This is a genomic window from Moraxella lacunata (genome assembly GCF_002027545.1).
Classification (GTDB): domain Bacteria; phylum Pseudomonadota; class Gammaproteobacteria; order Pseudomonadales; family Moraxellaceae; genus Moraxella; species Moraxella lacunata.
Map to the genome: position 1 here is coordinate 1 of NZ_MXAN01000044.1, position 44,379 is coordinate 44,379.

Annotated in this window: 38 protein-coding genes and 1 tRNA gene; 12 read left to right on the forward strand and 27 right to left on the reverse strand. The window is 44.4% G+C overall.

The genetic code is table 11. The features are described from left to right. Positions 1-15: 15 nt before the first annotated feature. The gene (locus B5J94_RS06390) at positions 16-651 is read right to left on the reverse strand and encodes a hypothetical protein (RefSeq protein WP_079364008.1); all 636 of its coding nucleotides are present in this window, start codon (positions 649-651) and stop codon (positions 16-18) included. A 174-nt stretch (positions 652-825) separates the two neighbouring features. Here B5J94_RS06390 and B5J94_RS06395 point away from each other — a divergent pair, with 174 nt between their 5' ends. Both B5J94_RS06395 and lolD read left to right on the forward strand, forming a co-directional pair. Beyond that, complete coding sequence (locus tag B5J94_RS06395; protein WP_062498454.1) at positions 826-2,064, forward strand: lipoprotein-releasing ABC transporter permease subunit; 1,239 nt, start codon at positions 826-828, stop codon at positions 2,062-2,064. A 9-nt stretch (positions 2,065-2,073) separates the two neighbouring features. After that, complete coding sequence (gene lolD, locus B5J94_RS06400; protein ID WP_062498455.1) at positions 2,074-2,754, forward strand: lipoprotein-releasing ABC transporter ATP-binding protein LolD; 681 nt, start codon at positions 2,074-2,076, stop codon at positions 2,752-2,754. Positions 2,755-2,834: 80 nt separating this feature from the next. Here the strand turns inward: lolD and B5J94_RS06405 are convergent, their stop codons facing one another. The 3 genes from B5J94_RS06405 to B5J94_RS06415 form a co-directional block, all read right to left on the reverse strand. Further along, entirely contained in the window at positions 2,835-4,043 is a 1,209-nt protein-coding gene (locus B5J94_RS06405) for an alpha-hydroxy acid oxidase (RefSeq protein WP_062498456.1), read from the reverse strand. Between the two features lie 128 nt (positions 4,044-4,171). After that, positions 4,172-5,932 (reverse strand): L-lactate permease, encoded by a 1,761-nt coding sequence (locus B5J94_RS06410; protein WP_062498457.1) that lies wholly within the window; start codon positions 5,930-5,932, stop codon positions 4,172-4,174. A gap of 324 nt (positions 5,933-6,256) precedes the next feature. Continuing rightward, positions 6,257-6,676: a hypothetical protein gene (locus B5J94_RS06415; RefSeq protein WP_062498458.1), complete on the reverse strand. Its 420-nt coding sequence runs from the start codon at positions 6,674-6,676 to the stop codon at positions 6,257-6,259. 167 nt (positions 6,677-6,843) lie between these two features. On the opposite strand from B5J94_RS06415, the gene mtgA reads away from it, so the two are divergent. Then, on the forward strand, positions 6,844-7,515 hold the full coding sequence (gene mtgA / locus B5J94_RS06420; protein ID WP_062498469.1) for a monofunctional biosynthetic peptidoglycan transglycosylase: 672 nt from the start codon (positions 6,844-6,846) through the stop codon (positions 7,513-7,515). Between the two features lies 1 nt (position 7,516). On the opposite strand, the gene trmB is transcribed toward mtgA, so the two are convergent. Continuing rightward, entirely contained in the window at positions 7,517-8,359 is an 843-nt protein-coding gene (gene trmB, locus B5J94_RS06425; RefSeq protein WP_062498459.1) for a tRNA (guanosine(46)-N7)-methyltransferase TrmB, read from the reverse strand. Positions 8,360-8,428: 69 nt separating this feature from the next. Between trmB and B5J94_RS06430 the strand changes: the two genes are divergently transcribed. Next, the gene (locus B5J94_RS06430) at positions 8,429-9,361 is read left to right on the forward strand and encodes a DUF2628 domain-containing protein (RefSeq protein ID WP_062498460.1); all 933 of its coding nucleotides are present in this window, start codon (positions 8,429-8,431) and stop codon (positions 9,359-9,361) included. 2 nt (positions 9,362-9,363) lie between these two features. Here B5J94_RS06430 and B5J94_RS06435 read toward each other — a convergent pair whose 3' ends face one another. The 5 genes from B5J94_RS06435 to glmM form a co-directional block, all read right to left on the reverse strand. Further along, positions 9,364-10,203, reverse strand: coding sequence for a metallophosphoesterase (locus tag B5J94_RS06435; RefSeq protein WP_062498461.1), 840 nt, complete (start codon positions 10,201-10,203; stop codon positions 9,364-9,366). 2 nt (positions 10,204-10,205) lie between these two features. Then, positions 10,206-10,859: a pyridoxamine 5'-phosphate oxidase gene (pdxH, locus tag B5J94_RS06440; RefSeq protein ID WP_062498462.1), complete on the reverse strand. Its 654-nt coding sequence runs from the start codon at positions 10,857-10,859 to the stop codon at positions 10,206-10,208. A 174-nt stretch (positions 10,860-11,033) separates the two neighbouring features. After that, the gene (locus B5J94_RS06445) at positions 11,034-11,393 is read right to left on the reverse strand and encodes a hypothetical protein (RefSeq protein WP_062498463.1); all 360 of its coding nucleotides are present in this window, start codon (positions 11,391-11,393) and stop codon (positions 11,034-11,036) included. After that, positions 11,390-11,638 (reverse strand): hypothetical protein, encoded by a 249-nt coding sequence (locus tag B5J94_RS06450; RefSeq protein WP_062498464.1) that lies wholly within the window; start codon positions 11,636-11,638, stop codon positions 11,390-11,392. Before B5J94_RS06450 ends, B5J94_RS06445 begins: the two co-directional genes overlap by 4 nt. Before the next feature lie 377 nt (positions 11,639-12,015). Next, positions 12,016-13,371 (reverse strand): phosphoglucosamine mutase, encoded by a 1,356-nt coding sequence (glmM, locus tag B5J94_RS06455; protein ID WP_062498465.1) that lies wholly within the window; start codon positions 13,369-13,371, stop codon positions 12,016-12,018. Between the two features lie 318 nt (positions 13,372-13,689). Here glmM and B5J94_RS06460 point away from each other — a divergent pair, with 318 nt between their 5' ends. Then, entirely contained in the window at positions 13,690-16,653 is a 2,964-nt protein-coding gene (locus tag B5J94_RS06460; protein WP_062498466.1) for an insulinase family protein, read from the forward strand. A gap of 52 nt (positions 16,654-16,705) precedes the next feature. Here B5J94_RS06460 and trpC read toward each other — a convergent pair whose 3' ends face one another. The 4 genes from trpC to rpiA form a co-directional block, all read right to left on the reverse strand. Continuing rightward, the gene (trpC, locus tag B5J94_RS06465; protein WP_062498467.1) at positions 16,706-17,524 is read right to left on the reverse strand and encodes an indole-3-glycerol phosphate synthase TrpC; all 819 of its coding nucleotides are present in this window, start codon (positions 17,522-17,524) and stop codon (positions 16,706-16,708) included. A 104-nt stretch (positions 17,525-17,628) separates the two neighbouring features. Next, positions 17,629-18,690, reverse strand: a complete 1,062-nt coding sequence (gene trpD / locus B5J94_RS06470; RefSeq protein ID WP_062498468.1) for an anthranilate phosphoribosyltransferase — start codon at positions 18,688-18,690, stop codon at positions 17,629-17,631. Between the two features lie 234 nt (positions 18,691-18,924). Then, entirely contained in the window at positions 18,925-19,548 is a 624-nt protein-coding gene (locus B5J94_RS06475; RefSeq protein ID WP_062498470.1) for an anthranilate synthase component II, read from the reverse strand. Between the two features lie 26 nt (positions 19,549-19,574). Next, positions 19,575-20,267, reverse strand: a complete 693-nt coding sequence (rpiA, locus tag B5J94_RS06480) for a ribose-5-phosphate isomerase RpiA (protein WP_062498471.1) — start codon at positions 20,265-20,267, stop codon at positions 19,575-19,577. Positions 20,268-20,682: 415 nt separating this feature from the next. On the opposite strand from rpiA, the gene B5J94_RS06485 reads away from it, so the two are divergent. From B5J94_RS06485 to B5J94_RS06495, 3 genes are all read left to right on the forward strand, one after another. Next, positions 20,683-22,137 carry a M16 family metallopeptidase gene (locus tag B5J94_RS06485; protein WP_062498472.1) on the forward strand — a complete coding sequence of 485 codons (1,455 nt, stop codon included), beginning with the start codon at positions 20,683-20,685 and terminating at the stop codon, positions 22,135-22,137. 558 nt (positions 22,138-22,695) lie between these two features. Continuing rightward, positions 22,696-24,174: a M16 family metallopeptidase gene (locus tag B5J94_RS06490; RefSeq protein WP_062498473.1), complete on the forward strand. Its 1,479-nt coding sequence runs from the start codon at positions 22,696-22,698 to the stop codon at positions 24,172-24,174. 431 nt (positions 24,175-24,605) lie between these two features. Next, complete coding sequence (locus B5J94_RS06495) at positions 24,606-25,322, forward strand: 16S rRNA (uracil(1498)-N(3))-methyltransferase (protein WP_062498474.1); 717 nt, start codon at positions 24,606-24,608, stop codon at positions 25,320-25,322. On the opposite strand, the gene B5J94_RS06500 is transcribed toward B5J94_RS06495, so the two are convergent. The 8 genes from B5J94_RS06500 to B5J94_RS14350 all read right to left on the reverse strand — a co-directional run bounded on the left by B5J94_RS06500 (position 25,319) and on the right by B5J94_RS14350 (position 34,830). Then, positions 25,319-25,666: a RidA family protein gene (locus B5J94_RS06500; protein WP_062498475.1), complete on the reverse strand. Its 348-nt coding sequence runs from the start codon at positions 25,664-25,666 to the stop codon at positions 25,319-25,321. The genes B5J94_RS06495 and B5J94_RS06500 overlap by 4 nt on opposite strands. Positions 25,667-25,838: 172 nt before the next feature. Next, positions 25,839-27,092: a D-amino acid dehydrogenase gene (locus B5J94_RS06505; protein WP_062498476.1), complete on the reverse strand. Its 1,254-nt coding sequence runs from the start codon at positions 27,090-27,092 to the stop codon at positions 25,839-25,841. Positions 27,093-27,431: 339 nt separating this feature from the next. Next, positions 27,432-28,292, reverse strand: coding sequence for a CPBP family intramembrane glutamic endopeptidase (locus B5J94_RS06510; RefSeq protein WP_062498477.1), 861 nt, complete (start codon positions 28,290-28,292; stop codon positions 27,432-27,434). Position 28,293: 1 nt separating this feature from the next. After that, positions 28,294-29,181, reverse strand: a complete 888-nt coding sequence (locus B5J94_RS06515) for an alpha/beta fold hydrolase (RefSeq protein ID WP_062498478.1) — start codon at positions 29,179-29,181, stop codon at positions 28,294-28,296. 123 nt (positions 29,182-29,304) lie between these two features. Next, a tRNA-Leu gene (locus B5J94_RS06520) sits at positions 29,305-29,389 on the reverse strand. A gap of 203 nt (positions 29,390-29,592) precedes the next feature. Continuing rightward, a complete protein-coding gene (locus B5J94_RS06525) occupies positions 29,593-31,998 on the reverse strand; it encodes a TonB-dependent receptor (RefSeq protein WP_079364011.1) in 2,406 nt (801 codons plus the stop codon). Positions 31,999-32,123: 125 nt separating this feature from the next. Further along, the gene (locus tag B5J94_RS06530; RefSeq protein WP_062498479.1) at positions 32,124-34,592 is read right to left on the reverse strand and encodes a TonB-dependent hemoglobin/transferrin/lactoferrin family receptor; all 2,469 of its coding nucleotides are present in this window, start codon (positions 34,590-34,592) and stop codon (positions 32,124-32,126) included. Positions 34,593-34,686: 94 nt separating this feature from the next. Beyond that, entirely contained in the window at positions 34,687-34,830 is a 144-nt protein-coding gene (locus tag B5J94_RS14350) for a hypothetical protein (protein WP_169838808.1), read from the reverse strand. Positions 34,831-35,126: 296 nt separating this feature from the next. Here B5J94_RS14350 and B5J94_RS14755 point away from each other — a divergent pair, with 296 nt between their 5' ends. The 3 genes from B5J94_RS14755 (at position 35,127) to B5J94_RS06545 (ending at position 37,521) form a co-directional block, all read left to right on the forward strand. After that, on the forward strand, positions 35,127-35,768 hold the full coding sequence (locus tag B5J94_RS14755) for a hypothetical protein (protein WP_228144544.1): 642 nt from the start codon (positions 35,127-35,129) through the stop codon (positions 35,766-35,768). A gap of 206 nt (positions 35,769-35,974) precedes the next feature. Then, the gene (gene orn, locus B5J94_RS06540) at positions 35,975-36,559 is read left to right on the forward strand and encodes an oligoribonuclease (protein WP_062499725.1); all 585 of its coding nucleotides are present in this window, start codon (positions 35,975-35,977) and stop codon (positions 36,557-36,559) included. Positions 36,560-36,594: 35 nt separating this feature from the next. Beyond that, positions 36,595-37,521, forward strand: a complete 927-nt coding sequence (locus tag B5J94_RS06545; RefSeq protein ID WP_062499723.1) for a matrixin family metalloprotease — start codon at positions 36,595-36,597, stop codon at positions 37,519-37,521. Between the two features lie 10 nt (positions 37,522-37,531). On the opposite strand, the gene B5J94_RS06550 is transcribed toward B5J94_RS06545, so the two are convergent. The 5 genes from B5J94_RS06550 to hslO all read right to left on the reverse strand — a co-directional run bounded on the left by B5J94_RS06550 (position 37,532) and on the right by hslO (position 43,263). Further along, complete coding sequence (locus B5J94_RS06550; protein WP_143821924.1) at positions 37,532-39,124, reverse strand: hypothetical protein; 1,593 nt, start codon at positions 39,122-39,124, stop codon at positions 37,532-37,534. Then, on the reverse strand, positions 39,084-39,740 hold the full coding sequence (locus B5J94_RS06555) for an OmpA/MotB family protein (RefSeq protein WP_062499719.1): 657 nt from the start codon (positions 39,738-39,740) through the stop codon (positions 39,084-39,086). Before B5J94_RS06555 ends, B5J94_RS06550 begins: the two co-directional genes overlap by 41 nt. 12 nt (positions 39,741-39,752) lie before the next feature. Continuing rightward, the gene (locus B5J94_RS06560; RefSeq protein WP_062499717.1) at positions 39,753-41,648 is read right to left on the reverse strand and encodes a MotA/TolQ/ExbB proton channel family protein; all 1,896 of its coding nucleotides are present in this window, start codon (positions 41,646-41,648) and stop codon (positions 39,753-39,755) included. Positions 41,649-41,669: 21 nt separating this feature from the next. Next, positions 41,670-42,062, reverse strand: a complete 393-nt coding sequence (locus B5J94_RS06565) for a hypothetical protein (protein WP_062499715.1) — start codon at positions 42,060-42,062, stop codon at positions 41,670-41,672. A 298-nt stretch (positions 42,063-42,360) separates the two neighbouring features. After that, the gene (hslO, locus tag B5J94_RS06570; protein ID WP_062499713.1) at positions 42,361-43,263 is read right to left on the reverse strand and encodes an Hsp33 family molecular chaperone HslO; all 903 of its coding nucleotides are present in this window, start codon (positions 43,261-43,263) and stop codon (positions 42,361-42,363) included. 283 nt (positions 43,264-43,546) lie between these two features. Here hslO and aat point away from each other — a divergent pair, with 283 nt between their 5' ends. Further along, entirely contained in the window at positions 43,547-44,284 is a 738-nt protein-coding gene (gene aat / locus B5J94_RS06575; RefSeq protein ID WP_062499711.1) for a leucyl/phenylalanyl-tRNA--protein transferase, read from the forward strand. The last annotated feature ends 95 nt before the right edge of the window (positions 44,285-44,379 follow it).

Sequence of the window (44,379 nt, forward strand, 5' to 3'; positions counted from 1 at the left end):
CTTTTGGGGTGCGGTTCAGGGCGTCCATGTTTTTATTTGTTCATCAATGTCATCAGGCACCACACCGCCATTATCTGCCACGATGTCATTAAAGGCACGATGATAACGAATGGCTTTGGGATTTTTGACCAATAGCGTCTCATCTTTGTTGCTTGGCTCAATGTTATACGCCCATGCACTAAAATTGGCAAAGTAGTTTTTGGGGGTTTTGTACTCATGGCGGTTGATGGCGTAGAGTTGGTCAAAGGCATAGACGGTTGTGCCATCAGCGGTTCTAAGGCGTAAAATGGCGTCAGCGGTACGCTCACAGCGAATCACTCGCTCAATCTGACAGTTCACGCCATAAGGGCTATGCACCGCAGGGTAGGCGTTGATAAAGGCGGTGGGCTTGCCGTTATCCATGGCAAGGATTTGCTTGATGTGACAAGGGGTGTCTTGTCCGAGCAAAAGGGTCTTATGGTCGGTACGCCCCACGGTCAAACCAGCGGGCAGAGTGGCGGTCTCCAACATGGCTTGGAGCCAATCTGGCACGTCATCGGCAATGTTATTGGTTAAAATTGCCCAATGGTCGCCATGCCCTGCATTTTTGTCACAAGGCAAGTCTATCTTTTGGGGTGGTACTTCATGTTTATAGTCGTAGTGAATGCTCATGGGTGTTCCCTATGGATAAATATGTCATCTTTAATAAGGGAGAATTTTAAAAAATCAAGTCATCTTATCTGGCTGATTTTCATAAAATTTTATCATCATAAATGACAAAATCCCCAAAAGCACGCCAAAATGGTGTAAACTATGGCGTCAAATTTTAAAAGGCAATTCCTATTTATGTTTCGTCCCCTTGCTTTATTTATCGGACTAAGATACACCCGAGCCGAGCGTAAAAACGGCTTTATCTCCTTTATCTCGCTCATCTCAATGATTGGGCTGACCCTTGGCGTGGCGGTACTCATCACGGTTTTATCGGTGATGAATGGCTTTGATAGAGAGTTAAAAACCCGCATTTTGGGCATGGTGTCACAGGCAAATGTCAGCTCTTATGAGATCATGCCTGATTGGCAAACACTTGCCAAAAAGATTGAAGAGAATGACAAAAATGTCGTGGCAACTGCTCCGTTTATTGGATTGCAAGGCATGCTGACCGCTCATGGACAGGTGGCGGGCATTATGGTAACAGGCATTGAACCTGAGCATGAGACGAAGGTCTCCATCATTGGCGAGCATATGGTGCAAGGCGACATCCATGCCCTAAAAGCGGGCGAATTTGGCATTGTGCTGGGTGAGAGCATGGTGCGTTCTATGGGGCTTACCATAGGGGATAAGATCACGTTGGTGCTGCCCGAAGCATCGGTATCGGCGGCGGGTGTCGTCCCTAGATTTAAGCGGTTTACCTTGGTGGGTGTGTTTAATATCAGCCAAGAGATAGACAATAACATGGCATATGTTGCCATGCGTGATGCAGGCGTGCTACTGCGTTTGCCCGAAGGGGCTCAGGGCATTCGCCTAAAAATGAATGATATTTTTAAAGCCCCCCAAGCAGCAGTCAAAGCCCAAAATGTCGCCCCTGAGCGTCTGATGGCAGATGATTGGACAAGTACGCATGGCAATCTGTTCTCTGCCATTCAAATGGAAAAAGCGATGATTGGGCTGTTGCTATTTTTGATTGTGGTGATTGCATCTTTTAATATCGTATCCAGCCTTGTCATGCTTGTGACGGACAAAAAATCAGACATTGCCATCTTAAAGACCTTTGGGGCAAGTCCTAAGCTCATCATGCAGGTCTTTATGGTGCAGGGCATGATTATCGGGGTCATCGGTACGGTGGCAGGGACGATTTTGGGCGTGACTTTTACGCTGACCGTCAGTCAGTTGCTGGGCTTTATTAATAATGTGTTTGGTCTGCACTTGTTTGATGCGTATTTTGTCAATTATCTGCCAACACACATTAAGGTAACGGATATTTTATTAATCACGTCGTCGTCATTTTTATTGTCATTTATCATGACCATTTATCCTGCCTTAAAAGCAGCAAAAATCCAGCCTGCCCAAACTTTGCGTTATGAATAAGGGGGTGACATGAGTATTATTTTACAGGCAAAAAACATTAGTAAAATCTATGATGAAGGTAAAATTCAAACGTCCGTGCTGACAGGGCTTGATTTAACTGTTCATCAAGGTGAGCGTATCGCCATCGTTGGTAGTAGCGGTTCGGGCAAAAGTACGCTGTTGCACTTATTGGGGGGCTTGGACATACCGACCACAGGTGAAGTGTGGCTCAAAGGCGTGTGCCTAAATCATCTGGCAGAGGCGAGACGTGGACGTATGCGTAATGAGCATTTGGGTTTTATTTATCAATTTCATCACCTTTTGGCGGAGTTTAATGCGACCGAAAATGTTGCCATGCCCTTGCTTATGCGTGCTGATGTGAGCATTAATGAAGCAAGAAGTAGGGCGAATGAACTGCTTGACCGTGTTGGTCTATCGCACCGTACTCACCACCGCCCAAGCGAGCTGTCAGGGGGTGAGCGTCAGCGTGTGGCGATTGCTCGGGCATTGGTTACACGTCCTAGTCTGGTGCTGGCTGATGAGCCAACGGGCAACCTAGACGATGATAATGCCTTAGCGGTATTTGAACTGCTCTCAGAGCTACAAGACACGCTTGGCATGGCACTGCTTATGGTAACACATGATAGGGTGTTGGCGGCACGAGCTGATAGAGTGCTACACATGAAAAGTGGAACATGGGCAGAGTTTTGATGGGATTGTTACATAAAATATAGAAATATAGAATATATGTCAAAAAACCACGCCCTAAGACGTGGTTTTGTGTTCTTTTCTTACCAACGAATTGGAATGATGTGTGGATTGCTGGCTTTAAGATTTTCGTAAGTGCCTTTGATAAAGATGTCTTCATTGACCGTACTGATGTTAGTATGACCGCAAAAAGCCATGGTAATGTCGCATTCTTTGTAGATAATCTCTAAGGCACGGCGAACACCATCTTCGCCATACGCCCCCAAACCATATAGGAATGAGCGACCTATCATCGTGCCTTTTGCTCCCAGTGCGATGGCTTTTAGTACGTCTTGACCTGAACGGATGCCACTGTCTAGCCAAATTTCACATTTTGAATTTTCCGCTTGTACCGCTTGCACGCAATCAGCAAGACTGGCGATGGAGCTTGGTGCCCCATCTAACTGACGACCACCGTGATTGGAGATGACCATGGCATCTGCCCCTGACCTGGCAGCCAAAATGGCATCTTCTGGCTCCATGATGCCTTTGATGATAAGTGGCCCGCCCCATAACTCTTTGATGCGAGCGACATCATCCCAGTTAAGACGAGGGTCAAACTGCTCTGCTGTCCATGATGATAGGCTAGATAAGTCGCCCACACCCTCGGCATGACCGACGATGTTGCGAAAGGTATGGCGTTTGGTGCCAAGCATATTAAAGCACCATTCAGGCTTAGTCATCAGATTGATGATGTTGGTTAGGGTGGGCTTAGGCGGTGCAGACAGTCCATTTTTGATGTCTTTGTGGCGTTGTCCCAGTACTTGCAAATCAGCAGTTAGGATAAGGGCAGAGCATTTGGCTTCTTTGGCACGGCGAATCAGGTTTTCCATGAATTTTTTATCACGCATGACATACAGCTGAAACCAAAATGGCTTGGTGGTGTTCTCTGCCACATCTTCAATGGAGCAAATACTCATCGTTGAGAGCGAAAACGGAATGCCAAATTTTTCAGCGGCACGAGCAGCGTGAATCTCACCGTCCGCCCACATCATGCCCGTAAAGCCTGTCGGGGCGATTGCCACTGGCATATGCACGTCTTGTCCTATCATCTGTGTGGCAAGTGAGCGACCTTCCATGTCCACCAGTACACGTTGGCGTAGCTTGATGCGGTCAAAGTCAGTTTCGTTATTGCGATAGGTAGTCTGTGTCCACGAACCGCTGTCTACATAGTCGTAGAACATACGGGGTACTTTACGCTCAGCAACACGGCGTAGGTCTTCAATTTCGGTGATTTTGCTTAAATCTGCCATAAAACAGCCTTAGTTTTAAAGTTTTAAAGTTTTAAAGTTTTAAAGTTTTAAAGGTGGGTATATTTTACAATACTTTATAAAAAATAACAAAAGGGATTATAAAACCCCTTTTGTTAGATGGTAGGTTATCAGGCTCGCTCGCTCTTTTTGCCGACAACAGTCATGATGGTAAAGAAAGCAATCGCCCACAATGTTGCTGCAATCCACCACACAGGGTTAAAGATGAACGCCATGCCCACCAGACCTGCTTGTATCACATAATAACTCATGGCGATGAGCGTCTTACGGATGACCAAGCCTTCACGGTTTACTAGACCGACCACCGCACAGGCGGCGACGACGTTATGCACGCTAATCATGTTACCAGCGGCACCGCCCACGGCTTGCAAAGCGACGACTTTGGCGGCGTCATTGGCACCTAGGTCAATCTGAGCGGCAGTACTCCACTGAAAATGGCTAAACATCATGTTAGAGACGGTATTTGACCCTGCAATGAACGCCCCCAACGCCCCAATCCACGGAGCGAACAGTGGCCATGCGTCTGCAAACATGTCCGCTGCTCCTGCCGCCAGTACTTTTGGCATGGCAAGAATAGGCTCGGCAACATCAGCAGGCGTGCCAGAGTTAATAAATACCTGCACCATGGGGATGGAGAATAGTAGGGCGGGGGCGGCAGCTATCATGGTTTTGCCAGAAGCTGACCAGCTTTTTTTGATGGTATCGCCTTTCATGCCAAACAAAAAGATACAGATGATAGAGACAAGCAGTAGCACCGTTGCAGGTGAGTACAAAAGCTGTGTTTTATTGGTGATGTTAGTCTCTAAGATATTACTAAACGTAATGACGGCATTGCTGCTTAACCAGTCTTTTAATGGCTTGATGGTACGAGTGGCAATCAAGATGCAGATGACCAATAAATAAGGAGAGAATGCTTTGACAATGGAAAATTTGGCTTTTTCATTCACATCAACATTGGTGGTTGCCAGTGTGCCTTTCCAATCTTCTTCCCATGTATCACGGCTTTCAAAATCAAAGGTGTTTTTTGGGGTCAAAAAACCCATTTTGGCAGCTGGTACGACGATAGCAAGACCGACCACCGCCCCAACCAAAGAGGGCAGTTCTGGACCGACAAATTTGGCAGTCAAGTAATAAGGAATGACAAAACAAAGACCTGCAAATATAGCAAAAGGAGCGGCTTCAAAGCCTTGACGGAACGAGCGTTTTGCCCCAAAGAATTTGGTTAAAAAACAGCACAGAATTAATGGAATTAAAAAACCCACAACCGAGTGTACAAACGCAACATTTGCCCCAATCTGTACGATATAATCACCAAAGGCGATGCCTTGCTGACCAATGGCAGTACTTACATCATCTTTGTTTTCAAGACCTGAGTTCACACCAATGAGAATGGGTGTACCGACCGCACCATAGGAGACAGGAGCGGATTGAATGATGAGAATCGCCATGACGCATGCCATTGCAGGAAAGCCGAGTGCCAGCAGTAAGGGAGCACCGACCGCCGATGGCGTACCCCAACCTGTTGAACCTTCAATGAGCGAACCAAACAGCCATGCCACGATAATCATTTGTACACGGCGGTCAGGCGAGATGCCCATAAAACCTTGACGAATGGCAACGATTGCTCCGCTCTCTTTTAGGGTGTTAAGCAGTAACACCGCTGTAAAGACAATAAATAGCACATTGACAGCGGTCAGTACGCCATGAATGGTTGCAGCGGCAACCTGACTGCCAGAGGTCTGCCATACAAACAATGACAGCAAGGCGGTTGCAAAATATGCCACAGGCATGGCAATTTTGGCAGGCAATCGCATGACGACCAATAAGATAAAAACAATTAAAATTGGTAATAGTGCCAAAAAGATTAGCATATACACTCCTTTGTCTAATATAAAGACCGTACGCCCATCTGTATTGTAATTTCAGTGTTTGAAATGGTATTTATTGTTGGGTCATACAAAAAATAACAATTGCTTGCAATGTCAGTTTGGCACATCACAAAGCCCTGTTTTGATAAAATTTAGCAAAAACCACAATAAAAAATGGTTGTTTACAATAAATCTCATTAACAACTAATGAGTGAGATGCTATTTTACTCAAAAACTTATTAAAAATAAATAACTGATTTTTAAAAATAATAAAATTTTATTGTTTTTTGTGATTTAAAAAACTAATAAAAATGAAAATGTGTCTATTTATTTGATGTGTTTGTGGTGATGATTTGGCAAAAGATGAATGACATCCATGACACCAAACGGATAGCACAGCAGGCAGGTGGGGGTGATAAGTATGGGGATGAGCATGCCCAAATGGTCAATCAACTCATCACTGCCAGTCAGCTCTAACACGTGAACGGTGGGCATGTGTGGATATATGACCCGAACTTGGGTCAGTAGGGCATGACTGGCATGACACAGATGACAGCCATCCGTGCCTAAAAAATACCAATCAGCGGTAGGGTTGGATGAGTGGATGATTTGTTGGCTGTCCGAATCTGTAAATGTCGCCAATAGTAGAGCATGGAACGTGCGGTATTCGTTATGGTCTAGGCAAGTCAGGGCAAAGCGGTCATCTGTTAAGTTTTGTAAGTATTTGATAAAATTAATATTATTCATAAAAAATAATGCCCTGTGGCAAAAAATCGTGTAAAATAGGGTGTTTATTATAGCAAATACGCCCCAAGTTTATCTTATTAGTTTATTTTATGTTTAAAAAAACCACAAATACGCCATCGCAGCCCAGTCCCGACCCACAAACTCCGCCCAAACCCAAAAGACGGGGACTGGTGGCATGGCTGTGGCGATGGGTGATAGCTCCGCTATTGGTGTTGGTCATCAGTTTTCATTTGCTCATTGTAGCCATGCTCGGTGTGTGGAGCGTCTACCCTGTTGGTAATTCTATGTTTATGGTCGCTCATCGCCTATCGGGGGGCGAGGTTACACAGGTATGGGTGGATTATGATAATATCGCCAAAGCGGTCAAACAGGCAGCAGTGGTAAGTGAAGATGCTAAATTTACCACGCATAACGGTTTTGATATGGATGGCATTGAGCGTGCCATTAGGGCAAACGAAGCAGGCGGGGCGGTGTCAATGGGTGGCTCGACCATCAGCCAACAGCTTGCCAAAAATTTGTTTTTGACATCGCACCGCTCCTATATCCGTAAAGGCGAGGAGGCGATTATCACGGTGATGATGGAGCAAATGTGGGACAAACAGCGGATTTTGGAAGTGTATCTGAACGTGGCGGAATTTGGCGAGGGCATTTATGGTATTGAGACGGCGGCTCGGCATTATTATGGCAAATCTGCCAAAAACCTAAGCCGTGAGCAGTCGGCACTACTCATCAGCATGCTCCCCAATCCCAAATATTACCAAAAAAATCTCAATAACCGTCGCCTACAAAACAAAAAGCGGATTATCATGAAGCGTATGCCCAGTGCGGTATTGCCTTAGCTTACACCTTTTTATACAGCAAATCCCAAGACGCACGCCCATAGTCTGCTCCACGTTTTTCAAATTTGGTGGCAGGGCGAAAGTCGGGACGTGGCGAAAAGTTGCCATGTCCTGCCATGTTTTCAAATTGGCTCATATTATCCAAAACTTCAAGCATCCATAGGGCATAATGCTCCCAATCGGTCGCACTGTGAAAAATTCCGCCTGTTTTTAATTTGTCCGCCACTAAGGTCATGCGGTCGGTCGTTACAAAACGGCGTTTGTAGTGTCGCTTTTTTTGCCACGGATCGGGAAAATAAAGCTGTACGGTGTCTAAATGTTCATCTGGTAGGTTATTGAGCAAGGCAATCGCATCGCCATTTAGCACCTTTAAATTGGTCAGCCCCAGTTCATGAGCAAGGTAAGCGGCTCGTCCAATGCCTGGTTCGTGAACTTCTATACCGACAAAGTTACGAGCTGGCTCGGCTTGTGCCATTTCTACCAAGCTGTCGCCCATGCCAAAGCCGATTTCTAGGGTCAAGGGGGCGTTCTCGCCATTTGGTGTTTCTTTAAAAAATGCCCGCAAATCGGTGATGTTGGACACATCGCCCAATTTGCCCAAATCCTTACCGTGATTGATGATGTACGGAGCAAAGGCGGGGTCGGTCAAGGCTTGTTCGGCATACTGGCTTAGGTGCGTTCGCCGTCTCATAAAGGTGGCGATGGCGTGGCTATACTCGGTCGGTGTGCGAGATAAGTTTTGGATTTCTTGGCTGATGGTATCCCGAGAGATGTCAGGGGTTTGGCGGTCGCCCCCAACAGGGGCAAGGGGGGCTTTTGGGGTGGATTGGTCTGTGTTAGTCATGGTATATTATCTAAAAAAGGCGTAAAATAGTGCCTATTATAAAGCATTCATCGGTTAAGTACAAAATTTATGTTCCGTTTGCCATTTTTAGAAGACACAACCCCGCCCCCATTTTATTTGCCCCACTTATCCGACAAAGAGCGGATACAGCTTGATAAGTGGTTTATTGGCACACGCTCGCAAGCGTATTATTTAAAGCGATTTGGACAATTTGACAAGGCAGGCAAACTGCACGCCCGTTGGAATTGGTCGGCATTTTTCACCACGTTTGGCTGGCTGTTATACCGCAAGCGTTATCTGGATTGTGTGGTGTATTGTGTGGCAGGGTGGTCGTTCATTAAGCTTAACATCGTCATCATTTTGGCGGTGTGTGAATTTTTATTTGTGGGTAAATTGCCCGATGCCTATCAGATGTACACACGGTTCATGATAGCTGGGGCGGTGTGGCTGTTTTGGTCGGGCATGGTGGCACGCTGGGCGGACGCATATTATTATCGCATGGCACGGCGTGAGATAGCCGATGTGGTGGAGCTGTATCCTGCTGACAAAGATGCCCAAAAGGCACATTTGGCGGAGCATGGCGGGGTCAGTGTGGTGGGGCTTGGTGTGGCGTTTGCCATGTTTGGGACGTTGCTTGCGATTATTGTGTTGCAATTTGTGCCGATTATCGCCATTCAAAAAGAGCAGACGGTGATTTTTGAGAGTTATCGCAGTACCAATGCCATTGCCAAGCGAGTGGAGCTCATCTATGAGCAAACAGGTAACTGCCCTGTGGGTCTGCCCGTTACTACCGACAACCAAAGGGTGAGCGTGGAAGTGGTGGCAAGCCTGCCCTATGCCAAGACCGATTGTGCGGTGGTGGCAACGGTGTCAGGGGCAAGTTATCCGGTGCGGTATTTAAACGGTCGGCATTTGGCAATTTATCATCAAATAGATGATAATTCGTGGCGGTGTCAGACATCACTAAATAAAAAACAAACGCCAAAACGTTGTGTGGGGTAGCTTCACTCCAAACTCACAAACACCAATTCAGGACGGTTAAACAGACGTGGCACTCTCGTGCTTTCTCGTGCCAGCCCACGGCTCACGATAAACTTGGTGTTATCATCATTGGCAAATTCATACAATCCGCCTGCATATTTGGGGAATAGCCCTTGATTGGGAGCGTACACGCCATTGATGACAAACGGCACTCGCCATTGTCCGCCATGAGCATGACCTGCCATGATGATATCAAAAGGGTAATTTAGATACGTGTCAATATGCTCGGGGCGGTGGGTTAATAGAATATGGACGTGATTTTTAGTATCATTATTTAAATTATCCGTTACTGTTTTTAAATCCTTATCAAACGCTCCGCCGTCTGGGTCAGATATACCATGAATGACGACATTGGTATTTGGCACGGATATACTTTTGCCATGAATGATTGATACACCATGAGTGTGAATTTTAGCCATGACTTTATTATAATCTGCACGGCTTAGCCAATTTTCATGATTGCCGTCCACATAATAGGTGGGGGCAATATCGGGTAATTGGCTTAATAATTCATCGGCATTATCAAAAGGCATTTGGTCATCATAAATATCTCCGCCCAATAATATCACATCGGGCTGTTTTTGTTTTAAAATATCTATTAACCATTTTTGATTATCGCCATAATAACAAGCGTGCAAATCGGTAATTAGGGCGATGTTTAATATTTTATCACTTTGATAGCCAATTTTGTCAAATTTATAATCCACAACCTTTAATAAATTGCTATAAATAATAATGGCAACCAAAATGGATAAAGCGATGACTATTCTTATCATCGCTTTTTTATATTTGTTAAAAAACATTATCACGGCAATATCCGCTCACGCTCCCAACTCTTATCGCCCTTATGATAGACAATGCGGTCATGCATACGGTTGGCTCGCCCTTGCCAAAATTCTATTTTATCCACCAATAGGCAATATCCGCCCCAAAATTCGGGTTTGGGGATATGCTCGCCAAACTGCTCGGATAATTTAGCAAAATCACTCTCCATAATTTCACGGCTAGCTACCACGCCACTTTGGGGGCGACTGACCCACGCCGATAATTGGCTGTCTTTTGGGCGGGAATGGTAGTAAGTCTCCGATTTATCATCAGATAATTTGACCACACGCCCAGACGCTCGCACTTGGCGTTCTAGCGTATGCCAAAAAAACAAGGCTTCGGCAAAGGGGTTGTCCGCCAAATCCTGCCCTTTGTCGCTGTCATAATTGGTATAAAAAATCATCTGAATGTCGTCATCATTAGGGACAATCTCACGCATGAGCAAGGTACGCACGGACGGACGCATATCCGCCCCACAGGTGGCAAGGCTAAATGCATAGGCTTCGCCAATTTGCTCGGATATGGCTTCGTTTATCCATTTTTGGAGTAATGGATAAGGGGTGTTGCCAATGTTTTTTTCAATCAGTTCGTCTTTTTCATAGGACAGACGACTGGCACTAAAATCAATTCCCATAGTGATTACCTTTGGTTGATTATTAAAATTTCGGCATTGTTAATCAACAACACCTTTGGATAGATTTGTAGGGGCAAATTGCAATTTACCTTATATAAATATTATTTTTTGGGCGAATGTCATTCGCCCCTACACACTCATATTGCAAAATCACCTTGGTTGAATAATACCAATTTATAATTTATCTATACTTGGCAATTCAAAAGGCGGATGCGAACTGATACTCACCAGTACAATTTTATCATCAAAGCGTTGATAATGTAAAATGTATTCGCTTGTCATATCGCCAAACTCGCCCACATAATTAGGTATGCCGATATGATAATGCCAAAGACAGTATTTTTGGGCATAATCAAAATTAGCTCGTTCTTTTTTGGTATGGGGATTGGTTGGAATAGATGATTTATTACGACCTTGCAGACCATGCAAGCCGTGTTGTTGAACTTGTTGGACAAATAGAGCGATTTTTATACGGTCTGCGTGTGAAAGTAGAGCAAGTTGTTCGTCAAAGGCAAGACTTGTTTCCACTTTCATCTTGCACCACCCAGCCAATCTGCCAACTGTTCTACGCTGTCAAAATGAGGCACAGGGGTAGAACCGCTTTTGATTGATTTATCCAATTTCTTAATATCAAAATGATGTTGATAAAACCAATCATAATAAGCGTCTTCATCATCTTTGGCAAAAGTGGATATAAGCAATTCATCAACCGTCATACCTGCTTGTTCGGCTCTGGCGGTAATTAGCTCTATGGTGGTTGGGGGTAGGTCTAATATCATGGATTTTCTCTTTTTAACTATTAAAATGATATTTTTATTTGCAGTATTGTAGAGTGCGTGATATGCACCTTACCAATTAGTATATTTTGAAGTTAAATCATTATAAAATACCATTGTTAAATCACAAATGTTTTAAAATTAGATATAGCCAACAAACTTGATATTTACCACAGTATTTGTAGGGACGTGCTGAGACACCACTTTTTATAGGCGTGCACAGCACGCCCCTACACTCAAACGTCATTACACTTGTGTTAATTTTAAAGTTTCTTGGGTGTATACAGGAGCGAATTGCAATTCGCCCTTGTGTTAAATTTACCATAGGGCAAATTCAATTTACCCTACACACCCATTTCAAATTGTCTATGATTTAAAAATCACCCCAGCACCGCCTTTACCTTGTCCGCCAATGATGTTGCCAATGTTTGTGCCGTATCGCCATTTTGGGCTTCAACCATGACCCGAATCACAGGCTCGGTGCCTGATTTACGAATTAATAGTCGCCCTGTGTCGCCAAGCTCGCTCTCGGCTTGGGCGAAGGCGGATTTTAGCTCGTCATTGTCATAAGGGTCGCTCATTTTGGCTAGGCGGACATTGATGAGCGTTTGGGGATATGGGGTATAACCCTTTGTTAAATCGGATAATTTTCCGCCTTTTTTGACCAAAATCGCCAGCACCTGCAAGCCTGCTACAATGGCGTCCCCTGTGCGTGATTTATCAAGGCAAAGAATATGCCCCGATGACTCTCCGCCAATGGTGTAGCCGTGTTTTTCTAGCTCCTGCATGACATAGCGGTCGCCCACTTTGGCACGGATAAAGTGGGTGCCTTGATTTTTAAGCAAGTTTTCAAGTGCCATGTTGCTCATGAGCGTGCCGACCACGCCTTTTGGGGTTTCGTCTGCCCCATTGGCAAGAATGTACAAAATGCTGTCGCCGTCCAAAATTTGTCCGTTTTCATCCACCATAACAATGCGGTCGCCGTCGCCGTCTAGGGCAATGCCTAAGTCTGCTTTGTGTTCCAATACCAATTTTTGCAAGGTTTCGGGGTGGGTTGAACCACAGTTGTCGTTGATGTTGGTGCCGTTTGGCGTGTTGGCGTGGGCGATGACGGTTGCCCCAAGCTCACGCAAGACCCGTGGGGCAACGCTGTACCCTGATCCGTTGGCACAGTCAAGGGCGATGGTTAGCCCACGCAGGTCGTATTGGTAGGGGAACGAGCCTTTGCAGTACTCAATATAACGCCCCTTAGCGTCATCAATGCGGTAGCTTTTGCCAAGCTCGGTGGGGTAGTGTTCAAGGCGTGAGAGCGTGTCGTCATGTATCATCTCGTCCAATTTGGCGTTAATGGCGGATTGGGTGTCGTCTGAGATTTTTTTGCCTTCGCCTGAGAAGAATTTTACGCCATTGTCGCCATAAGGGTTGTGGCTTGCTGAGATGACCACGCCCATGTCGGCATGAAAACTTCTTGCCAAATGAGCAATGGCAGGTGTTGGCAAGGGTCCAAGCAAATGCACGTCCACGCCTGCCGAGTTAAATCCTGCTTGCAAGGCGGATTCAATCACATAGCCCGACAGACGAGTGTCTTTGCCAATAACCACGCTGGGTCGTCTGTCTGTCGTGTTTTGGGCGGTCAAAACCTGCCCTGTGGCATAACCCAATCTTAGTAGAAAATCAGGGGTAATGGGAAATTGTCCAAATGCCCCACGAATGCCGTCTGTACCGAAGTAGCTCATGATGATTGCCTTTTTAAAATTAAAAAATGATAACTTCATTCTCAACTTAAAATGGTAGCTTGTTGATTGTTCAATAACCATTTTTGGGTTGTAGGGGCGAATCGCTATTCGCCCTTGATAAATCAACCACTTATATAAAGTTGAGAATGGGGTAAAATTATAAGAAAAGATAACCCTAAGTATACCGCCAAATTAGTCCTTGTTCAACGTCTTTTCGGTTAATCATAAAAACAAGAATTTTTATCAAAATTTACAAAAGCCTTGTTTAAATTGCAAATTTTTGCCACAATATAGCATTTTTTCATCACGGAACCATTCATGACAACATTTAACCTACACCCTGCCTTTACCCTAAAATCCCAGCACCACATAGAAGCTCTTGACATTACGGTGCTACTTTGTGAGCATACCGCCACAGGGGCGACCCATTATCATCTGGCGTGTGATAATGACGAAAACGCCTTGATGATTGGCTTTGCCACTCAGCCCATGACTTCTCGTGGCGAAGCTCATATTCTAGAACACGTTGTGTTGTGCGGTTCACAAAAATACCCCGTACGAGACCCGTTTTTTAGCATGATTAAGCGGTCATTGCAGACTTTTATGAACGCCATGACGGCAAGTGATTGGACGGTGTATCCCTTTGCCAGTCAAAACAAAAACGATTATTTTAACTTATTATCCGTCTATCTTGATGCGGTGTTTTTCCCCAACATTCACGAGCTAGACTTTGCCCAAGAAGGCATTCGTTTGGAGCTTGATGAACAGGGCAAACCTGAATATCACGGCATTGTCTTTAATGAGATGAAAGGGGCGATGAGTGGCGAGATTGACCAGCTTTACTACGCTTTGGCACCGCACCTGTATCCGGCCACGACTTATCATTATAATTCAGGGGGCGACCCAAAAGAGATTGTCAAGCTCACCCATGCTGATTTGGTCAATTTTCACAAGGCTCATTATCACCCGTCCAATGCCATTATCATGAGTTTTGGCGACATTGACGTGGCGGACATTCAAGCGCGCCTGCACGATGATGCCCTAGTGCGTTTTGATGACAACGAAAAGCCGTCTCGTGGCAAAAAGTTCGTCTCCATGACCGAGACTCGCCTAAGCACACCAACCCAAGTTTATGACACTTATACCGCCGACGTGAGTGGCGAGAAAATGACCCATAACGTGCTAGCGTGGCTACTGCCAAGCATTACCGACCCCAAAGAGCGTTTGGCACTTCGCCTTATGGAAGGGGTGCTGATAGAACACGCAGGTTCACCCCTAAGAGCGTATCTTGACAGCTCGCCACTTGGCACGTCTGCAAGTCCGCTTTTAGGTCTAGATGACAGCCATTATGAAATGGCGTTTTATGCAGGCGTGCGTGGCTCGGAGCGTGAACTTGCCGATGACGTGGAAAACGGCATTTTGGAGCTACTTCGTTCTGTGGCGGAAAACCCCATTGATAATGAAACCATACAGACCATTTTACATCAGATAGAGTTAGACCAACGCCACATCGGGGGCGACAGTATGCCTTATGGCTTGACGCTCATGCTTGAAGGGTTTGGCACGGCACTGCATGGCGGTAATCCTGTGGATATGTGGGAGATTGATGAGCATTTGTCGTGGCTGTCCGAGCAGGTCAAAGAGCCAAACTGGGTGCAAAATCTCATCAAAACGCACCTAATTGACAACCCACACCGAGTTCGCTTGACCCTATCGCCTGATAAAGACAAAGCCCAACGCCTGATAGATGACGAAAAGGCAAGTTTGGATAAGCTAAATGCCACGTTAAGCGATGACGATAAAGCGGTCATTCGCCAAAAATCTGCCGAACTTGCCACACGCCAAGCTCTGATAGATGACGTGGATATTTTGCCAAAAGTGGGGCTAGATGACATTCCCCAAGCGATAAAATTCGCCCACGCCAACAAACAGCCGATAATCATTGGGCAAGACGAACGCAAACTCTACGAGTACCATGCAGGCACCAATGGGCTGTATTATTATCAAGTGGTGCTTGATTTAAATGATAATTTAGATATTTTAAATAATCCGATATTGCCTTTATATTTGGGGCTGTTGTCCGAATTAGGTACGAACAACTATGACGCACGCACGTTCCAAGCGGTACAAGCGTCCGTCTCATCAGGCGTTACCGCTCGCATTTCACAGCGTACCGACCGCCATGATAAGGATAAAATGACAAGCTATCTCGTGCTGGCGACCCGTGCCTTAGCCCGTAAGCCTGAGGCGGTGGAGCTGGTGAGCGACGTGCTAAACAACACCATTTTCACCGAAACCGACCGCATGAGTGAGCTGTTACAGCAAAAACAAGCGTCTTGGCAATCACGCCTATCAGCAAGCGGACACAGCTACGCCATTCAGACCGCCAGTCGGAGCATGAGCAAATTATCATCGCTAGAATACCGTTATTCGGGCTTACCTGCCCTGTCGGCATTAAAGGCGTTTTTAAAGCAAAGCGAAACCGACCAAGCGGTTTGGCAAACGCTATCAGCACGCCTAGCCCAAATCCATGAGCAAGTACAAAACCTGCCCCAAGACGTGGTTTTGGTGTGTGAGGCGGACAAGGCGGATGAGTTAAAGGCGGTGATAAAAGACGTGCTAAATACACCGCATAAGCCTGCCAAATCGCCTGTCGTGGCACATGATATACTGGCATTTGATGAGCTTGCCAAGAGTGATGATAATAAAGACATCGCATGGCTTATCGCAACCAACGTCTATCATAATGCTACTGCCTACCCTGCGACCACATCGGGGCATGAGGATACGCCTGCCTTGACGGTACTGGCTCCATTTTTAAGAAATGGCTATCTGCATTCGGCAATCCGTGAAAAAGGCGGGGCATATGGCGGTGGGGCAAGTTTTGATGCCAATTCGGCAAGTTTTCGCTTTTATAGCTACCGCGACCCGCACTGTGTGGCGACTTTTCTTCATTTTGAAAAGAGCATTGACTGGCTACTGGACAATGACCATGATGCTGATAAGTTAGAAGAGGCGATTTTGGGGATTATCGGTGGCATGGACAAACCTGCATCCCCAGCAGGCGAGGCGGTCAAGGCGTGTTTTAGCGAGCTACACGGTCGCACCAAAGAAATGCAAGAAGCCATACGAGCCAAGCTCTTAGCGGTAACGATAGACGACCTAAAACGAGTGGCACGCACTTATCTAAAAGATAAGCCCCATGTCAAGGCAAGCCTTGCTCCACTTGAAAAAGAAAGTCAAATGGCAGAGCTTGGGTTTGATTGTCATAAGATTGGTTAAAGTTAATGAAAAACCCCATGCCGTGGGTGTGGGGTTTTGGTTTGTGTATTATTTATACGCTTTTTAACAGATTTTGTAACGCAAGCCCTGCATTATCCGTTTTCATAAATTGCTCACCGATAAGGAAATGATGAATGCCATGCGACTGCATGAGATGTACATCGTCCGCCCCATGAATACCACTTTCACTCACGATAAGAGCGTCATCGCCCACATTTTCACGCAAGGTCTTGGCAAGGCGAATGGACGTGTTCAAATCCACATCAAAGGTATTTAGATTGCGGTTATTGATGCCATAAATGTTGTGGGCGGATTTGGGCAATTTTAACGCACGAGCTAGCTCATCTTCATCATGAATCTCAATCAGCACGTCCATGCCAAGTTCTATCGCCACCTTGTGCAACTGTGCCACCGTCTCATCATCAAGGCACGCCATGATGAACAAAATACAATCCGCCCCGAGCGTGCGACTTTCATAAATGTGGTACTCGTCCACCATAAAATCTTTACGCAAGGCAGGCAAATTGCAAGCATTTTTGGCTTGGATAAGATGGTCATCATGTCCCAAAAAATACTCACGGTCGGTCAAAACAGACAGACAAGTCGCCCCTGCCGTCTCGTAGCCTTGGGCGGTGGCAATGGGGTTAAAATTTTGACAAATCACGCCTTTGGACGGACTTGCCTTTTTTATCTCGCTAATCACACCAATCTTGCCTTGCTCCACCGCTCGTAGGGCTTTGGCAAACCCACGCACGGCAGGGGCGGATTTGGCTTTTTGTTTTAACTCGTCAAGGCTGATTTGAGTGCGAGCTTGGGCGATTTCTTGGTGTTTGGTGGCGACAATTTTTTGTAAAATGGTGGGGGTGGACATGGTTTTTCCTTTTAAAATTTTTTAAATTTGAAAATATAATTTGGGCAAATTGCAATTCGCCCCTACATTGAAAATCTTTAAATGTACGTTTGGATAATAAAAAATCAATGATTAAACGTTTGGGTAAATACCACAAATTCCTGCATTTTTTGCCATGCCTTACCACTTGCTAGGACTTGTTTGGCAAGGGCGACACCGTCTTTAAAGCTGTCTGACACCCCTGACAGATACAGGCTTGCCCCTGCATTTAGGGCGATAATATCGCACGCCTTTTGGGTGCGTGGGTCGGTTTGCCCTTGTAGGGCGGATTTGATAAGGTCAAAACTTTCATCAGACGAGCCAACCGACAAGCCGTCAAGCGACTGCATGGCAATGCCGACATCGGTGGGGGCGATTTTAAAGGTGGTTACCTTGCCGTCCTTGTATTCGGAGATGGTTGTGGGTGTGGCAAGGCTTATCTCGTCCAAGCCGTCATCAGAATGCACGACCCACACATGGCGACTGCCAAGTTTGCCCATGACGTGAGCGAGTTTTTCGCACAACGCCACATCGTACACCCCAAGCAAGGTATTTGGAGCGGACGCAGGGTTAGTCAAAGGTCCCAAGATATTAAAAATCGTCCGCACCTTCAACGCCCCACGCACCGTCTTAGCATGGCGCATGGCAGGGTGATGATTGGGGGCGAACATAAAGCACACCCCTGTATTTTTGGCACAGTCGGCAACTTGACTTGGGCCAAGGGCAAGGTTTGTGCCTGCACTTGTGAGCAAATCGGACGCACCTGAACGGCTTGACACGCCTGTGCTACCGTGCTTGGCGACCACACCGCCACAGACCGCCACCACGAACATGGATGCTGTGGATACGTTAAATAAATTCGCTCCATCTCCGCCCGTTCCCACGATATCCACCGCATTATCCACGCCCAAATTAACGGCATTGGCAAACGACCGCATGACCCGAGTAGAAATGGCAATCTCGTCCACCGTCTCACCCTTGATACGCCAAGCCGTGATAATGGCGGACAGTAGCACATCGGGGCATTTGCCCGTCATGATAAGGGTCATGAGCGTGGCGGTGTCGTCATCGCTTAGGTTTTCGCCATTGATTAGGGTGTTTAGGGTGCGTACCAAAAAAGCGTGAATGTCGTGGTCATTGTCTAACATGGATTTCCTTTTAAATTTTTTTTGGGTTAATTTATCATCTGTTGGACGGTTTTGTAGGGGTAATTTATTCGCCTAAATTTGTGTATTATCATAGGGCAAATTGCAATTTATCCCCTACAATGCCATTTTTAAATAGACTTCTTTCCAAACCCCGATTTTTGTGGATTTTTAAAAACTTCAACCCCAATACTTATAAAGGTTTATTTTTAGTTTGGAAAGAGATTTAATAAACAATCACGCCACCGTTGGCAAATTTTCATCATCTAACACGGCAAGCCCACAGCGTTTTAAAAAGTTGTTAAAAAGCTGATAGCCATGCTCGCTTAAAATGGATTCTGGATGAAACTGCACGCCTTCAATGTCCAGCTTTTTATGGCGAACGCCCATAATCTCGCCCATAGAGCCGTCCGCATTTTGTGTCCAAGCGGTGATTTCTAGGCACTCAGGCAATGTGGCTTTATCAATGACAAGCGAATGATACCGCACCACTGATACAGGGTTTGGTAAGCCATGAAACACGCCTACATCATTATGATGCACGTCCGACAGCCGTCCGTGCATAACCTCGCCTGCTCGCACGACATCACCACCAAAGGCTTGCCCAATGGCTTGATGACCTAAGCACACGCCCAAAATGGGAATCTGTCCACCAAAATGCGTCAAAATCGGCACCGTAACCCCCGCTTCGGTTGGCGTACAAGGGCCAGGCCCTAGGATAATGGCTTGTGGGGCAAGGTCGGTTATCTCATCAAGGGTAATTTCGTTGTTGCGTTTTACCACAATGTCCTGCCTTAATTCGCCAAAATACTGAACAATGTTGTAAGTAAAACTGCAATAGTTATCTATCATTAAGAGCATGTCAAATCCTTATTTTTTTATTTGTCTTATCTTGCTGTCTTGTCAAATTTGACTGTACTTATGCCATCATCGCCTGCTTTTAGCATGACGTGAGCTGACTGACTGGCAAAAATGCCGTTACACACCACGCCCACGATGTTGTTTAGGGTGCTCTCTAGCTCGGCAGGGTCTTTGATGTCCAAATCATAGGTATCCAAAATCACATTGCCATAATCAGTGACAAATCCTTCCCGATACACAGGCTCGCCCCCGAGCTTGACCAGTTCACGAGCCACATAAGAGCGGGCTTGGGGCAACACTTCCACCGCCACGGGGAATTTGCCCAGTTTGGCGACTGTTTTGGAGTCATCCACCATGCACACAAAGCGTTTGGACGCTGCCGCCACGATTTTTTCACGGGTCAATGCTCCGCCACCGCCTTTTATCATGTTGCCGTGAGCGTCTATCTCGTCCGCCCCATCAATGTACAAATCAAGCTCGCCCACCGTATTTAAATCAAAAATCTCAATGCCCAAGGCTTTTAATTTATCTTCGGTAACTTTTGAGCTTGCCACTGCCCCTTTTAGGCGAACCTGTGGCAACAGCTCAATCAAGCAGTTTACCGTACTGCCTGTGCCCACGCCCAAAATCATGCCGTCTTCGATGTAGGCAAGGGCGGATTTGGCAACGGCTTGTTTTTGGGCAAGTTTGGGGTCGGTGTGGGCTTGGGTGTTAGACATGATGATTCTCATAAAAATTTGGGGTTATTTTACGCTAAATTTAGCAAAAAATAAATAACTGACCCATAGACAGAATGTGACTGGTGAAGTTTTTTCAATAAAAATAAGTATAAAAAGCCTGACGAGTGAATGACGAGTGTTTGACTAAATTAAGCATGCAAGAATGGTAAAACCAAATCCCCCAAAATTGCCACCCACCCCAACTTATGCTAAACTATAACCTTTTGCAATTAGGAATTATCATGAAAAAATTCACGCTCATCATCGCCTTATGCCTGCCTTTAATGCTCATGGCGTGTAGTGCCAATAACGGTCAAGGCGTACGCCCCACCGCCAGTATTTTGATTGGCAAATGATTTATCTTTAATGGGTAAAATTTCAAATCAATAAAACCGCCAAACTCATCGGAATGTCTATGAAAACCTTTAACCGCCTTGTTTTATCCTTATGCGTATCCTTGGGATTATTATCCCTAACCGCTTGCCAGCACGCCCCAACAGCCATGCCCCAAGCCCCAACCGCCCTTGCTACCACTCCCCAACAAGAGCTAAAACTTCTCGCCAACATTCACGAATACACGCTAGATAATGGCTTAAAAGTCGTCATCAAAGAAGACAAACGAGCTCCTGTGGTCATGACCCAGATTTGGTATGGCGTGGGGGCAAATGATGAGCCTGTGGGCAAGGGCGGACTGTCGCACTTTTTGGAGCATTTAATGTTCAAGGACACGCCCAAGGTATCTAGCGATGAATTTAGCCGTCTTATCAGTCATTATGGCGGTAGTAATAACGCCTACACCAGTTCAGACGTTACCGTTTATCATGAAATTTTGCCCGCCAATCGCTATGCCCTAGCGTTGGAGCTAGAAGCCAACCGCATGAAAAACGTGCTGTTTAAACCTGAGCAGATAGAAAGCGAACGCCAAGTCGTCCAAGAAGAACGCCGTTCTCGCACGGACGATAACCCCATGGCAAAAGCGTGGGAGCGATTTTCATCATTCGTCTATGGCGACACGCCACGGGGTCGCCCCATTATTGGGAGCATGGCGGACATTGAAGGCTTGACCATGGATGACCTAAAACACTGGTACGCCACATGGTACGTCCCCAATAACGCCACGCTCGTCATCGTGGGCGACGTGGACAAAGACGAAGCCCTAACTCATATCAAAAAATATTTTGGCGACATTCCCAAAGGCGACCCCGTACCCGCCCGAGACCCTGCCCAATTCATCCACGCTGATGACCTAAACGCAGGCAAAGGCGGTGTGAGCGAACGCCATATCGTCATCAAAGAAGCCGTCCAAGTTCCCACGCTGATTTTGGCATGGCAAGCCCCGACTGTATCTGGCCTAAAACTCACCAATCACCACACCGCCGACAACGAGCGAGAGCTGTTGGCATTGGGGCTGTTTGATGACGTGCTAAGTGGCGGAGCGTCTGGTCGATTTGCCAAAAATTTGGTCAAAAAAGAACTCGTTACGTCCGTATATAGTAGTTATGACAGTACAGGCTATGGGGACGGCTTTTTTATGGTCATGGCAACGCCAAAAGCAGGGGTGAGCCTTGATGAAACCAAACGCCTTGTCTTAGATGAGATAAAACGCACCATGGCCGACCCCATTGACCAAAAAGAGCTTGACCGTTCTATGGTTGCCACAAAAACCGCCTTGGTGTTTGCGTCCGAAGGCGTATCAGGGCAGGCGGATTTGCTGGGAATGCTAAAAAATGAAAATATCCCTTTTGGCAAAATCCAAGAAGAATTGGCAATTCTGCCCACCATTAGCACCGATGAAATTAAAAACGCAGGCAAAAAATACCTAAGTGATGAGCGTATGTATAGTGCTTATATTTTGCCAAAAGATGAATAATAGATTTAGGGTTTTAAAATGGGGTATTGTTCAATAAAAGACTTCCTGCAAAACCCTGAATTAAAGAAAACCGTTCGTGGTGAGCTTGTCGAACCATGACGGTTTTCCGCTACCCTTCGACAAGCTCAGGGCGAACGGAAAACTAGTTTTGCAGGAAGTTTAATAAAGATATATTTTAAAATTTAAACGTGTAGGGGCAATTTATTCGCCCAAAAATCAATCCGTTATCACAGGGCAAATGTGATTTGCCCCTACAAATCCCCCAAAGGTATGGTTAATTAACAATGCCAAAAATTGATAAAAATTATGGGTCAAATTTAAACAAAATAACGATTAAATTTTACCAAAATCATTTTATTGAAAAGATAAATAGGTATTGTTAAATTTGGATATTTTAAAATAGCGTATTGTTAAAAAACCCCATATTTTAAAATTTGGATAGTAGGGGCGAATCGCAATTCACCCAAAATCAATACATCAAAAACCACAAATCAACAATGCCAAAATGATTTATATAAAATCAACCATTAAAACCCCAACCCAATATCAGGAATTACCATGAAAAAACTTACCCCAATCGCCTTAGCCTTATTCCTTATCAGCCACACCACATGGGCGGACGGTCATCATCATGCCCCTGTCGCCCCAAGCGATAAGCCTTTGCCTGTGCTTGATAGCCTAAAAGATGACAAGCCATTGGATTTAAAAATCCCGCACATGGAGCGGTTTGACGTGGACGGCGTGTCTGTGATTTTTACACCCATTGATGAACTACCGATTTTGGACATTAGCTTGACCTTTAAGGGCGGTTCTGCCAAAGATGACACCATACGAGCGGACGGCTATGGCATTGCTGGCATGACCGCCACCATGATGACCCAAGGCACAACCCACCTAGACGAGAACACATTTGCCGAAAAAGCCGAACTGCTGGGCGTGGTATTTGGGGCGACTGCCTACCGAGACACGTTTGTTTATGCGTTTAGAAGTTTGTCGGACGACAAAGAGCTGTATCCTGCCCTTGATTTGTTTGCCGACATGATACAAAACCCCCGTTTTGATGAAACTATCCTAAAACGCAACCAAGCCCAAGCGGACATCGGTTTTGAGCGTGCCAAACAAGACCCCGCTCATGTGGCGAGTGTTGAGTTTTTAAAAACCATGTATGGCACGCATCCTTATGCCGTATCCACACATGGCACACAACAGAGCGTGGCGAGCATTAGCCGAGATGACCTAATCGCCTATAAAAACAAATACTTAACCAAAGGCAACGCCCACATCGCCATCACAGGCGACATCAGTGCCGATGACGCACGCACCATCGCCAAACGCCTGATAAATGCCTTGCCCCAAGGCGAGAGAGCCACCGACTTGCCCACGCCCATCGCCCCCAAGCCACAGCACGTCCATATCCCCTATGACAGCATCCAAACGCACGTCTATATCGGACACATGGGCGAAAAAGAGACCAAAGATCCTGTGGAGCTACAAAACCGCACCAATTTTAGCCTTGCCAACAGCGTGCTGGCAGGGGGTGATTTTAATGCCCATCTTATGAAAGAGATTCGAGACAAGCACGGCTACACCTATGGCATCACAGGTGCTATGAATGTCTTTGATGAGCGTGGCTATTATCGTATCAGCTTTTCTACCCAATCGGACAAAGCAAAAGAGGCGATCATCAAAACCTTAAAAGTCATTGAAAACACAAGAAAAAATGGCATCAAAGACAGCGAATTTAACCTAGAACGCACCAGTCGTAAATACGCCTATCCCATGAGCCTTGCCACCAATACCGCCATTCACAACAAAGCATCTGAACTAAACTATGACAATTTGCCTGACAGTCATATCACTGATTATTTGGTGCGATTGGACAGAGCAACCCCAGAGGCGGTCAATCAATCGCTAAATACCTATATCCGCCCTGATGAATTTATCATCGTTACCATTGGTAAAGAAAAACCTGATTTATCAAGTGTGTTTAAACAAGATAAAAAAGAGTTAAAAAAGGTTGATTTAAAAAAGAGATGAGTTATTTTTTGGATAAATCCGTAGGGGCAAATTGCAATTTGCCCAAATCATTATCAATTTATAATATCCATCTTTTAATATACACCTAACAAACTTAATATTTAACACAGGCTTTGTAGGGACTGGCTCCGCACGTCCTTTGATAACATGCCAATTTTTATAGGCGTGCACAGCACGCCCCTACACCCAAACTTCATTATGTTTGTGGTAATTTTAAAGCTTCTCGGGTGTAGTAAATTAACCCCAATTCACACCAATTCTACATTTTTAAACAATACTTTTGTAGGGGCGTGTTGAACACGCCCATTGGTGTATTTTTAAGTTAAACAATCATAAAATAAACATAAAATCGGCAAATAAAAATAAATGAAATATTAAATCATTTTATGGTTGCCAATTTATTTTTAATAAATCATTTCAAAGGCGATTTCATGCGTTTTTTTGTAGATATGCCCCTAGCCGTACATGACACGATAACCCTGCCTGATGACGTGTATCATCATTGGACAAAGGTTTTGCGGGCAAATATTGGTGATAGTGCCACACTTTTTAACGGGCAAGGGGGCGAATACACCGCCACGCTGACCCACATTGACAAAAAGTCCGCCCATGTGCGTATAGATGACTTTAACCCCACCAATCGCACCTTGTCTTACCGTGTTACCCTAATCCAAGCGATGAGTAAGGGCGAGCGTATGGATTACACCATTCAAAAGGCGTGTGAAATGGGCGTGTCCGCCATACAGCTCATCACCACCGAACGCTCCGAGCGACTCAGATATGAGCGTGATAACAAAAAACTTGCTCATTGGCAAAAAATCGCTGTCTCTGCCTGTGAGCAATGCGGGCTTAATATCATCCCTGCCATTTTGCCCCCTGTGGCACTTTCGGACTGCCTAGCAAGTTGTACCGATGAGCTAAAAATCGTCATGAGCCTAGCGGACGACGTGCACCGCTACACTCCAAAAGCCCCCTTGCCGTCCACGATAGGCATACTGGTCGGTTCAGAAGGCGGACTGTCCGATGATGAGATAGATGAGTGCCACAAGCATGGCTTTTTGTCGTGGACGATAGGCGAGCGGATACTTCGTACCGAGACGGCAGGGGTGGTGGCGTTGGCAGGGCTACAAGTGGTGGGGGTAGATTAGATGCCTGCCGTTACCACAATCTCAACCAGCCAGTTGGGATTTACCAAATTTGCCTGAACCGTGGCACGAGTGGGCGGAACGTTGCCTGCTATCCAAGCGGCGTATTCGGCATTAAATTCATCAAAATCTTCTAAATTTTTGATAAACACCTGTGCGGTTAAAAGGCGGGATTTGTCCGTGCCTGCCTTGACTAAGGCTTTGTCAATGTTGGCTAGGACTTCACGAGTTTGTCCGACGATATCAAGGCTGTCATCATCAGGTACTTGCCCTGCCAAATAGACCACGCCATTATAAATGGCAATTTCGGTGATGGTGTCGTTGCTGTCAATTTTTTGAATGTTCATAACATTTTCCTTAAAAATAAATGGTGTTGTTCAATAAAGAAACATTTTAAAATTTGGACGTGTAGGAGCAAATTGCAATTTACCCAAAAATCAACGTTTTATCAAAGAGTAAATGTGATTTGCCCCTACAAATCCACCCAAAGGTGTGTTAATTAACAATATCAAAACTACATTACTTCTGATAACGGCTCATATCTAAGCCTTCCAATGAAATCTCGGCTTGTTTGCCCGTAATGATATCACAAAGCAGTTTACCAGAGCCGCATGCCATTGTCCAGCCAAGCGTGCCATGCCCTGTATTGATGAATAGGTTGTCAAATTTGGTCGCCCCAATGATGGGTGTGCCATCTGGGGTCATCGGACGTAGCCCTGTCCAAAATTTGGCATTTGGTAGGTCGCCACCGTCAAACAGACTTTTTGTAACCATCTCTAAAGTCTCGCGGCGGGCAGGGTTTAATGACAAATCAAAGCCCGACAGCTCTGCCATGCCACCTACCCGAATGCGATTGTCAAAACGGGTGATGGCGATTTTGTAGGTCTCATCAAGCACGGTAGAGATGGGGGCTTTGGTCTCATCGATGATGTCAGCGGTCAGCGAATAACCCTTGACAGGATAGACGGGCAAATTCAGCCCAAGTGGTAAGAGCATGGCACGGCTATAACTGCCCATCGCCATCACATAGCCGTCTGCTGTCAGCGTTTCGCCACCTGCAATAATGCCTTTGATGGTTTGATTTTCAAAGATGATGTTGTCAATGTTTGTGTCAAATTTGAACGTCACGCCAAGCGATGTACAATGCTCGGCAAGGCGTTTGGTAAATAAATTACAGTCGCCCGTTTCATCATTGGGCAATCTTAGACCGCCCAAAAGCGGAGCGGTAGCATAAGCAAGAGCAGGCTCGGCATTGACAAGCCCATCTGCGTCCAGTATCTCATAAGGCACGCCACATTCTTCTAGTACTTTGGTGTCAAGGTGCATGGCTTGGATTTGGGCAGGTTTACGAAACAGCTGTACCGTGCCACCTGTACGATGTTCATAACCAACACCAATCTCATTACGCAAAGTACCGATACAGTCACGGCTGTACTCAGATATCCGCATCATGCGTTCTTTGTTGATTTGATAGCGTATGGCGTTACAGTTGGCGAGCATTTGACGCATCCATGTCATCTGAAAGGATGTGCCATCAGGGCGGATGGCAAGGGGGGCGTGTTTTTGCATGAGCCATTTGACCGCCTTTTGGGGGATTTTGGGGGCAGCCCAAGGGGTTGAGTAGCCGGGGGAGATTTGTCCGGCATTGGCAAAACTTGTCTCCATCGCCACATCTGATTGGCGGTCAATGACGGTAACTTTTGCCCCTGCTTTGGCAAGATAATAGGCGGTAGTCGTGCCAATCACGCCCCCACCCAAGATAATGATGTCCATAAAATACCTTGATGATGACTTGTAAGTAAATTAAGGTGTGCCTGCCTTTGGTATTTGCAATGAAAAATGCCTGTTTAAAAAAGCAGGGGAATCGCACGTTTTTCAAGGAAAAAACGTAGGCTGTAAGTCTTCTATCAAGCAAGTTTTTGACTTCGAGCCACAAGATTTAGCCATTTTTCATGCAAAAATCGATTAAAATTGTCAAATTTTCATCGTATTTTATAAAAATGCTATCAATGGCAGGCACGCCCTAGTATGTTTTCCCAGTTAAAGTCTGTAATTAGGGTGTGCTTATAAATAGTATAACAAGCTCTGATGGCAAAGAAAAGGGCTTTTGAGTCAGCTTGCCAAATACACCGCCATTGCCATGCCATTATTGACCATGTGCATGAGTATTGCCATGACCAGTCCGTATTTGACACGGATAAAACAAAACAGCAACGCCATGGCAAAGATGACGGTCATGCCAAGCAGGTCGTATTGTAGATGAACGAGTGTAAAGAGCAGACTGCTTATGAGACTTGCCATGAGTGTGGATTTGGCGATGCTAAAACCGACCAGACGGATGGGGGTTTGCTCGGCACGATGATGATGAAGCAGTCCACCAAATATCAACCCCCGAAACACCAGCTCTTCGTAGATGGGGGCGACCACCACGATGGCGAATATGAGCAGGGGCAGGGACTCATCTGTGATAAGCCCATCCAAAAAATCCATGGGCGAGCTATCCAAGGCGGTCAAGATAATCTCACTTACCGCCATAAATGCTATCATGCCTATGAGACTGACGACAAAGCCCCGAACGCCCATCGCCTTTATCCCGAAAAACTGCCAAACAGCCCCCCAGTGATGAGCTGATGGGGGCTGATGGGGCGTGCCGTGGCGTGCCGTTTTGCTTTTAAATAGCACCAAACCTACGGCAAACAGCGTAAAGGCTAGGGCAGTGATGACAACCGAAATGGCGACCACCACGCCGTTATTTGAACCGAGTGTGATGAGTGTGGCGGTATCTAGATTTTGTGCTTGTTCATAATAAGCCAGTGAACCGATGTATGTGCCAATGATTTGCAGGGCAAACATGCCAAATAGGAAAAATAAGCACAGTCCTACCAGACCCAGTGGCGAAAATTTAATCACAGATTGATGTGATTGTTTGGTTATCTGTGTCATCTGTGGGTGAGTTCGGTTAAGATGGGGCATTTTAGCAAGTCTTTATTTGTTGGGCGATGATGTCTAGCACAAGATGGGCGGTGCTGTCTGGATTTTCTAAGGGAAACATGTGTGAGCCGTCCACATAGATGATGGGGATGCCCCAATTGTCATGAATGGCTTGATATGAACCTATGTGGGTAAAATAACTGTCCTTACCAGCGATGAGCGTGGTAGGGCGGTAGATGGTCAGAGATTTAGCCCAGTACAAAGATGGTATGGTGCGAAAAATGCCAATCTCAACCCCCTTGGTGATGGCGAGTGTGAATTTGTCGTCTTTGGCGGTCAGTCCGTGCCTGATGTAGTCATCAAAGGCACGCCTGTCAAAGGCTCTAAATAATCCCTTTTGGCGTAGGCTGTCGTGGGCGTTCTGTCTGCTGTCAAAAGTGTCTTTGCGATATTTGGATTTACTGGCAGGAGAGATTTTATCAACAAAATAATGTTGAGACCCTGTCAAGGGGCATAGGGCGTCATCCATGATTTTGGAGAGCTGATAAATTAGGCTCATTTTGCCCATGAGTAAAGATGGGTCAAGGGCGATGAGCTGACTGATGTGCGTAGGGTCTTTTTCGCATGCCTGCATGGTCGTTACTGCCCCCACAGAATGCCCCACAGCAACAACATGTGGCACACTGTGTTTTTGGCAGGTCTGATGAATGTTGTCTAGTACCTGATGGGTCAGTTTTTGCCAGTGATTATCTGGCGGATAATCAGGATGCATGCCAAAGAGTTTAATATACTCAATGCTAAATACCCTCTCCCAACGCTCAAACAATGATGTATAGACCTGGGCGGGAAAGCCATTGGCATGAACGAAGTGCAGTACAGGTTTGCCTGTCAAGGTAGATTTGGGTAGGGTGTCAAAAGGCGTGGTTGTCATGATGCCCCTTTCATGATATGGATGGCGTGCATTTATTGTTTTATAAGGACAAATGTTTATAAGGACAAATGAAATAAATTTACACACAAAAAACCCAACCGTTTTCACGATTGAGTTAAAACATGGTGGGGACGGAGAGGCTCGAACTCTCACAGGTCGCCCCGCTGGAACCTAAATCCAGTGCGTCTACCAATTTCGCCACGTCCCCAGTTGGTCGCTCATTATACAGCAGTATGATGAGATGTCAAGTTTTTTATTGCAGTTTTTTAAAAATATGTCTAAAAATATGGCTAAAAATATGGCGAGCAAACAGCATGCCAAATTGGGCTTTGACCATCTTTGATTTGCCATCAAAAAACCATCGAGAATATGGTTTGCCACGATGGTTTTTGATTTGGATTTTATGATTTGTCAAAATTTGAAATTTGCCCCGAGCATAAAGTTTCGCCCCATTTGTGGCATGTCTGGGAAAAATGTCTCGTGAGCAAAGACTTTATCGTTTAATAGATTGTTGGCATTAAAAAATACCTGAACCGAGCCTGGCTTATCACTTGGCTTGTGCTGATAGTTAAGCCCCAAATTCACCAAGTTATGAGCTGGGGTTGGGCGTTCAAAATTCGCCAATTTATCTTGTTTAAAGGTATGGCGATATTCCAAAGACCCTGACCAATTTGCATTAACATTGGCGGTTAATTTCATGCCAAGGCGTTTTGGTGGCAGTCTTGGCGTATGGCTGTCTGGCTGTTTGATGAGAGGACGGTTGCCATACGCATCGGTTCTGCCTTGTTTGTCAGGCAAATTGGTGAGTTTGCCACGAATATAATCACCAAATAACGCCACATGATACACATCATTAATCTGATAACCGATGTTGGCATCAAATCCATAAAATTTCGCCGCTGCTTGTTCATAGCGTGCGGTTTTTAAGTCTTTATCATGACGCATGCCACGCAAACCTTGCTTATACTGCGACAATGTTTGTAAAAACACATAGTTATCAAAATCATAATGATAGCCACCAAGACGGTAATCCCATTTATCACCTTGAAATGTCAGCCCCAAATCAATGTTGTTGGATTTTTCTTTGTTTAAAAAGCGGTTACCAATTTCAAAAGAGTTGGTGGCAAGGTGCATGCCGTGAGCATACAATTCCTGAGCATTGGGCAGGCGTTCTTGATGCGACAGATTAAGCGATAATTTATGTTTGGGCGTTAATTGTAAATGCGTCCCAACAGCATACGAGCGTGCGGTTTGTTTTTGGGGGTTTAAAGTACCGCTGTCAAGCAATCGTTTAAAGCGTATGTCTGGTTCATGAGCGGTTGCCAAACCTAAGTTTAAGCTCTGATAAATGGCGTCTTTGTCATAATCCATGGTGATGGTTTGTTTCTCAATGCGAGCGGCAGCGTCAACTGTCAGCTTGTCATTGGGCTGGTATTCTTCAAACCAAAACACACTGCCTGTCTTGGTTTTATTATTATGTAAGATGTTTTGGGTGTCTTGTTTATTGCCATCTTCATAACGAGGTGGCACAAGTCCGCTATTTTTTGAGGTGAGATAACCTATCCCAAACACCCCGCTAAACTTGCCCATCGGCGTATGAATGGGGGTATGCGAGGCTTCCAGACGCCACACATTGGCTTGATTATCAAAAAAGCTGGTCTTCTCACCCCCATCTATCTCATCATGATGATAATCTGCTTTGCCCATGCTGGCTCGGATTTTATCAATGCCAGCAAACGGTGCATTGATTTGCCCTTGCACATCATAACGCTTCATTTTCAAATCAATCCACGGTTTGCCATGCTCGTGGTCATGGTCATGAGCATGGTCATCATGTGTATGGCATTCAAGCCCTGCATTGTCAAACTCTAAGTCATCATTTTCCATCAAAAAAGGATACAAACGCAAATATGGCTTGTATTGTAAGGCGGACTGAGAAATGCCATGTACGCTACATTCTTCATATTCATGTGAATGGTTGGGCAGGCCATATTTGTCTCGGCGTAAGCTCACCGATGCCCCCAAAAAGCCTTGATTGCCAACCCATGACACGCCAAGCGTTCCTGCGTTTGATTTGGCATGGCTGTCTGGCAGATGCTTTAAGGTGTCTTTATAGATGAATTCTGGCTGAGTGTCATCGTATTCAGATTCTTCGTTAAAGACATGGCGGTCAAAGCGTGGCGTTTTATAGTCTGCTGCTTGTTTGGACAGCCCTGCAACACGCACTGCCACATGCTCTCCCAGTGGGGCTTCGGCACTGGCGGTGATTAATTTTTCACGGTTGGCACTGCTAAGACGCACCGCCAAATCACCTTGTAATTTGCTGGGCAATTTGCTGGGTATTTTGTCATCAACGACATTGACCACGCCTGCTGAGTTGCCAGAGGCGTACAACAATGCACCAGAGCCTCGCACAATCTCCACCTGTTTTGCCAGTGTGGTATCCACCGCTATGGCATGGTCTGGCGATAACCCAGACATGTCCACAACCTCTGAGCCGTTTTGTAGGATTTTCAGGCGTTTACCCTCCTGCCCACGAATGATGGGGGCTGAGGCACCGCCACCAAAATGGTTAGAATGAACACCAAGCTCGCCTGCCAAAGCATCGCCTAGGGTGGTTGCGCGCTGTTTTAGCGCTTCACTTTTTATAACCGTGTCGCCGACTTTGCGTACGCCTCCCAAAGCAAGACTTTCTAAGGGTTGGTGCTTAATATTAATGATTTCATGCTCAAGTTGAACCGTCGGTACATCATCGGCGAGGGCATGATGGCTTAAAATCAGTAAAATAGCCAACGGCAAACGCTTATAAGCAGTCATAAGAAAATCTCCATTAATCAAAAATAAATATTATAACATAACATTAAATATAGTTACAATATAACAAAATAATTGACAAATAAAAAAAACCCGCCATCAGGGCGGGCTTTGTTACTGAGTATTAACTAGAACTCATAGGTTAGCGATAACGCGTAGTTACGACCAGGGGCATAAAACCGCTCTAAGCCTTGACCTTGTCTGTCCACCGAATTGCTTGACCCTGCCTTGCCTTGGTCAAGTGAGTTAATGCCACGCAAGCTGTCCCAAGTGTGGTATTTTTTATCAAAGACGTTGTAAATCCCTGCACGCAAAGTAACATTATCTTTGATGTTGTAATAACCAAACACATCAAACGTTACCGCAGATTTATTAAGCCATTTGTAGTTTTCAACTGTGGTGTCAGGTACTTCTGTCAAACACGTTGATGTGTCTTGACCGTACCAGTCTTTTTTGTATTCTAAACAATTGGATATTGCACGCACATATTGAGCATCTTTGGCTTTTTTGCCACCCATGTAGGTTGTGCGAGTAAACACGCCCCATTTGTCCGTTGGGCTTTCATAGTCAAGTCCTAAAACCGCTTTCATGGGTTGGATAGAGAGTAAACTGGCATTTTGTAACCCTGATAATTTGCCACGGCTATAACCGACATTCAAAGACCCTTTAAACCCTGTGGGCAGGGGCGTTACTTTGTCTAGTGCCAACTCACCTTTAAATTCAATGCCAGAAATATGGGCTTTGTCTGCATTCACCATTTGTTGATAATAGGTTGGATAAGCTTTTCGACACGCATCACCACCCCAATAATCACAAAAAATTTCATCGTAGTTTTTGTTGGGTTCGTACTTGATTGTCTCTGTTTCAAACAAAAAGTCTTTGTAATTGCTGTGATAAATGCCCACGTCTAGCTTGCCATAATCGCCGTTGCCTTGCAAAAATAGCGTGTGATTTAGGCTTTTTTCGGTTTTTAGGGTAGGGTTTGCTGACCAGTTGCCAAAGCCACTTTGGAATGTAAAAAACATCTCGGACGATGTGGGATTACGATAGCCTGTACTGGCAAGATAGCCCGCTCGCCATGTGTCATTTAGGCGTTTGTCCACACCAAACTGTCCTGTCCAGTTTTTAAAGGTTGCTCCATTCATATCTACATTCTCGCACAATACCCCAAAGCCGTACTTTTTGCCACAAGTAACATCAAGGGGTTGTGGTTTGATTTTTTCGTGGTCGTAGCGTAGCCCTGCATTGACCGACCAAGCATTACCAAAGCGGATATTATCCTGCAAGGTAAAGCCGTATTGACGGGTGTTCATGGGGTGCTGAATGGTGTAAATCTCACGGTCAGTCATCACGCCTGCACTGTTATAGATGTCATCGATGTTGATGTTTTTAAAATCTCGTTCGGCAACAAACACTTTGGCACTCATGCGATGTTCGGTGTTTTTAATGCCAAAAGTCGGCGATTCTACCCCAATGCTTAGACGTTTGTATTTGTTGTTAAATAATCGGTCGTCCAGATTGACAAGGTGTGTGCGACTGTTATCGCGCCAGTTTTTATTACCCTTATAATTGATAGAACGGTTATCGACTTTTTGATAATCAATGTCGGTGCGGATTTTGCTTAAAAAGTTGGTATTTAGTAGCCATTCATGATAAAGATTAGTGTTGGTAATGTCTTGCTTATCGGTAGCATCACGCCAGTACGATGTTAGCGAATATGAATGCTCGGTGGTATCCGATAAATTTTTCGCTCCATTGACTGATAAGCCGACTCTGTGGTCGTCATTGATTTGCCAGCCCAATTTTGCCAAATAGCTCTGATTTTTGTGCTTTTCGGGGTCGGGTGTCATGCGTGAAGCCCCATAGGTGGCGTACTCTTGACAAGCGGATTCGCTATAACAGCTGTACCAAGGCGTAACATCACTGCCACGACTTTCAGTCTCACGCCCACGTCTTTGGGAATATACAAGTGCCATGTCTATGATGCCGTTATCATAACCCATGCCAAGCGTGTGAAACCATTCGTTATTTTTGGTGGCGTATCCTGTGCGATATATTCCGCCAAAATCCCCACTTTGAATCAAATCGCTCGCTTGCAAGGTGCGATAGTTCACACCCCCGCCCAAACTGCCCCCACCCATGTTAAAAGAGTCAGCACCTTTGACCATGTCGATACCACGAACCAGCTCAGAGTCTAGCGTAACCCGAGAGCTGTTAAAGTTGCCATAACGCTCATACAGTGAGTTTTCTTCTGAATCAGGAATACTCACCCCGTCAATGGCGACTGCCACTCGGTTGCCTTCCACCCCACGCATGGCAAAACCTTTTAAACGGCGACCGCTATCAGCAATACCGACATCAGGGCTATAACGCACTAAATCTTTGGTGTTTTGGATAAGTTCTTGGTTTAGCTCTTGCCTAGTAATGATTTCTTTGCCCACTTCCTCTTGGGGCGTGCGACTAATAGTAATCGTCTCATGTCCAAGATGAACTTCGGGTTCTAGGCTGTCATCAGCATGAGCCTGTATGGTGTGGCACATCATGGTGGGGATGAGTAGGGCGAGCAATGATTTTTTGGGAAAGTTGTATTGACGCATAGAGCCATGCCTATAAAAATAAAACAAAAGTCCTGTGGGTATTATCAAGCTGTAAGATTAGGGCGTGCCTGCCCTTTATAACACTATTCACAATTCAGATATATTTTAGAAATAAATTAATCGTTTTTGCATGAAAAATGGTTAAATCTTGTTTTTCATCGTCAAAAACTTGTTTGATAGAACGACTATCAAGCTTCACTTTTTCCTTGAAAAACGGGCGATTTTTCTCATTTTTCATTGCAAATACAAAAGGCAGGCATGCCCTACATACAAAATGACAACAAACAAGGCATTTTACTTTAAAAAATTATCTTTGTAAATAATAACAGTTATTATCTTTATATTTATTTGTAAAAATCTAGCAAATGCTTTTATTTGATGTTTGGGTGTTTATCGCTTAAAAAAAATAAGCGTATGATGATGGATAAAAGGGAAATACAGCTTGGCAGTTTACTTGAAATTTGCCGACATAACCGCCATAATATAAGGATGGTTTTTAATGATATATAAAGTACGCTAAGAGTAGGCAATCTTATGGCAAAGCAATCCGACAAGCAGGCAGAGCAGGGCGTGATGACAGATGATGTGTCTGTCTCTACCCAAACGCACTCGCAAGACAAACCCAAACGCACCCGCAAGAAAAAAGACCCAGCAGATGTCGCCCTTGATGTACAAGTAGGCGATGTGTCAGCGGTGAGCGACACCGCAGGTCAGCCAAAAAGCACAAAAGCAAAAGTCAAGGCAGACCAAACCAAAGCAAAACAAGCCAAAACTAGCCAGACCAAAAACACCGAAGATACTGACAGCCAAGCCGTTAAGCCAAAACGCACCCGCAAAAAAGCGGTTAAGGCAGACATCAGCGAAGAAGCTCACGCACAGCAGGCGGTTGATGAGTCAGCCACGGATGAGCGGGGCAGACCACGTTTTGGTGCCAAAGAAGCCATTTTGGAATTTGTTGAAGTGGAAAGTGGCTCGCTCGTCCTGCGAGAAGTGGGCACGGATGAAGCGTTGGTGAGCATTGCCTTTGCTGATAAAGTCAAGGACATGGTCGGGGCGGAGCACATCCAAAGTATCGGTCAGCACATGATTTCGGCGGCGATAGCCACGGTCATGGAACGCCAAATGCGACAATACCATGCCCATGTCTATGACGAAGCCCCCAAGCGATTTAGTTGATTGGTTGGTTAGGGCGTGCCTGCCCTTTATAACACTATTTACAACATAGAAATATTTTACAAATAAATCAATCGTTTTTCATTGCAAATACAAAAGGCAGGCACGTCCTAAAAATGGGGCGGTTGTCCCATTTTGTTTTTATTCCTTGCTTTTTCCTTTATAATATCAGATTATCCAAGAGATAATTTACCCAAATTAGGAACATCATGTCCAAGATTCATATCACGCACCCCAAACCGACCCAAAAACCCAAAAAAGCACTCATTTGGATTGACCTAGAAATGACAGGGCTTGACACCCAAAAAGATGAGATTATTGAGATTGCGACCATTGTTACCGATGACAATCTCAACATTCTTGCCGAAGGTCCTGTCTTTGCCATCAAAGTGCCTGATACGGTGCTAAACGGCATGGACGAATGGTGCACCCGCCAGCACCGAGAATCGGGTCTTACCGACCGTGTTCGCCGTAGCACGGTAACGTTGGCAGATGCCGAGCAAGCGACCATTGAGTTTTTATCAAAGTGGGTAGATAAAGGGGTATCACCCATGTGTGGCAACTCCATTTGTCAAGACAGACGGTTTTTGGCAAGACAAATGCCCACGCTTGAAGCATTTTTTCATTATCGCAACTTAGATGTGTCTAGTGTCAAAGAGCTGTGCTATCGTTGGCGACCCGATGTCGCTCGTGGCTATCAAAAGGGCGGTACGCATTTGGCATTAGATGATATCCGTGATTCTATTCGTGAGTTACGTCATTATCGTGAGCATTTTTTTAAATTGTTGGATTGATTTAGCGGTAATTATTCTTTGATTTGAATAAATAAATGACATTGTTAAAAATCATTCGGCTGATGATATTGGCAGGCGTGGTGTTGGTGCTTGGGTTTTTCTCGTATCAGACCCACACCGAGCCACAGGTTCGCCACAACAGTTTGATTCATCGGCTGACTTATCCGACCGATTTGCGAGTGCGGTATCGTATTGGCGATGTGGACGAGCGTTTTGGGTTAAGTCATGACGAAGTCAAACGCCTTGCTCATGAAGCGGTGATGATATGGCATGACGGCACGGGTCGGCAGTGGTTTGTCTATGATGACAGTGCAAAAGTGAGTATCAATCTCATCTATGATGAGCGACAAATGGAGACCACGGCACGCCAACAAATCAAGCAGGAGCTAGATACCCTACAACAAAATCACAGGCGAGACTCGGACAATCTGGCACGCCAAAGACAGGCGTTGCACGATGAGTTTAGCCGTCTGCAAACCGAGCTGACCGCTTGGCAAGAGCAATATAACCACACCATTCATCTCATTAATCACACCCATGACCCAAACGAACGCCAACGCTTGCTAGGCATAGAAAAGCAGTTGCGAGCCAATCAACAAGCCCTAAATGCCAAGATTGATGTTTATCGGCTCTCCCAAGACGCCTTTAACCAAGCGGTAGATGACATCAATCACAAGGCAGGACATATCAATCACGCCATTGACCATGCCAGTGCTCGCCTAACACCCCGAGAGTTTCATAAGGGGCAGTTTGATGGGCATAAGATTGATATTTATGAATTTGAAAGTATTGATGATTTGCGGTTGGTGCTGGCTCATGAGTTGGGTCATGCCCTTAGTATCGGGCATAATGACGACCCTACTGCTCTTATGTACCCCTATGCCAATGAGCAGGATTTGCATAGTTTTGAGCTAAAACAGGCGGACATTGATTTGTTAAATGAGCGGACGTTGTATCGCTAAATCCATTAATTTAACCATGTCTTTCATGGCGTTTATGGTAACTGATGGCATAAATGTCCAATGCGTCTTGACGGTGGGATTTGTTGTGCCATTCATTTAATGCTTTTAGTCTGTCTTTGTGTTTTTGTTTTGACCATGTCTCTTTTTGGGTATTTTCAATCAACGAAGGAGTAATGACAAATCTTTTTTCGTCTGACATATTTATATAAAAATCTTCTTTGAGTGTTTTTGCCATATCACTTTGCCATAAAAATTTATGGTCATGAATAAGGCAAGGAGTTATTTCTGAAAATACCTGAGAATTAAATAATGTCTGATTTAAAGAATTGTCTATCAAATCAAAATCAATCGTTGCTAACAAGTCCACTACCGAACCATAACTGACCAAAGGTTGTATAAAATAACATTGGCGAAATCTTATTAATATTGTTGGGACATTATAATTCTTATTGGTCTGATTGTCATTCATATATTTTAAATTGGTGTCTTTGATATTGTAATACTTTGCTTTTTGAGAATTTGGTATTAATAAATAATAATCCAAAATGTGTTGCTGATAATTTTTCCAAAAGATATATCTATTAATAGAAATACTAGAATTTTCCTGTATGTTTTCATTATTTATTTTGGCAATCTCTCCAACCATTTTTTCAAGCTGATAATAATTACCCGCCCCAAGCCAACAACGTAATATTTGCAAATGATGAACATCAAAACCACTCATAAAATCAGGATTGGCACTCCATTGTTTGAGCCATTCAAAAATATCTTTAAATTGGTGGGTTTGATTTTCTAAGGTTGCCAAATTTTTGCTAAAAAATTTATGGTCAAAAATTGTTTTTGCTCGTTTTATGGCAAAATCTATATTTGTTCTTTGGTTTAAATAACGTTTGATGACACCAGATTTTAACGTAAGTTCGTTGTTCTTTAAATTTAGATAGGCAGACAGCCATTCTTGTTCACTGGTTTGTCGTATGGACTTTTTGATACCAAAGGCATATTTATCAAACATCTCTTTACAGGTCATGTCATGGTTTAATGCCAATAACGCCAAATTTTTTCCACTATCTGCTAAGACATTTTTAATAAATTCATATAAAAATTTGTCTTGCCATAATGATTTGTCAGAGATTTTGATTTGTTGAATAAGCCTTTTTAATAATGCTTGATTTGCGATGTGGTTTTTTGTTTCGTCAGTTTGTATCAATGAAAACAAAAAAATCAAGGTGGCATTTAATGCGTGATTATGGTTGAGTGCCGACTCCAACCAATGAGCGGAGACTTTATTAAGATTAACGATGTTTTCCTCATCATGAGAGACAGTTATTAACGCCAAAACATCTAATACATTAAAGTCGTCCATAGGCATAAATTTAAGTGTATTAAATACGATTTTTGCCCGACTATTTAAATCTAAATCTGACACATTAATATTTAATACGCTCAAATCCAAATCTTGCCAAGGTTTAACATCAAAAAGCGATTGATAAACTGGCATTGTTAGGTTATCGGCTGTAATATGAGAAAAATCCACTTTAAATTGCATGGCTATAGTCCATTTGTCATTGATTGCTTTTGTTTTCAACATATTTGACTGGGTCATCACTACTTACGCTAAATGTATTTTTGAAGTCAAAACGAAATAACACTTTTCTATCCTCATCACTTGGGTTGTCATTAGCATCATTTTTACCACGTCCTACCGCAGTCATTTTTTGTAATAACTGCTGTTTATGAGCAAATTCTGGCATACTATCAACATATAATAAAATGGCATTGGCACGGCGAGTGGATAAATCCATGTTTTGGGCATAGCTCCCCACGCTGTCAGTATGTCCCTCCACAATAAGTCGGTTAATTCTGTCTTGTTGCTCTGGCGTTAAATCATGGAATATCGCCTCTGCATAGACAGGAATAAATCTATCTAATAATGCTTTTCCTTCTGGGGTTAATGTTGCTTGCCCAAAACCAAATGCCACATTTTCTGCCAAAGTAATATCGCCTGTTTTTGCATTAAAACGAATGTCAATATTTTTATTTTGCAGAGCTTCGGTTACACCCTTGATAATAACAATTTGGTCGTTTTTTTGCATCACCAAAATGGCAATACTCAATGCCAAAAATATCGCCATAAGCCCCGTCATCATATCAGCCAATGCAATCCAAGTGGTTGCATCTTCTTCATGGTTATCAAATTGCTCATCATCATAAATTATCATGGTTGCTCCCCATTATTCATGATGATGTTTGCTATTGGCAACGTTCAATAATACCGCTGCCGATGTAATCATCTCTTGCATGGTTTTATGCAAGGCTTCATTGCCTTCGGTAAATTTCTTAACATAAGCGTCATTTAAAGACCCAAAGGCTTTGGCAAACTCTTGTGGCATGGTTTCACCCAACTCTTTTAATGCGTTATTGATTTTTTCATTATATTCGGCAGTTTGTCGTAATTCACGAATAATTTGCTGATTACCACCATTGAGATTGGTGGCAATGGTGGTCATTTGGTTAAGTAGCGGGTTGTAAATGCTGTTTGCTCTCTCAATCAAATCATTCATTTGTTTATTTAAATCTTTTTGGGCGGTTTCCATCTTCTCAAACTGCCCTTTTAATTGGTCGGCAGTATCTTGCAGGGCTTTTGATTGTACACCTAGGGTTTTTTCAAGTTGCTCGTTTTGTTTGTCAAAAAAGTCTGTCAAACTGGTGTCGTATTGCTCTCTAAATGCTTTTAGCTCTTGTTGTAATTGCTCGGACAAACCTTGTAACGTACCGTCAATCTCGCCCATGGTTGTTTCTAATGCTTTTGCACTGTCATTAATCAATCCGCTGGCTCTTTTACCTGTTTCTTCTAGCTCGGTATTCATGCGATTTAGATGAGAGTCCATGTTGTCATTAAAGTTAGTTAATATACGACTTAATTCACCCACTACATTATCAGAAATATCAGTAATCACGCCTTGCATAGCATCATTCATCTTATCTGTGGTTTTTTCAATGGCTTGGGTCATTGATTTGGTGGCGGTTTCCATGCCGCCTTCAATCGCAGGTTGGATTTTATCCAAATTAGTTTGTAAGTCTATGTTAAATTGATTTAATGTGGTGGCTTGACTTTGTTGAATACCTTGCATATCACTAACAGACGTTTTCATGGCTTGCACCAAAGTATCTGTTTGGGTAACAAACGTAGTCATTTGTCCGGTAACTTCGCCCAATTTTGCAATTAACTGCTTGTTGGTTTGTTGGCTTTCTTGTACTGCTGACACGACCCTATTTGTAGATGTGGTTGTTCTTTGAATTTCATCTTTAATTGGCGTTAGCACTTCTGTTTTTAAATCTTGTAGTAAAGTACGAATGGTATCATTGTTATTATTTTCAAGGGCGGTTTTTATGTCGTTTAATGGTTCTAATAATAAATCTGACATTTTAACCGCAATCACATCGCCCAATTTATCCATATCATAGCCTGTCTCCATATTAGCAATAGCACCAGTCATCTGACTAATACTGGTATGTAATGCACCAAATGTATTGGCTTGATTGTCTAATAGATTGGTTTGTTTTCTATTGTCTGTGGCGATGATTTCCAATAATTGTGCAACCGAACGCTCATTTTTGACAAATAAACTGTTCTGATTTTTTATCTCATTCACCGCTTGATTTAAAAAATGACTGTGCTGGTTAAGATGTGTAATGGTTTGATTGTTGTATTCATCTATTATCTCTTGTCTTTCTTCTATATTTTCTTGATTTTTTAATTTTCTATCTTGTATTCTGTAATTATTTAATGCTGAAATATAAAAATTAGCCACCATAAAAAATATGGACGAACCAATACCTAAAATAGAAAAGCTAAATACAGGTTTTAGTTCGCTAACAAACTTGGTAACAGTTTCTGTATTGCTGATGTCTAATTCAGATAATGCCAAAGTTAATCCCGCAAACGTACCAAATAATCCTAATGCGGTCATGATACTGGGGGCGAATTTTAAAATACTGGCAGAGCGAGCATTGTAATAGGAAAGGGCGTAAATAAACACAATGAAGAATATAACTGCTGATGCCATCATGACAATAGAAATGGGCAGATTATGCTCCATTGCCATGTTAAAAATAGAAAAATCCATAAAATATCTCCAATAATACCATTAAACAGGAATGCCAAAAAATACCAACTCTGTGTGGGTTAAATGCTCTTTTAAGACACGTTCAGGAATGTGGTTAAAATGAGTGGGATTATCGTTGTGGGGGTATAAAGAATAAATCAGCTCGCCCACTTGCTGACTTTCTGCCTTATCCACCGACAACACCAACTCACAGGGCGTTTGATAAGTCTTGGCGTGATCGTAAGCCAATCGTAATGCCGTGATTTGGGCGTGAGTTTTTTGGTTTCTAAGCAGGGTTTTTTGGGCGGTGTGATAGGCAAGCTCATCTGGCTGGTCGTGATATAGCTCATCTAGGGCTTGGTCATCGTACTCATGCCAAAGCGTGTTAAATTTTTTGGCGACATGAAGCCAATCGTGCGGGCTATGCAAATCCATATTTTTTAAACGAATGTATGAAATCTATCGTTATAGCATATGTAATGTAATTATTGTGTGAAAATTTATAAACGTATCAGGTGTTTTTTGTCAAAGTTTGGGGTGTGTCCACCATTGATAACATTTTGTGAAATATGATAAAATTTAACGCTTTAAATTGGTCTTGTATGAAAAATAGGTGATTGCCTTGTTTTTTCTCAACAGAAATTTTCATTACAAATATAAAAGGTAGGTACGCCCTATTTTTCACCAATAAAAACCCACTGCATGACAGTGGGCGTTGGTGGAGTGGGACGTATTATGCAAATAACTGCTTAATATCATCTTTATCAAAACGGTATTCCCTGCCACAAAAACCACAATCGAGCGTGAGTGTACCGCCATGAGCGTCCACGACTTCTAGGGCTTCATCATGCCCTAGTTGCAAAATCGCCCCTTCGCTTTTTTCGGGCGAACAAGTACAAGCAAAGCCAAGCGGGGTAGGTTCGGGCAGTACCACGTCTTCTTCGTGATACAGGCGGTATAGGATTTCATCGGCAGGCAGTTCGGTCAGCTCGTCCGCCTTGATGGTGCCAGTGAGTACGCTTAGTCTGCCCCATAGGTCGGGGTCGTTTTCTTTGTCGGTGTCCGATTGGGGCAACAGTTGCATGAGCAGTCCGCCTGCTGTGGTCTCATCGGTGGCAAGTTTGATGATGGTGGGGATTTGGGCGGATTGTTTTTGGTAATGGGCTAGGCACTCGCCTAAGTTGTCGCTCACACGCTCGACAATGCCTTGATAGCTCTCGCCAAAGTTGGGGTGAATGCTGATAAATAGCACGCCTGTTTTGATGACGGCAAAAGCGTCATCACTGGTGTAAAGTGATTGCCAGAACGCCTGTTTGTCATCGCTGTTGTCAAAACTTGCCAACGCACGCACCGCCCCCAGCTCTTGTCCTGATGAGTGGTCGCACTCTGCCATGGCAAAACGCAGGGGCGAGCTGTCGTCTGATGATTGCAGTTGAATGGATAATTTGCCGTCAATTTTGAGCGTGCCGATGAGCAGGCTTGCCGACACCAGCATCTCACCCAATAAGGCTTTGATGGCAGGGGGATAATCTTTTTGGCTAATCACGGTGGTAAAACTGTCGGACAGTCGCACCACATCACCACGCACGGGCGAATGCTCAATAAAAAAGCGTTGGCGATAATCTTTATTTAACATAATGTTCTCTGTTTTGTTGAATTGAAAATAACACTTGCCATTAATGGGGGTGTGTTTTAAAATTTAAAGCGGTCTGAGTGATGGGTTGCTGGCGGGGGTGGATTTTTATTTTATAACATTGATAAAAATAGGCATTTGTTAAATAAGACGTTTTTAACATGATAAATGGGAAAATGAAATTTACCCAAAATTAACGACTAACTATAATTTGTCTTGCCAATCCATTTTTAACCATAATTTATCACGCCTTTCATTATTTTTAAATTTTAAATTAACCGTTATCATGATAAACATTCACCAAATCCACGCCTTAGCCGATGATTGCCCTTATGATTTTAGACAAGGGGTGCAAGCCTTGCCTGATGACCAAGAATGCTTGGGTGTGGGGGCGGATTTGTCGGTGGCAACGCTGTTGCACGCCTACCGCTCTGGGGTGTTTCCGTGGTTTCATGATGAACCAATAGCATGGTGGTCGCCCAATCCCAGATGCGTGCTAACGCCCAGCGACTTTAATCCTAAAAAATCGCTCATTCGCAAGGCTCGCCAGTCCACATGGACATTGACGACCAACCACGCCTTTACCGATGTGATACAGGCGTGTAGCGAGCCACGAGCCTATGCCGATGAGACGTGGATAGGGCATGAGATGATACAGGCATATACCGAACTGCACGAGCTTGGCGTGGCGGTAAGTGTGGAGATATGGCAAGATGAGCCACTAACCAGTGCCTTGATAGGCGGACTGTATGGGCTAAATATCGGGGCGATGTTCTGTGGCGAGAGTATGTTTCATCGGGCAACGGACAGCTCAAAGGTGGCATTTTGGGGGCTTATGCAGTTATGCCAAAGGCAGGGCGTGGCACTCGTGGATTGCCAACTGGAAAATTCGCATTTGATGAGTTTGGGGGCAAGCCTGATGGATAGAGATGAGTTTTTGGGTCGGTCGGATACGCTCATGCGTACGGGTGTGGCAGGACTGGGTGGGCAACGGTTTGTCATGGCGGTGCGTGAGCTGTGTTGATGGGTTGGTGTTTCTGTATTGCTGTCTTTGTGTCTTGCTATTTTATTGATTTTATTCTGACAAATTTATTTTAACATACACTCAACAAACCACAA

Coding starts and splice junctions, on each gene's coding strand:
- B5J94_RS06390 (WP_079364008.1), bottom strand. CDS start 651: ATGAGCATTCACTACGACTATAAACATGAAGTACCACCCCAAAAGATA.
- B5J94_RS06395 (WP_062498454.1), top strand. CDS start 826: ATGTTTCGTCCCCTTGCTTTATTTATCGGACTAAGATACACCCGAGCC.
- lolD (WP_062498455.1), top strand. CDS start 2,074: ATGAGTATTATTTTACAGGCAAAAAACATTAGTAAAATCTATGATGAA.
- B5J94_RS06405 (WP_062498456.1), bottom strand. CDS start 4,043: ATGGCAGATTTAAGCAAAATCACCGAAATTGAAGACCTACGCCGTGTT.
- B5J94_RS06410 (WP_062498457.1), bottom strand. CDS start 5,932: ATGCTAATCTTTTTGGCACTATTACCAATTTTAATTGTTTTTATCTTA.
- B5J94_RS06415 (WP_062498458.1), bottom strand. CDS start 6,676: ATGAATAATATTAATTTTATCAAATACTTACAAAACTTAACAGATGAC.
- trmB (WP_062498459.1), bottom strand. CDS start 8,359: ATGACTAACACAGACCAATCCACCCCAAAAGCCCCCCTTGCCCCTGTT.
- B5J94_RS06430 (WP_062498460.1), top strand. CDS start 8,429: ATGTTCCGTTTGCCATTTTTAGAAGACACAACCCCGCCCCCATTTTAT.
- B5J94_RS06435 (WP_062498461.1), bottom strand. CDS start 10,203: ATGTTTTTTAACAAATATAAAAAAGCGATGATAAGAATAGTCATCGCT.
- pdxH (WP_062498462.1), bottom strand. CDS start 10,859: ATGGGAATTGATTTTAGTGCCAGTCGTCTGTCCTATGAAAAAGACGAA.
- B5J94_RS06445 (WP_062498463.1), bottom strand. CDS start 11,393: ATGAAAGTGGAAACAAGTCTTGCCTTTGACGAACAACTTGCTCTACTT.
- B5J94_RS06450 (WP_062498464.1), bottom strand. CDS start 11,638: ATGATATTAGACCTACCCCCAACCACCATAGAGCTAATTACCGCCAGA.
- glmM (WP_062498465.1), bottom strand. CDS start 13,371: ATGAGCTACTTCGGTACAGACGGCATTCGTGGGGCATTTGGACAATTT.
- B5J94_RS06460 (WP_062498466.1), top strand. CDS start 13,690: ATGACAACATTTAACCTACACCCTGCCTTTACCCTAAAATCCCAGCAC.
- trpC (WP_062498467.1), bottom strand. CDS start 17,524: ATGTCCACCCCCACCATTTTACAAAAAATTGTCGCCACCAAACACCAA.
- trpD (WP_062498468.1), bottom strand. CDS start 18,690: ATGTTAGACAATGACCACGACATTCACGCTTTTTTGGTACGCACCCTA.
- B5J94_RS06475 (WP_062498470.1), bottom strand. CDS start 19,548: ATGCTCTTAATGATAGATAACTATTGCAGTTTTACTTACAACATTGTT.
- rpiA (WP_062498471.1), bottom strand. CDS start 20,267: ATGTCTAACACCCAAGCCCACACCGACCCCAAACTTGCCCAAAAACAA.
- B5J94_RS06485 (WP_062498472.1), top strand. CDS start 20,683: ATGAAAACCTTTAACCGCCTTGTTTTATCCTTATGCGTATCCTTGGGA.
- B5J94_RS06490 (WP_062498473.1), top strand. CDS start 22,696: ATGAAAAAACTTACCCCAATCGCCTTAGCCTTATTCCTTATCAGCCAC.
- B5J94_RS06495 (WP_062498474.1), top strand. CDS start 24,606: ATGCGTTTTTTTGTAGATATGCCCCTAGCCGTACATGACACGATAACC.
- B5J94_RS06500 (WP_062498475.1), bottom strand. CDS start 25,666: ATGAACATTCAAAAAATTGACAGCAACGACACCATCACCGAAATTGCC.
- B5J94_RS06505 (WP_062498476.1), bottom strand. CDS start 27,092: ATGGACATCATTATCTTGGGTGGGGGCGTGATTGGCACGACTACCGCC.
- B5J94_RS06510 (WP_062498477.1), bottom strand. CDS start 28,292: ATGCCCCATCTTAACCGAACTCACCCACAGATGACACAGATAACCAAA.
- B5J94_RS06515 (WP_062498478.1), bottom strand. CDS start 29,181: ATGACAACCACGCCTTTTGACACCCTACCCAAATCTACCTTGACAGGC.
- B5J94_RS06525 (WP_079364011.1), bottom strand. CDS start 31,998: ATGACTGCTTATAAGCGTTTGCCGTTGGCTATTTTACTGATTTTAAGC.
- B5J94_RS06530 (WP_062498479.1), bottom strand. CDS start 34,592: ATGCGTCAATACAACTTTCCCAAAAAATCATTGCTCGCCCTACTCATC.
- B5J94_RS14350 (WP_169838808.1), bottom strand. CDS start 34,830: ATGAAAAATGAGAAAAATCGCCCGTTTTTCAAGGAAAAAGTGAAGCTT.
- B5J94_RS14755 (WP_228144544.1), top strand. CDS start 35,127: ATGGCAAAGCAATCCGACAAGCAGGCAGAGCAGGGCGTGATGACAGAT.
- orn (WP_062499725.1), top strand. CDS start 35,975: ATGTCCAAGATTCATATCACGCACCCCAAACCGACCCAAAAACCCAAA.
- B5J94_RS06545 (WP_062499723.1), top strand. CDS start 36,595: ATGACATTGTTAAAAATCATTCGGCTGATGATATTGGCAGGCGTGGTG.
- B5J94_RS06550 (WP_143821924.1), bottom strand. CDS start 39,124: ATGACCCAGTCAAATATGTTGAAAACAAAAGCAATCAATGACAAATGG.
- B5J94_RS06555 (WP_062499719.1), bottom strand. CDS start 39,740: ATGATAATTTATGATGATGAGCAATTTGATAACCATGAAGAAGATGCA.
- B5J94_RS06560 (WP_062499717.1), bottom strand. CDS start 41,648: ATGGATTTTTCTATTTTTAACATGGCAATGGAGCATAATCTGCCCATT.
- B5J94_RS06565 (WP_062499715.1), bottom strand. CDS start 42,062: ATGGATTTGCATAGCCCGCACGATTGGCTTCATGTCGCCAAAAAATTT.
- hslO (WP_062499713.1), bottom strand. CDS start 43,263: ATGTTAAATAAAGATTATCGCCAACGCTTTTTTATTGAGCATTCGCCC.
- aat (WP_062499711.1), top strand. CDS start 43,547: ATGATAAACATTCACCAAATCCACGCCTTAGCCGATGATTGCCCTTAT.